Source organism: Streptomyces sp. HP-A2021 (assembly GCF_022807935.1).
Lineage (GTDB): Bacteria > Actinomycetota > Actinomycetes > Streptomycetales > Streptomycetaceae > Streptomyces > Streptomyces afghaniensis.
Map to the genome: position 1 here is coordinate 5067467 of NZ_CP094344.1, position 56690 is coordinate 5124156.

The following is a 56690-nucleotide window of genomic DNA, read 5'->3' on the forward strand; positions in this document are numbered from 1 at the left end:
GTGCTGGCCTTGGACACCCCGGGGCCGCTGATCTCGAGCAGTGCACTCGGGCTGGAGCGGGTCACGTTGGCGCGGTCGCCGATGGCGAGCCGGGCCAGGGTCAGGAAGGCGTCGGGGTCCATCTCGGGGTGGTAGGCCAGGATCTTCAGGACCGGCTCCGCGGCAGCACGGTGGTGCGGCGACAGCAGTTCCTCCGCCGGGGCGAGGCTGTCCGGGGTCTCCATGTGCAGCTTCGGATAGGCCGGTTCCTGGTAGAAGCCGTACGTCTGCTCCACCGCGTACACCGTGCCCGGAGCCGCGTCACGCAACAGCCGTACGGCATCCAGGGCGTTCGCCCGCTCCAGTTCCCGTACCTTCACGAACCGGTGGGAGCCGGGGCCGCCGTGCAGGTCGACCACGGCGGCGCCGTTGCCGCAGATCGCCAGGCCGTGGCCGTGCACGTGGTCGCTGACGACGTCCATCCAGCGGGCCGGGCGGCCGGTGACGAAGAAGACCTCGATGCCCGCCTCCTCGGCGGCGGCCAGGGCGGCCACCGTTCGGGGGGACACCGACTTGTCGTCGCGCAGCAGCGTGCCGTCCAGGTCGGTGGCGATCAGCCGCGGCGGGACGGTCTCGGCCGCGGTCTCGGGCTGTCGGGTCGCTGAGGTCACCCGGCCATTGTCCCGCATATGCCTGCACGTGCGTGCGGGACTCCGCACAGGTGAGTGGATACCGCCCTCACCAGGAACTTCCCGAGGGGCCTCCCGTAAGACCCTCAGCGCAACTGCGCCGGCGCCTCCATGGCGATCTGCTCGAAGGCCTTCTCGTCCGCCGCGAAGGGCGAGTCGGGGATGGGCCAGTGGAGCACGATGTCCGTGAAGCCCAGTTCCCTGTGCCGGCCGGCGAAGTCGACGAAGGCGTCCAGGGACTGGAGCGGGCCGCCGCGGTCCGGGGTGAATCCGGTGAGCAGGACCTTGTCGAGGCCGGTCACGTCCCGGCCGATCTCGGCGCAGATGTCGGAGAGTTTCTCGGCCTGCCCGCGTATGGCCTGAACCGACTGTTCAGGAGTGCCGTTCTCGTACAGCTTGGGGTCGCCGGTGGTCACCCACGCCTGCCCGTACCGTGCGGCGAGCCGCATCCCGCGCGGCCCCGTCGCGGCCACCGCGAACGGAAGCCTGGGGCGCTGCACACAGCCGGGGATGTTCCGTGCCTCGTGTGCCGAGTAGAAGTCGCCCTTGTACGACACCGCGTCCTCGCTGAGCAGCCGGTCGAGCAGCGGGACGAACTCGGCGAAGCGGTCGGCGCGCTCCCGCGGGGTCCACGGCTCCTGGCCGAGCGCGGTGGCGTCGAAGCCCGAGCCGCCCGCGCCGATGCCCAGCGTGACCCGCCCGCCGGAGATGTCGTCGAGGGAGATCAGTTCCTTGGCGAGCGTCACCGGGTGCCGGAAGTTCGGCGAGGTCACCAGAGTGCCCAGCCGCAGCCGGTCGGTCACGGTCGCGGCGGCCGTGAGGGTCGGTACGGCGCCGAACCAGGGGCCGTCCCGGAAGCTGCGCCACGAGAGGTGGTCGTAGGTGTACGCGGTGTGGAAGCCGAGCTGCTCGGCACGCGTCCAGGCCGCACGGCCGCCTTCCTGCCAGCGGCGGTGGGGGAGGATCACGGTGCTCAGACGCAGACTCATGGCATCGAGCCTAAGGGAGTGCTGCGGGTGACCTGTGTTTCACGTGAAACAGTCACCGAGAGCGGTTCGTCCTGCACAGCGCGTCAGTGAGGCCCGGGAGAGACCTGAATCACGCGATTGAGTTCCCCTTGGAGGTTTGATCCACAGCCAAGTGGTGTTATCCACAGGGGAATTGGCCAGTCTGTGGACAACTGGCCCTCCCAGCAAGCCTCTTGGGGTCACATCGGCGGCTTCACCCGCGCGATTCCCCGCAGCGCCCCCGGCGCGAACCGCGACAGCCAGCGCGCGCCCCGTGCCTCCGGCGTGACGGGGACCACCGCCTCGTTGCGCACCACGGCCCGTAGGATCGCGGCGGCGACCTTCTCCGGCGGGTAGTTCCGCAGCCCGTACAGGCGAGCGGCGCGCTGCTGGAGCCGCTTCTCCTCGCCCGCGTCGACCCCGGCGAAGTGCGCCGTGGACGTGATGGCGGTGTTGACGAAGCCGGGGCAGACCGCTGTCACGCCGATCCCCTGCCCGGCGAGCTCAGCGCGCAGGCACTCGCTGAGCATGAGGACGGCCGCCTTGGAGGTGCTGTACGCGGGAAGCGCCCGGGACGGCTGGTACGCCGCCGCCGAGGCCACGTTGACGATGTGGCCGCCCTGGCCGCGCTCGGCCATCCGCCGGCCGAAGAGCCGGCAGCCGTGGATGACACCCCAGAGGTTGACGTCGAGGACCTTCTTCCAGTCCTCCGGCGTGGTGTCGAAGAAGGAACCGGACAGTCCGATCCCGGCGTTGTTCACGAGGACGTCCACCATGCCGTACTCGGCGGTGACCTTCTCGGCGAGCTTCTCCATGGCCTGCTCGTCGGAGACGTCGACCATCTCCGCCCAGGCCGCTGGAGCGCCCGCGAGGCGGGACGACTCGGCAGCGCGGGCCGCCGCCTCCGCGTTCCGGTCGACGGCGACCACGCGCGCGCCGGCCTCGGCGAACGCCAGCGCCGTCGCCCGCCCGATGCCACTGCCCGCCCCGGTGACCAGCACGAGCTGCCCGCCGAACCGCTGGGCGTGCTTGCCGCTCGCCGCCACCGGGGACCGCCCGCTCTCCACGGTCGTCACGAACTCCTCGATCCACGAAGCGAGCTGATCCGGACGGGTGCGTGGGATCCAGTGCCCCGCCTGAACGGTCCTGCGGGTCAACTGCGGAACCCACTGCTCCAGCTCGTCGGTGAGCCGCTCCGACAGGAACCGGTCCTCCAGGGGCGTCACGATCTGCACGGGCGCGTGCGCGTACGCGTCCGGGCGTGGCCTGCGCAGCCGGCGCCGGACGTTGTCCCGGTACAGCCAGGCCCCGTGTGCCGCGTCCGACGGCAGGGACGAGGTCGGGTAGTCACCCCGGGGCACCTTCTCGACGCGCTCCAGAACCCGGGGCCAGCGCTTGCCGAGCGGGCCGCGCCAGGCCAGCTCGGGCAGCACGGGCGTCTGCAGCAGGTACACGTACCAGGACCTGGCGCCCTGCCCGAGGAGCTGGCCGATCCGGCGCGGGGTGGGCCGCTTCACACGGCTGTTGATCCAGTGGCCGAAGTGGTCCAGGGACGGCCCGGACATGGACGTGAAGGAGGCGATACGGCCCTCGGTGCGCCGGACGGTGGTGAACTCCCAGGCCTGCACCGAGCCCCAGTCGTGCCCGACCAGATGCACCGGCCGGTCCGGGCTGACCGCGTCCGCGACGGCCAGGAAGTCGTCCGTCAGCTTCTCCAGAGTGAACCCGCCCCGCAGCGGCCGTGGCGCCGTGGACCGCCCGTGGCCCCGGACGTCGTACGCCACCACGTGGAAGTGCCCGGCGATACGCGCGGCGACCTCGGACCACACCTCTTTGCTGTCGGGGTAGCCGTGCACGAGGACCACGGTCGGCCGCCGCGGATCACCCACCTCGGCCACGCACAGCTCGACCTCGCCGGTCCGCACCCAGCGCTCCCGCGCGCCCGTGAGCAACGTCATCCGGCGAATCTGGCAGTTGTTAGACGGTTCGTCAATAGGAGACTCCCGACCGTGGTAACTCTCAAGAACCAGGTCCCCTAAGGGCCCGTACTACTCCAGGTTGACCCGAAGACAGCTCTGCGGAGTGACGACCGCCACGATCGCGGCCTCTACCTTCGTAGCGTGACTGTGATCGCGACCGAAAGCCTGAGCAAGCGGTTCCCCCGGGTGACCGCGCTTGACCGGCTCTCCGTGGACGTCGGGCCCGGTGTGACCGGACTCGTCGGAGCCAACGGAGCCGGCAAGTCCACACTGATCAAGATCCTGCTGGGTCTGTCCCCCGCCACCGAGGGCCGCGCCGAAGTGCTCGGCCTCGACGTCGCCACCAAGGGCGCCGACATCCGCGAGCGGGTCGGCTACATGCCCGAGCACGACTGCCTGCCCCCGGACGTCTCGGCCACCGAGTTCGTCGTCCACATGGCGCGCATGTCCGGCCTGCCGCCCACCGCCGCACGCGAGCGCACCGCCGACACCCTGCGCCACGTCGGTCTGTACGAGGAGCGCTACCGCCCCATCGGCGGCTACTCGACCGGCATGAAGCAGCGCGTCAAGCTCGCCCAGGCCCTCGTCCACGACCCGCAGCTGGTCTTCCTCGACGAGCCGACCAACGGGCTCGACCCGGTCGGCCGCGACGAGATGCTCGGCCTGATCCGCCGGATCCACACCGACTTCGGCATCTCGGTCCTGGTCACCTCGCACCTGCTGGGCGAACTGGAGCGCACCTGCGACCACGTCGTCGTCGTCGACGGCGGCAAGCTCCTGCGCTCCAGCTCCACCACGGACTTCACCCAGACCACGACGACCCTCGCGATCGAGGTCACCGACACCGACGAGCACCCGGACGGCACCCGCGCGATGCGCGACGCGCTGCACGCACGCGGGGTGAGCGTCGAGGACGGCAGCGGACTGCCGGGCGCCGGCCACATCCTGCTGCTCACCGCCCAGGGCGAGGAGACGTACGACCTGGTCAGGGACGTGATCGCGGACCTCGGGCTCGGCCTGGTGCGCATGGAACAGCGCCGGCACCACATCTCCGAGGTGTTCACGACCAGTGACCAGCACGAGCAGCGGAAGGAGGCGGTCGGCCATGGCGGTTGAGCACTCCACGGGGACATCCGCCCCGGCACCGGGTGACCAGACCCGTATCCACAACATCGGCTACCGCAGCTACGACGGCCCCCGCCTGGGCCGTGCCTACGCCCGCCGCTCCCTGTACTCGCAGTCCCTGCGCGGCTCCTACGGCCTCGGCCGCTCGGTGAAGTCCAAGGTGCTGCCGATGCTGCTGTTCGTGGTGATGTGCGTGCCCGCGGCCATCATGGTCGCCGTCGCGGTCTTCACCAAGGCCAACGCCCTGCCCGTCGACTACACGCGCTACGCGATCATCATGCAGGCGGTCATCAGCCTGTACGTCGCCTCGCAGGCACCCCAGTCCGTCTCGCGCGACCTGCGCTTCAAGACCGTGCCGCTGTACTTCTCGCGGCCCATCGAGACCGCCGACTACGTGCGCGCCAAGTTCGCGGCGCTCGCCTCGGCGCTGTTCATCCTCACGGCCGCTCCCCTGATCGTGCTCTACGTGGGCGCGCTGCTGGCCAAGCTCGACTTCGCCGACCAGACCAAGGGATTCGCACAGGGACTCGTCTCCGTGGCACTGCTCTCACTGCTCTTCGCCGGTATCGGCCTGGTCATCGCGTCCTTCACCCCGCGCCGCGGCTTCGGCATCGCGGCCGTGATCGCCGTGCTGACCATCACCTACGGCGCGGTCTCCACCCTCCAGGCCATCGCCGACGCCCAGGGCAGCGGCGACGCCGTGCCCTGGATCGGGCTGTTCTCGCCGATCACGATCATCGACGGTGTGCAGTCCGCGTTCCTGGGCGCGACGTCCGCCTCCCCCAGCGGGGTGGGCCCGAGCACCGCCGAGGGCGTCGTCTACGTCGTCGTCGCCCTGGGCCTCATCGCGGCGAGCTACGGCCTCCTGATGCGCCGCTACAAGAAGGTGGGACTGTGACCACGCTCTCCATCGACCACGTCTCCCGCTGGTTCGGCAACGTGGTCGCCGTCAACGACATCACCATGACCGTCGGTCCCGGCGTCACCGGCCTGCTCGGCCCCAACGGCGCCGGCAAGTCCACCCTCATCAACATGATGGGCGGCTTCCTGGCCCCCTCCACCGGCACGGTCACCCTCGACGGCCAGCCGGTGTGGCGCAACGAGCAGATCTACAAGCACATCGGCGTCGTCCCCGAGCGGGAGGCGATGTACGACTTCCTCACCGGGAAGGAGTTCGTCCTCGCCAACGCCGAGCTGCACGGCCTGGGCGCCAAGGCGGCCCAGAGGGCGCTCGCCACGGTCGAGATGGAGTACGCGCAGGACCGCAAGATCCAGACGTACTCCAAGGGCATGCGCCAGCGCGTGAAGATGGCCTCCGCCCTGGTCCACGACCCGTCGCTGCTCCTGCTGGACGAGCCCTTCAACGGCATGGACCCCCGCCAGCGCATGCAGCTCATGGACCTGCTGCGGCGCATGGGCGATGAGGGCCGCACGGTGCTGTTCTCGTCCCACATCCTCGAAGAGGTCGAGCAACTCGCCTGGCACATCGAGGTCGTCGTCGCCGGGCGGCACGCCGCCAGCGGTGACTTCCGCAAGATCCGCCGCCTGATGACCGACCGGCCGCACCGCTACCTGGTGCGCTCCAGCGACGACCGCGCCCTCGCGGCCGCGCTGATCGCCGACCCGTCGACGTCCGGCATCGAAGTCGACCTCGCCGAGGGCGCGCTGCGCATCCAGGCCGTCGACTTCGGCCGCTTCACGGCCCTGCTGCCGCGGGTGGCCAAGGACCACGGCATCCGGCTGCTCACGGTCTCGCCGTCCGACGAGTCCCTCGAGTCCGTCTTCTCGTACCTCGTCGCGGCGTAGGAGGCCCTGATGTACGACCCCACAGTCGCCCGGCTCACTTACCGGGCCCTGCTCGGCCGGCGCCGGGCCCTCATCCTCGGAGCCCTGCCGCTGCTGCTCATCGCCATCTCGGTGGTGGTGCGTTTCCTCGCCGGGGCGGACGACCAGACGGCGGCGGACCTGCTGGGCGGCCTCGCCCTCGCCACGATGGTGCCGATCATCGGCGTCATCGCCGGAACCGGCGCGATCGGGCCGGAGATCGACGACGGCTCGGTGGTGTACCTGCTGTCCAAGCCGATCAAACGCCCGGCGATCATCTTCACCAAGCTCATCGTCGCGATCGCGGTGACGATGGTGTTCTCCGCGGTGCCGACGCTCGTCGCGGGCTTCATCCTGAACGGCAACGGCCAGCAGATCGCCGTCGCCTACACGGTGGCCGCACTGGTCGCCTCCATCGCGTACGCGGCCCTGTTCCTGCTGCTCGGCACGGTCTCCCGGCACGCGGTGGTGTTCGGACTCGTCTACGCGCTGGTCTGGGAGGCCCTGTTCGGCTCCCTGGTGCCGGGCGCCCGCACGCTGAGTGTCCAGCAGTGGGCGCTGGCCGTGGCCCAGAAGGTCTCCGGCGGCGACCTGGTGACCTCCGACGTGGGTCTCACCACGGCGACGGTGCTGCTGGTGGCCGTCACGGTGCTGGCCACCTGGTACGCCGGTCAGAAGCTGCGCTCGCTGACCCTCGCCGGCGAGGAGTGACGTGCCCCGGCCCTGACGGGGCCTTCACCCCCGTCAGGGCACACTGAGCGAACGGTAAGTAGGGATATCGCACGGAAGTCGGACGGCTGGGAGGGGACGGGGATGGCGGGCGAGAGGGCACAGTACGACGACCGCGGGCAGTCGGGATCCGGGTCCGGAGACGACGCCTGGGACGACCTCGTCCTGGACGACGACTTCATACGCTCCGCCGAGACCTCCGAGCCGTCCGCCCGCGCCCGGATGCTCGCCGCGCGCTGGCGGCGCGAGGAACCGGAGCCGCAGCCCTGGCGCTCGGACGAGCCGCCTGCGGGCTGGTTCTTCAGCAAGGCCCGGCGGCGCAGGTGGCGCAAGCGCTGACCGACCCCGTCCGACCGCCGATTTAATCGGTGGCGTCCTTTTCGCCCGGCAGGCAGAGTAGTCGTGTCCCTGCCGGGCGATCAGTCCGGCGTCACGTTCTGGGAGAGGAGCCGGACGATGTCCATGCACGGCAGTACGTCCAGCTCCCTTCAGGGCAGCCCGCGGCGGGTTCCGGAGTAATCGCTACCCCTCCGTAGAGCCCGCCCCGCACGGGGAGCTGCCCGGGGCGGCCGCTTCGAGCACGCGAATCGCACGTCGCGTGAGGCCGCCCACCCGGAGGATTGGCCGAGTGGTAAGGCACTGGCTTGCTAAGCCATGGTCGGGCCTGGAAAGCCCGCGCACGTTCGATCCGTGCATCCTCCGCCGCACACGCGACACGAAGGCTCAGCCCAGCAACCGCTCCAGCACCACCGCGATCCCGTCCTCCTCGTTCGAGGACGTCACCTCGTCGGCCACCGCCTTCAGTTCCTCGTGGGCGTCCGCCATCGCGACACCGTAGGAGGCCCAGGCGAACATCGGTATGTCGTTGGGCATGTCGCCGAAGGCGATCGTGTCGGCCGCCTTCACCTTGAGCCGGCGCGCCGCCAGGGACAGGCCGGTCGCCTTGGACAGGCCCAGAGGCAGGAGTTCGACGATGCCCTCGCCCGCCATGACGACGCTGACGAAACCGCCGGCGGTGCGCGTGGCCGCTTCGCACAGCTCGTCGTCCGAGAGCGTCGGGTGCTGGATGTACAGCTTGTTCAGGGGCGCGGTCCACAGGTCCGACGCGTCCGTGAACGGCGTGGCGGGCAGGTTGCCGTGGGCCGCGTAGCCGGGGCCCACCAGCACCTCGCCGTCCAGGCCGTCACGGCTCGCCGCCAGGTACAGTGGGCCGACCTCAGCCTCGATCTTGGCCAGCGCCACCCCGGCCAGCTGCCGGTCCAGCGTCACCGACGTCAGCAGCCGGTGGGCGCCGGCGTCGTACACCTGCGCACCCTGGCCGCAGACGGCCAGCCCCTGGTAGCCGAGGTCGTCGAGGATGTGCCGGGTCCATGGGACCGCGCGGCCGGTGACGACGATGTGCGCCGCACCCGCCGCGGTGCCCGCGGCGAGCGCGTCACGGGTGCGCGCCGACACCGACTCGTCGGAACGCAGCAGCGTCCCGTCGAGGTCGGTGGCGATCAGCTTGTACGGGAAACCGTCGGTGGTCACTTGGCCACCGGCTCCAGGACCTCCCGGCCACCGAGGAACGGACGCAGCACCTCGGGCACGCGCACCGAGCCGTCGGCCTGCTGGTGGTTCTCCAGGACCGCCACGATCGTGCGCGGGACGGCGCACAGCGTGCCGTTGAGCGTGGCCAGCGGGCGGACCTGCTTGCCCTCACGGACACGGATCGACAGGCGGCGGGACTGGAACTCGGTGCAGTCCGAGGTCGAGGTCAGCTCGCGGTACTTGCCCTGGGTCGGGATCCACGCCTCGCAGTCGAACTTGCGGGACGCCGAGGCGCCCAGGTCGGCGCTCGCCACGTCGATCACGCGGTACGGCAGCTCAAGCGAGGTCAGCCACTGCTTCTCCCACTCCAGCAGCCGCTGGTGCTCGGTCTGCGAGTCCTCCGGGGCGACGTAGGAGAACATCTCGACCTTGTCGAACTGGTGCACGCGGAAGATGCCCCGGGTGTCCTTGCCGTGCGAGCCGGCCTCGCGGCGGAAGCAGGGCGAGAAGCCCGCGTAGCGCAGCGGCAGCTTGTCGGCGTCGAGGATCTCGTCCATGTGGTACGCCGCGAGCGGGACCTCGGACGTGCCGACCAGATAGAGGTCGTCGTCGGCGAGGTGGTAGACGTCCTGGGCGGCCTGGCCGAGGAAGCCAGTGCCCGCCATGGACTGGGGGCGCACCAGGGCCGGGGTCAGCATCGGCGTGAAGCCGGCCGCGGTGGCCTGGGCCATCGCGGCGTTCACCAGGGCGAGCTCCAGCAGGGCGCCCACGCCCGTCAGGAAGTAGAAGCGCGAGCCGGAGACCTTGGCGCCCCGCTCGACGTCGATCGCGCCGAGGATCTGGCCGAGCTCCAGGTGGTCCCTGGGCTCGAAGCCCTCGGCGGTGAAGTCGCGGATCGTTCCGTGCGTCTCCAGCGTGACGAAGTCCTCCTCGCCGCCCACGGGCACGTCCGGGTGGACGAGGTTGCCGAGCTTCTGGAGCAGCTCCTGGGTCTCGGAGGCCGCGGCGTCGCGCTCCGCGTCGGCGGCCTTGACGTCGGCGGCGAGCTGACCCGCCTTCTTCAGCAGCTCGGCCTTCTCCTCCCCGGAAGCCTTGGGGATGAGCTTGCCGAGCGCCTTCTGCTCGGCGCGCAGCTCGTCGAAGCGGACGCCGGACGACCTGCGCCGCTCGTCGGCAGACAGGAGGGAGTCGACGAGCGCGACGTCCTCTCCACGGGCGCGCTGCGACGCGCGCACACGGTCGGGGTCCTCACGGAGCAGGCGAAGGTCAATCACGCGCCCAAGGCTACCGGTGTGGGGTGACCACCCACGACTCACTATTCCGGGCGTGGCTTACGTACCGTTATGGAGGAATTGCGCAGTGTGTCAATAAACCGACCACCTCTCCCCGGAACGAGGTATCCGCAAGGCGTGGCATTGACTCGAATCCCTTGTGGGGAAGGGGACTTGGGGCTCGGTTGTCCACAGGGATCCATGCCCGGCGAAAAGTTATCCACAGGCTGTGTGGAAGATCTGTGGACTTCGGAATTGATCACTCCGGAAGGCCCTGCCAAGCCGAAGAATTCCCGAGACAAACCCGCCCTGCCTTCACTTTCGAGTGGAAATGGGTCACCCCGAAGAGTTACGCAAGGGAAAACGGTGGACGAAGGGTGACCTGCCGGTCGATGGACACATCAGGGGCCTGTAGGGCGATTTGTCGACTGACTCATGCTTCGCTGTCGACTTGTCCCCAGGTCGAGAAGCAGGGCTGTGGATAACTTCTGTGGATAACGACAATCAGCAGGTACGCCCGGCCTAGAACCGGCCGTCCTGGCACCGCGCCACCCAGTCCGCCGCCGCCACGAACTCGTCGTCCGACGTCCCCAGCCGCGGCGGCTGGACATCCCCCGGCTGCATGTCCGCGCGCGGATAGGAGCCGAGATAACGCACCTGGAGGCAGATCCGCTTCAGGCCCATCAGGGCCTCGGCCACCCGGCGGTCGGAGATATGGCCCTCGGCGTCGATGCAGAAGCAGTAGTTGCCGATGCCCGCGCCGGTGGGCCGGGACTGGAGCAGCATCAGGTTGATGCCGCGGGTGGCGAACTCGCCCAGCAGATCGCGCAGGCCGCCGGGGTGGTCGTCGCGCTGCCACAGCACGACGGATGTCTTGTCCGCGCCGGTCGGTGCCGCGGGCCGGGCGGGCCGGCCGACCAGCACGAACCGCGTCTGGGCGTTCTCCGCGTCGTGGATCCCGGTCTCCAGGGCCTCCAGGCCATAGCGAGCGGCCGCGAACTCGCCGGCGAAGGCGGCGTCGTACTGGCCCTCCTGGACCAGCCGGGCGGCGTCCGCGTTCGAGGCGGCCGACTCCCAGTGGGCGTCCGGGAGGTGCTTCTTCAGCCAGTTGCGCACCTGCGGCTGGGCGGCCGGGTGGGCGGAGACGGTCTTGATGTCCGACAGCTTGGTGCCGGGGCGGACCAGTAGCGCGAAGGTGATCGACAGCAGCACCTCGCGGTAGATCATCAGCGGCGCGCCGGCGACGAGCTCGTCGAGGGTGGTGGTGATGCCGCCTTCGACGGAGTTCTCGATCGGCACGAACGCGGCCTCGGCCTCGCCGGCGCGTACCGCGTCGAGCGCGGACTGGACGGACACGTACGGGATGAGTTCCCGGGTGGCGGCCTCGGGAAGCGTGCGCAGGGCGACTTCGGTGAAGGTGCCCTCGGGGCCGAGATACGCATAGCTCGCTGGCATGACCTCACCCTAATGGGACCGCGGAAGCGCTATTCCCCAAAGTCCGCCCAGAGATGAACTCTCACCCCTCCAGCAACTTCTGCCCCACGTACTCGCCCTCCGTGGCCCCACCGGGCACCGCGAACAGCCCGCTCGACTCGTGCCGGATGAACTGCGACAGGGCGTCGCCGCGGTCGAGCTTGCGCTGCACCGGCACGAAGCCGCGCAGCGGATCGGCCTGCCAGCAGATGAAGAGCAGGCCCGCGTCCGGGACGCCGTCCGGGTCGATGCCGTCGTGGAAGGAGAACGGGCGGCGGAGCATCGCCGCGCCACCGTTCTGGTCGGGCCGGGTGATCCGGGCGTGGGCGTTGATCGGGACGACCAGGTTGCCCTTGGCGTCCGTCTTCTCCAGGTCCATCGCGGTCGTCTCGGTGCCGCCGGACAGCGCCGCCCCGTCGGCCTTGCGGCGGCCGATCACGTCCTCCTGCGCCTTGACGGAGAGCTTCTCCCAGTCGTCGAGGAGCATGCGGATACGGCGTACGACGGCGTAGGAGCCGTTCGCCATCCAGGCCGGTTCGCCCTTCTCGGGCACGAAGATGCGCTGGTCGAAGTCGGGCTCGGACGGTTTCGGATTGCGGGTGCCGTCGATCTGGCCCATCAGATTGCGGGCCGTCATGGGGTGGGCGGTGGCGCCCGGTGAGCGGTTGAAGCCGTTCATCTGCCAGCGGACCCGGGCCGCCGAGCCGGCGTCCTTCTGGATCGCGCGCAGGGCATGGAAGGCGACGAGGGCGTCGTTGGCACCGATCTGCACCCAGAGGTCGCCGTTGCTGCGGTTCTTGTCGAGGTGGTCGGAGGAGAACTCGGGCAGCGGGTCCAGGGCGCTCGGACGCTGCTTCTCCAGGCCGGTCCTGCCGAAGAAGCTGTGGCCGAAGCCGAAGGTGATCGTCAGCGACGAGGGTCCGGCGTCGCGGGCCACGTCGGTGTCGTCGTGCGCGCTCGGCTCGCCCGCCATCAGCCGCCGGGCCGTCTCCGACCAGCGGCGCAGCAGGGCGGCGGCTTCCTTGCGGCCGGCGCCCGTCGCCAGGTCGAAGGCGACGAGATGGCCACGGGCCTGGAGGCCGTCGGTGATGCCGGGCTGATGTTTCCCGTGAAACATCGCCCGGCCGGTGCCGAGCGAGGTGAGCGGAGCGGCGGCATCGGAGGGCGCGGCGGCGTATCCGACGGCCGCGCCCGCCGTGCCGAGCACGAGCCCGGTGGCACCGGCGGTGCCGAGCAGGCGTCGCCGTGAGATGCCCTCCTGGGCAGCGGCCGCTTCGGTCTCCCCCGGGACGGTGCCGGGGGTACGGGCTTTGGGAATGGACTGGTCAGCCATGGTGGTTCAGCCGATCTGCGCGTTCTTGGAGACGGTCACCTCGTCGATGTCGGAGGTCCGCACGGTCACGTCGACCTTCCAGTCGCCGGCCATGGGGATCTGCACTCCGTTCGCCGACCAGTGTCCGGTTGCGATGTGGTCGGGGACGACGGGCAGCGGCCCGATGTCCTTGGCCTTGAGGGTGAAGTCGACCTTCACCTCGGGGATGTCGAAGGCCCGGCCGTTGGGCCGCTCCACGTAGATGTGCATCTCGTTGTCGCCCACGCGTGCGGGGTCGAGGTCGACCGTGACGATGCCCTTGCCGTCCTTGCCGCCGGTGTCGAAGGGCATGTTCAGGGTCAGTGCCCCGGACGCGCCCGTGTCGGGCGAAGTGGACGCGGAGGACGGGGTGGCGGCCTTGGCCTCCTGCTCCGTGCGTCCCGGCTCGGTCTGCGTGAGAACGGTGGTGACGGCGAGCAGGACGACCGCGATGCCGGCCTCGGCCAGCACGGAGCGGCGCAGGCCGAAGCGGTTCGGGTCGGCGTCTCGGAGCCGCTTCTGCCGGGCGGCGTCCCGGGCGGCCCGCTGCCGGGCGAGCTGCGCGGCCCGCTCGGTGTCGGCGGGCTCGGGATCAGGCTGGTCACCGGTGTCGGCGCCGGCCTCTGTGTCCGTGCCGGTCCGGTCGTCGCCGGTCCCGTCGGGCTCGGCGTCACCGGCAGTGACACCGGAGGCATCGGCCCCTGCTTCGCCGGAGGCAGCGGCCCCTGCCCCGACCCGTGCCTTCTCCCGCTCCGCCGGTGCCGGCACCGTTTCCGCCAGCCGCCCGGTCCACCGGCGTGAGATCCATGCGACGCCGACCAGGACGGCCACGAGAGCGATCTTGGCGAGGAGCAGCTGTCCGTAGCGGGTGTCGGTGAAGGCCGTCCAGGAGCCGAGCTGGCGCCAGGACTGGTACGTCCCGGTCGCGATCAGCGCGAGGACGCTGCCGAAGGCGACTCGGGAGAAACGGCGTACGGCCGACGCGTCGACGGGCGCGTCGGCGGGCGCCCGGTACAGGGCGACCAGCAGTGCGCCAAGCCCGCCGAGCCACGCGGCGACGGCGAGCAGATGGAGGACGTCGACCGGCATGGCGATGCCCGCCTGGAGCCCGACCGAGGCGTGCTCGGACATCGCCCAGCTCGCGGCGAGCCCGGCCGCCACGACGACGCCGCCGATCGCGAGCCCGAAGGTCAGGTCCCGCTTCTCCTGGGCATCCTCGCGCTTGTCGTACGCCCCGAACAGTACGGCGATGAACAGCGCCGCCGCGGCGAGCAGCAGCAGCCGGGACACCAGGGCCGCGCCGGTCTTGGTCTCGAGTACCTGCCCGAGCAGGGACAGGTCGAAGACGTCGGCGACCTTCCCGGAGCCGGTGAAGGAGCCGCGCAGGAGCAGCAGGGCGAGGGTGGCGGCGGTGAGCGCGAGCCACCCGGAGACGACGAACCGCTGCACGGGCCGCACTCCGGAGCCGCGGGGCCAGCAGGCGAGCACGAAAGCGGCGCCGCCGGCCATCACGATGAACCCGGCGTAGGACACGTACCGCCCGAAGCCGTACAGCCAGCCGACCACGCCGTCGTCGGTCGATTGCCCGGAGACCGACACGGACGTCTTGGACGGGGCGCCGATGGAGAAGGTGTAGGCACCGGCGACGGGATGGCTGTCCGCGGACACCACCTGGTAGGCGACCGTGTAGGTGCCGTCGGGCAGGCCGGAATGGAGCCGCACGGCGTAGGTCGTGCCGCTGACGTTGGACGGCTCGCCCGCGTCGACGCGCTTGCCCTCGGGGTCGAGCACGCGCAGCGAGTCGCCGGACATGGCGACCTGCTCGGAGAAGGTGAGCGAGATCCGGGCCGGGGCCTTGTCGACCACCGCCCCCTGCGCGGGATCGCTGCCGGTCACCGCGGCGTGCGCCGAGGCCGGACCGGCTCCGGCGAGGAGTGCGCAGGCCGCGGCCAGGAGCAGCAGCACCATGGTCCGGACGCGGGGGGCGATGGTCTGCGTCACAGTGGTCCCTCCCTCAGTGTCCGGTCTTCGGGTTGTAGGTCGCCGACTTCACCGGCATCTCGACCTCGACCGGGCCGGAGTGGGCGAAGTGGAGCTCGACGGAAACCGTCTGACCTTCCTTCGGCTTGCGCTTGAGCTGCTCGAACATCAGGTGGTTGCCGCCGCTCTTCAGCACGAGTTCGCCGTGGGCGGGGACCTTCAGGCTCTTGACCTCCTGCATGGCCGAGCCGACGGTCTCGTGCACGGTGACCTGCCCGGCGACGTCGCTGGTGACCGAGGTCAGCTCGTCGGCGGCACCGCCCTTGTTGGTGACGGTGAAGAAGCCGGCCGCCATCTCGTCGGAGACGGGCTGCGGCATGTACGCGGAGCCCACGGAGAGTTCCGCCTTGCCGCTCCCGGAACCGGAGTCCCCGGATTCCGAGTCCGAGCCGCCGCAGCCCGCCAGGGTCAGTGCCCCGGCTATGACGAGGGCCGCCGGGCCGAGTCGCCGCCTCACGGGTTCTCCCCCTTGGCGATCTCGGGGAGGTCCTTGGTGTAGTCGTCGACGGTGGCGTCCTCGCCGTAGAGCACATAGCCGCCGTCGGTCTTCGGTGAGAAGGCGATGACCTGGGTGCCGTGCTCGGAGACGATCTTGCCGTTCTTGTCCTTGTGCGGCGGATCGATGGAGATGCCGAGGGTGCGGGCGCCGGCCTGGATGGTCGCGAAGTCGCCGGTGAGGCCGATGAACTGCGGGTCGATGCCCTTGAGCCACTTGCCGAGCTCGGCCGGCTTGTCGCGGTCCGGGTCGGTGGTGACGAACACGACGCGCAGCTCGTCCTGCTCGGCCTTGGGCAACTGCTTCTTGGCCACGGCGATGTTGCTCATCGTCGACGGGCACACGTCGGGGCAGTGGGTGTAACCGAAGTAGATCAGCGTGGGCTTGCCCTCGGTCTCCTTGCGGAGGTCGTACTTCTTGCCCTGCGTGTCGGTGAGGACCAGGTCCGGCTTCTCGAACGGCTTGTCGAGGACGGTGGCGGCCTTGTCGCTGCCGGCCTGCTCCGACACGACGGCGACGGGCTTGTCGCTGTCGTTGCCGCTGCCGCAGGCGGTCAGGGTCAGGGAGGCCGCAGCGAGCAGAGCGGCCGCGGCGAAGGTCTTGGTGCGCATAGAAAAATGTCCCAGATGTCGGTGACCCGGCGCGCACCGGGGTGCCCCGCCCGTGGCGGGAACCCGGCGCGCGCCGTGCAACGGAAACGGCGTCAGGCGTTGGTGCGCCGACGCCCGGCCAGCACGCCGTAGGCGACGCCCGCCGCGCCGACCACGATGCCGACGATGCCCAGGACGCGGGCGGTGGTGTCGGTGCCGCTGGAGGAGGTGGAGTCGGCGGAGGTGTCGGCGGAGGCCTTCTCGGCCGACTTGGCGTCGGAGGCCTCGTCGCCCGAGGACGCGTGGTGCCCGTCCTCGGAGGCGGCGGACAGCTCCAGCACCGGGGCCGGGTTGTCGGGCTCCTCCTGGCCTTCCTGCGGCACCTCGATCCAGCGGACGACCTCCTTGTTGGAGTACGTCTGGAGGGCCTTGAAGACCAGCTGGTCGGTGTCCTCGGGCAGTTGGCCGATCGAGAGCGGGAACTTCTCGAAGTAGCCGGGCTCGATGCCCTTGCCGTCGGCGGTCCAGGTGACCTTGGTGACGGCCTCGGAGATCTTCTCGCCGTGCAGCTCCAGCGGCTTGTCCAGCTTGGACTTGGTGACGTCGATCTTCCAGCCGGGCATCGGCTCCGGCATCACCGAGGCCAGCGGGTGGTCGGTGGGGAAGGTGACCTCGAGCTTGGTGGTCGAGGCGTTGTCCCGCTCGTTGGGGACCTTGAAGTCGACGACCGCGTAGCCGCCCTTGGCTGCGGCGCCCTCGGGCTGCACGCTGACGTGCGCGAAGGCGGGGACGGACAGGGCGAGGACGGTGACACCGGCGGCGGCACCGGCCGCTGCGATACGGGAAGCCTTCATGGAAGGGAGCACTCCGCTGTGAGTCGGGTCGGGGCGTGAAAGGGAGACGCACACGCGCGCGGACCGCACGACGGCGGCCCCCCTCCAAGCCGTCCGAATCATCCGAGTCATCCGAGTCGAGCGAATCAACTGGATGTAACGGATCAAGCGGATCGTACGAAAAGGCGGAGTGGTGGTCGCGTCGCGTCAGGCGGCGAGGGCGAGTGCGGATGCACGAGCCGTGGCGGCCGGCGGGCCGCGCCGGATCACCGTGTGCTGAAGTGCGGTCGTGCGCGGCATCGCCGGCGCGGGCCGCACGGCGTGCACGGGGCGCGGACAGGCCTCCGGAGCTCCCGGCAGCCCGGCGCGCAGGGCGCGCACCAGCGCGAGCGCGGCCCGCAGGGAGCGCACGAGCGCCCCCTCCGTGACCCCCTGCGCCGACAGTTCGGTGAGCCGCAGCAGGGCCAGATCGCCGTGGCGCAGCAGCCAGCCGGCGGCGATCGCCGCCAGGACGTGGCCGAGCAGCATCGGCAGGGACGGCCACAGGGAGGCCGGTGTCCCGGCGTCCGCCGGCAGATGCGTGTGCGCACCCGTGGCCGGCTGGAGCCGGGCGTCGGTGAGGATCTTGTGCGCCTGCGCCGGGCTGATCGCCGCCGCCGTCGTCCCGCACACCAACCGCGCGGCCTGCTGGACCAGTGCGGCGTCACTCGTGCCCGCGGGCACCGACGATGTGGCGGCGGCCGTACCGTGCTGACCGAGTCCGAACAGCGTGTGCAGCACCGTCTGGCCGGCCGCGAGCAGCGCCGCGATCCCCGGCAGCGAGCGCACGCGCCCGGCGAACGGCGCCGCCACGGCGAGCACTCCGAGGAACCCGGCGCCCAGCGTCCACAACGGAATGCCGTCGCAGGAGGCGAGCGCGTGACCTGCCCCGGCCAGCACGACACAGACCGCGGCGAACACCGCGGCCCGCAGGATCCGGAGCGTGAGTCCGGAGCGCGTCGCGCACGCGTGGGGGGCAGTCATGGCGGGCTCATCATCGCACTGGCCACCCAGGCCTCGTGCGGCAGGTCCGCAAGATGCCGAACGACCGGAACGTCACTCTCTGGCCCCAGCCGTCCCCCCACATACACCGATCAGGGCTAGGGCGCATCCGCCGTATGGGCGGTGTCACGTCAACTTCACGCTTACATGCGGGGACTCAGGGCAATACGTAACGGTATGTCGAGCCGCGGCCAGGAGGCTGGAGCATGAGCATCTGGTGGTCACTCCATCTGCGGCGCGAAGCTGCGAGCGTGCCGCTCGCCAGGCGCCTTCTGATCGGCACGATGGAGACCGCAGGCGTCGATCCCGATATCTCCTACGACCTCTCCGTCGCCCTCAGCGAGGCCTGCGCGAACGCCGTGGAGCACGGTGGGGACACGGCACGCGGCGGCCCCGGTTCTGAGGCGTACCGGGTCACGGCGTACCTCGACGGCGAGAAGTGCCGGATCGAGGTCGCCGACGCGGGCCCGGGATTCCCCGCGGCGTCCGCCGGCCGGTCCCGCCCGCCGATCCGGCCCGCACACACCGACGCGGAGAACGGCAGAGGGCTGTGCCTCATCGAGCAGCTCGCCGACCACGTCCACATCGGCAACAAGCCCGGCCGGGGCGGGGCTGTCGTGAGCTTCGACAAGGTCCTCAAGTGGCGCGAGGACGCCGCGCCCCTGATGGCGGTCTGACCTCCGCCGACGCCTAATCGGCTCGGAGGCGGTGTTTCACGTGAAACGTCCGTCCCCCTGCCCGTCCGCCTCCTGCCCGCCTGTCCCCCTACAGCGCACCCCAGTCCAGCGTCGTACGCGCCAGCCCCGCCACCTGTGTGAGCAGCGCCAGCCGGGCCGCGCGGACCGCCGGGTCGGGGTCCATCACCAGCACCTCGTCGAAGAAGGCGCCGATCGCCTCGACCAGCGGGGCGGAGACCTCGATCAGTGCGCCGAGGTCGTCCTCGCGGCCGTGCAGGGCCTGGCGTACGGCGTCGGCGCTGTCGGCGAGACGCAGCTCGGCGGGCGCGGTCAGCAGGGACGGATCCGCCGCCTCGACGCCGTCCTCGGGAAGGATGCGCACGACCCGCTGGAACGCGGCAGCGAGTGCCTCGAACTTCTCTGTGCCGATGTGCCGCTCCAGCGTGGCCAGGGTGCGGTCGCCGTGGGAGGGCAGGTCGGCCCACACCAGGACGGCCTGAACGAGCCGATGCTCGTGCCCGGCGTCCGTGAGCTGCTGCTCGTAGCGCCGGGTGATCAGCTCGCCGGCCTCGGCGACCCGCTCGGCGGGCACTTCGACGCCCTGCGCGGCGTACCGCACGGCCGCCGCGCGCAGCCCTTCGCTCACCCGCACCCCGGCCACGGCAGGCAGACTCCGCAACACGTTCAGCAGCCCGATGGCGGCCCGGCGCACCCCGTACGGATCGGAGCTCCCGGTCGGCGCCGCCCCGATCACGAACATGCCGGTCACCAGGTCGAACCGGTCGGCGAGCGACAGCACGGCACCCGCGTCCCCGGCCGGCAGGGCACCGCCGGCCGAGCGCGGCAGCTCCATCTCGGCCAGGGCCCGGGCGACCTCGGCGGACTCGCCGGCCCGGCGCGCGTACTCCTCGGCCATCACCCCGGCCAGTCCGGAGAACTCGATCACCATCTGTGACGCCAGATCGAACTTCGCCAGCGCACCGGCGCGCCGGACGACGTCCACCGCCTCCTCGGGGAGCCCGGCGCGCCCGGCCAGGTCGAGGGCGAGAGAGGCGAGGCGGTCGGCGCGGTCGGCGACCGTACCGAGCCGGTCCTCGAAGGTCAGCTTGTCCAGCCGGCGCCGGAACTCCGCCGGCGGCACCTTCAGATCCGCCCGCCAGAAGAACGCGGCGTCCTCGTAACGGGCCCGCAGCACCGCCTCGTTGCCCGCCCGCACCACGTCGTCGTCACACAGGGCGTTGGCGAAGGTGACGAAGTGCGGCAGCAGCCGCTCGCCGTCCAGCACCGGCAGATAGCGCTGGTGCTTGCGCATCACGGTGGTCAGGACGCTCGCGGGCAGTTCCAGATAGCGCTCGTCGAACGACCCCCGCACGGCGTACGGGAACTCCAGGATGTCGGTGATCTCGTCGATCAGATCGGCCTGTCCCTCCACGTCGATCCGTCCGCCCACCTCCGCCGCCGCCTCCAGGGCACCGCGGACCACCGCACCGCGCCGGGCGTCCCGGTCGAGCAGGATGCCGTGCATGTGCAGGAAGTGCGGGTAGCCCTCGGCCGAGGTCACGCGGACCTCCGGATAAGGGGCCTGGCGCTGCACCCGCGTCGTGTCGCTCGCGGAGAGCGAGGAGACCACCACGGGCAGGGGAGTACGGCCCAGCAGCGCGAGCAGCCAGCGCACGGGCCGCGAGAAAGACAGCCCCGGGTCGCTCCACCTCATGTTGCGGCCGGCCCGCAGCCCGGACACGACCTCGGCCAGCAGATCGCTGAGCACCTCGACGGCCGGACGGCCCTCCTCGTGCCGGGTGACGGCCACGTACTCGACACCCTTGACGTTGACGATCCGCACGTCGGTCGGCTCGGCCCCCTGACTGCGGGCGAAGCCCAGCAGGGCAGGCGTCGGAGCGCCGTCCTTGAAGGCGGCGGCGACCTTGGGGCCGCGCACGGTCCGCATGGTGTCCCGCTCCCGCGGCTGCACGCCCTCGACGGTGATCACGATCCGGCGCGGCGTGGCCATCACGGTGATCGCGCCGTGCCCCAGCCGGGTCGCGGCCAGCTTGGCGGTGACCGACTCGCGCACCGCCTCCGTGGTGGCGGGGACATCGGCGTACGGCAGTTCCTCCACGCCGATCTCGAACAGCAGCGTCTCGACGCCGGGCACCTTGGGCAGCGCGGGCCGCTGCGCGGGGGCCGGTGCGGCCGCCACCCCGAGCGGATGCTCCAGCGCGGCCCGCCGCCGCTCCCACAGCTTGGCCGACTCGTGCGTCAGGCCGCGCATCAGCGCGAACGCCTTGGCCCGCTCGGTGGTGCTGATCGCACCGCGCGCGTCGAGCACGTTGAAGGTGTGGCTGCACTTGAGCACGTACGTGTACGCCGGGACCGGCAGTTCCAGGTCGAGCAGGCGCCGGGCCTCGGCCGCGTACGCGTCGAACAGCCGCTGGTTGGTGTCGAGGTCCGCGTCGTCGAGGTAGTAGCGGCTCATCTCGTACTCGTTCTGCCCGAACACCTCGCCGTACGTGATGCCCGGCGCGTAGACGATGTCCTTGAAGTGGGACACGCCCTGAAGGTTCATCAGGATGCGTTCGAGCCCGTACGTGATCTCCACCGACACCGGGTCCAGGGCGACACCGCCGACCTGCTGGAAGTAGGTGAACTGGGTGATCTCCATGCCGTCCAGCCAGACCTCCCAGCCCAGCCCCCAGGCGCCGAGTGCGGGCGAGGCCCAGTTGTCCTCGACGAACCGCACGTCGTGCGCGCCCAGGTCGACACCGAGCGCCTTCAGGCTGCCCAGGTACAGCTCCTGCGGGTTGCCGGGGTCGGGCTTGAGGATGACCTGGAACTGGGTGTGGGTCTGGAGCCGGTTGGGGTTCTCGCCGTAGCGCGAGTCGTCCGGCCGCACGCTCGGCTCCACGTAGGCGACGCTCCAGGGCTCGGGTCCGAGCACCCGCAGCGCCGTGGCCGGGTTGGCCGTACCCGCTCCGACCTCGGTGTTCAACGGCTGCGTGATCATGCAGCCGTTGTCGCTCCAGTACTTCTGCAGGGTGAGGATGGCGTCCTGCATGGTCAGCGCCGTCTGGACGTTCTTCATGATGATCGCGCCTGTTCCCCGAGTCGACCCGGCAAGGTCGGCCATGATCTCACACGCCAATCACCGTTGACCTGCGGGTTTTTGGCCGCTGTCCGGAAGCCGCCGGTCGATTCACAGCCGGCTCTCAGCCCGGCCTCACACACCTGACGGGTGGCGTCCCTAGGTTCTCCGTTCCATGACGGGAAATCACCGGAACACCTCCACCACCCCGGTACGGCCATGAACAGCCCTGAGGACGAGGCACTCGCGCACACCGCCGTCGACGCGCTGGTCGGCCAGCTGGCCCTGGCCCCCAAGCCGGGCCTGCCCGACCCGCGCGACCTGACGGTCCGGGCCACCCGCCGGGACCACCGAGCCCTGCGCTGGTCGGCCCGGGCACTGCTCCCCGGCCTCACGGCGATGGCCGCCGCGGCCCGCCGCACGGGCGAACCCAGCGCCCGGCTCCGTGCGGAACTGGGCGCGATCGGCCGCTCCACCGAACACACGGTGGGCCGCGCGGGCGGCGGCCACCGGGGCGCGCTGTGGACGCTCGGCCTGCTGGTCGCGGCGACGGCGCTGAACCCGGGCGCCGACCCGGCCGAGACGACGACCCTGGCCAAACACCTCGCCGCCCACCCCGACCGCCGCGCCCCGCGCCGCCCGTCACGCGGCTCCACGGTGTCCGCCCGCTACGGCGCGGCCGGCGCCCGCGGCGAGGCCAGGGCCGGTTTTCCCCACGTCCGCCGCGCCCTGGACACCCTCACGACATCCCGGGCTCAGGGCGCCGCAGAGCCCCAGGTCCGCCTCGACGCCCTGCTCACGGTGATGTCGACGCTCCAGGACACGGAGCTGCTGTACACGGCGGGCCCGATGGGCCTGCGCGAGGTCCAGGCGAGGGCGCGCGGTGTGCTGGAGGCGGGCGGCACGGCGACGAGGCCGGGGGCCCTGGCTCTGCGAGCGCTGGACACCTACCTCGTCAGCCGTGCCTGGAGCCCCCGAGGCAGCGCCCCTCTGCTTGCGGGGACGCTCTTCCTGGACGCCTCAGGGGCGCGGGACAGCGTCGATATGCGGCTCCGCCGCAGGGCGCGACCAGCCCCCACGCCCCCGGAGACACCACTCAGCCCTTGACGGAGGCCATCCACGCCTCGACCTCGTCGGCACGCCGCGGCAACGCGGCACTCAGATTCCGGTTGCCGTCCTCCGTCACGAGGATGTCGTCCTCGATCCGCACACCGATACCCCGGTATTCCTCCGGCACCGTCAGGTCATCGGCCTGGAAGTACAGGCCCGGCTCGACGGTCAGGCACATCCCCGGCTCCAGCACACCGTCGACATACGTCTCGGTCCGCGCGGCGGCGCAGTCGTGCACGTCCATCCCGAGCATGTGCCCGGTCCCGTGCAGCGTCCACCGCCGCTGAAGCCCCAGCTCCAGCACCCGCTCCACCGGCCCTTCGACCAGCCCCCACTCGACCAGCTTCTCGGCCAGCACCCGCTGCGCGGCGTCGTGGAAGTCCCGGTACTTCGCCCCGGGCCGCACGGCCGCGATCCCGGCCTCCTGCGCCTCGTACACGGCGTCGTAGATCTTCCGCTGGAGCTCGCTGAACCGGCCGTTGACCGGCAGCGTCCGCGTGACGTCGGCGGTGTAGTACGTGTGCGTCTCCACACCCGCGTCGAGCAGCAGCAGATCGCCCGACCGCACGGGCCCGTCGTTGCGCACCCAGTGCAGCGTGCAGGCGTGCGGCCCGGCCGCGGCGATCGTGCCGTAGCCGACGTCGTTGCCCTCCACTCGCGCGCGGAGGAAGAACGTGCCCTCGATGTACCGCTCGGAGGTCGCCTCGGCCTTGTCGAGGATCTTCACGACGTCCTCGAAGCCGCGCACGGTCGAGTCGACGGCCTTCTGCAGCTCGCCGATCTCGAACTCGTCCTTGACCAGCCGCGCCTCGGAGAGGAAGACCCGCAGCTCCTCGTCGCGCTCGGCGGTGACCTTGTCGGTCAGCGCGGCCTCGATGCCGGCGTCGTACCCGCGCACGACCCGCACCGGGCCGGTGGCCTCGCGCAGCGCCCCGGCCAGCTCGCGCACGTCGGAGGCGGGGATGCCGTACAGCTTCTCCGCCTCGGTGAGGGAGTGCCGGCGGCCGACCCACAGCTCGCCCTGGCCGTCCAGCCAGAACTCGCCGTTCTCCCGGTTCGAACGCGGCAGGAGGTAGATCGTCGCCTCGTGGCCCTCGCCCTTGGGCTCCAGGACCAGGACGCCGTCCTCGGTCTGGTTGCCGGTGAGGTAGGCGTACTCGACGGAGGCGCGGAAGGCGTACTCGGTGTCGTTCGAGCGGGTCTTCAGGTTGCCCGCGGGGATCACCAGCCGCTCGCCCGGGAAGCGCGCGGACAGCGCGGCCCGGCGGGCGGCGGTCTCGGCGGCCTGGGCGATGGGCTGGAGATCACGCAGCTCGGTGTCGGCCCAGCCGCTCTTCATGTTCTCGGCAAGCTCGTCGGACACGCCGGGGTACAGTCCGTTCTTCCGCTGCTTGATCGGCTCTTCTTCGGCAGTCTCCGGGGTGTCCGAAGGCTCTTCTGCCACGGCGGTCATCCTCCTCGATACGGCGCTGGACCGCCCTCCACTGTACGGCGGCGCGGACGCGGCCTCAGGGCTATGACGAGGAGCGTTACTCGAACCGCACCGCCAGCAGGACGACGTCCTCCGCCCCGTCCGCCGCGTCCAGCCCGTCCGGCAGCACGCTCCGCAGGACGTGGTCGGCGAGGGCGCCGGGGTCGCGCCGCAGTGCCCGGGGCGCTCCGGCCGCCGCCGCGTGCAGCCGGGCGAAGGCACGGTCGGTGGTCTCGCCGGTGCGGTGCAGCAGCCCGTCGGTGTACAGCAGAACCGTCTCTCCGGGCTCGGCGAGGATCTCCACGCTCGGCGCCTCCCAGCAGGCGAGCATGCCCAGCGGGGCGGAGACCGACGTCTCCACGAACTCGGTGCGGTGCTGTCCGATCAGCAGCGGCGGGCTGTGCCCGGCCCCGGCGAGCGTGATCTTGCGGGCGGCCGGTTCGCAGTAGCCGAACAGGGCGGTGGCCGAGCGGGCCGGCTCGGTCAGCCGCAGCAGCAGCTCCAGGTCGGACAGGACGGCGACCGGGTCCTCCCCCTCCATCACGGCGTACGCGCGCAGGGACGCCCGCAGCCGCCCCATCGCGGCGACCGCGCTGGGCCCCGCCCCGGTGACGGACCCGACGGCGAGGCCGAGGGCGGCGTCGGGCAGCGGCAGCGCGTCGTACCAGTCGCCGCCGCCGCGCGGGCCGGTGCGGTGCCGCGCGGCGAGCTGGACTCCGGCCACCCGCGGCAGCCGCGCGGGCAGCAGCTCGTCCGACATGGTCGCCATGGCCGTGCGCGTGCGCTCCAGTTCGAGCAGCCGGGCGAGGTGTTCGGCGGCGTAGCGGACGTACAGGCCGACGAGGTGGCGCTGCCGTTCGTTCGGCTCGGCGGGTTCGTCGTAGAGCCATACGACGGCGCCGAGGCGGCCGGCGGAATCGGTGGACCCGGTGGACTCGGGGGTCAGGGGGACGGCGTAGCTGGCGGCGTAGCCGAGGCGGGCCGCGACCTCGCGGTGGCGGGGGTCGAGCCCCTCCTCGGCGAACAGGTCGGGCTCGGCGACGCCGTCCTCGCCGCCGGGCAGTCCGTCGAGGATCCGGCCGTAGGACAGGGCACTGCGGGGCACGGTCTCGATGTGGCCGAGGTCGGCGCGGGCCAGGCCCAGGCCGATGGTGGTGTCCGGGCCGAGTCCGTCGCCGGGTTCCAGGACGACGAGGCCGCGGCGGGCGCCCACCAGGGCGGCGCCGGCCCGCAGCAGTTCCTGGAGTGCCTCGTCGAGCGCGGACGTGCGGGTCAGACGCTCGGTCAGCTCGTGCAGGGTGGTGAGGTCGGAGACCCAGCCGGCGAGACGGTCCTGGAGTACCGCGCCCGGTGGGGCCGGAGGGTTTGGCGGGGCGGCCGGGGAGGTACCCGCCGCGACGGGCGCGACAGTGTGTGCGGGTGCCGGAACCGTTGAATCGATTCCAGCCACTTTCGGAGGGTGCGGGGCGTTCATGGCGTCCGGCTTTCCGACCAGCGCGTACTGCTCAAAAGCATCGCAAACCCCCATGTCATTCTGCGCCGCTAGCAGTGTCTCCACATGTACACGCACTCGTAAGGAGATGTCCAGCATTGTCCTGCTGGGATTCCTGGTGTCCCTGAGGCCGGAGGGAAGAACTCTCCTTCCTCTTGCGGAAAAGCAAAGTTGGCTTAAAACTGCCGCATGGGACGGCTTATTGCGGTCGACTGGCCTTGCTCCACAGAGCGTCACAACGGTCGCGATGGGTACGTACTCGGTGAAGGCCAGGGGTGGTTGGGAACTACCCGGAACCTGGTGACGGACCCGGGCGTCCTATCCACCGACGACCGTGCCCCATCCTCCCGTGGCGGAGGCGGAGAGAAATACGCGCGACGGCAAACGCCATACTTCGCCACCCCTACGCCACGCCCGTGCTTTTGCTAGACGCAGTATGGGCGGGACGGCCGCGGAGGCAGCCATTGCTCGACCCATAGGGGTTCCCCTTGCGCACGGCAGGGGTGTGATGCGCCAACAGGTACGCACAGTGAAGTGATCGACACATGATGTGATGTGGACCACGGTGTTGCCGGCGTGCAACGGAAAGGAACGAGCGCTCATGCGCGAGATCCTCGGAAGGCGACGCAGGCTCCTGTCCCAGCGCAGCGACGGGAGGCCTGAGCTGATCGGCGCGGCCCTGACCTACGCGACGGAATGGCAGTGGCCCGTTCTCCCGGGCGTGGCGGCGGACCCCGAGGGGCGCAGCCGCTGCGGTTGCCCTGACCCCGAGTGCACGGTCCCCGGCGCGCACCCCTTCGACCCCGGCCTCCTCGCGGCCACCACCGACGGGCGCATGGTCCGCTGGTGGTGGAGCAACCGGCCGACGGCGCCGATCGTCCTGGCCACCGGCGGCAAGGCCCCCTGCGCGGTCTCCCTGCCGGCCCTGCCGGCCGCCCGCGCCCTCGAGGCGCTCGACCGCTCGGGGCTGCGGCTCGGCCCGGTCGTCGCCTCCCCCAGCCGGTGGGCGATCCTCGTGAAGCCGTACTCCATGGAGCAGCTCGGCGAACTGCTCTACGCCAAGGACTTCGTGCCCGGCTCCCTCCGCTTCCACGGCGAGGGCGGCTACCTGGCACTGCCCCCGTCCGAGACGGGCCAGGGCGAGATCCGCTGGGAGCGGGCACCGCTGCCCGGCTCGGCCTCGCCGTGGGTGCCCGATGTGGAGGCCGTGGTGGACGCCGTGGTCGAGGCCCTCACTCGTACGGGTGTGAGCGCGCCCGAGTTCTAGGGCTGTCGGGCGCGCCGAGCCCGGGTTCCGCCCCGGGGCGTTATGTTCCGGGGCCATGCCGCGTCATTCCCGGACCCGCTCCCGGGACCCCCGAAAGATCCGACTGCTCGCCCTCGCGGGCGTGGTGGCGGCGTGCGCGGTCGCACTGCCGCTGGCGGTGGCGTCCGCGGGGTCTCCGGGGTTCCCGGGTTCCACGGAGTCAGGGAATACGACACATGGAGGCCCGGCGAAGGGTGCCGCCGCACGCGGCGGTTCCGTGTCCGGTTCCGGACAGCACGGCGTACGCACCTCCCGGCCGTCCGCGGACGGCAAGGCGCCTTCCGCCGCGGCCGGCCTCCCCGCTCTCGACCCGGGCCTGTCGACCGCCGTGCGCTGCGGTCCCGAACTCTCCTCTCCCGAGGGCGTCGAGGCGCAGACCTGTGTCGTGACACAGGCCGCGGACACCTGGGCGCGGACCTACTACCGCAATGCGACCGGCGAGGCGCTGGACGCCGTACTGAGTCTGATGGGGCCGGGTGCCCGGACCGTGCGGATCACCTGCGCGGTGGGTGCCGAGGACGAGCCGGGGACGTGTGAGACGCCTCGGGAGCCCGCACGCGGGGATCTGGCGGCGTACACGGCTGTCGCGGAGTTCGCCAGGCGGGCCGGCCAGGGGCCGCTGCTGCTGCGCTCGGGGAGCAACTCGCCTGCCTGGATGGGCAGTTGAGAATCTGCTGCGTTCGGTGAACGGCCGCACACATGGAAAGACCCGGTTGCTGGCGACGGGGGATGCACCAGCAACCGGGCTACAGGAACGGTAACAAGAGATCGGCTGTTCGCAAATTCGATCTCGTCCTTTCCAGTCACCGATCGGCTTGTCCCGGACGGGAGTTGTGAAGGACGTCACCTGTCCGGAGGGCCCGGTCCGGCCGGCCGTCCGAGCGGCCGGGCCGGGTCCGGTGACGACCCGTCAGCTGAGTGTGACCTGCCGGTTGGTGAGACCGCCACGCGCGCGGCGCTCGTCCGGGGTGAGCGGCGCGTCCGTGGCCAGGGCGGCGGCGAGGCGCTCGGCGAACTCCGCCGCCGGCTTCTCCACGTCCTCGGCCGTGACCCCGCTCGGCAGGTCCCAGACCGGCACCGTGAGCCCGTGAGCGCGGAAGGAGCCCACCAGGCGGGTGCCCTCGCCCAGACTCGACCGACCCGCGGCGTGCAGCCGCGCGAGAGCGTCCAGAAGCTGCTCCTCGGCGTGCGGCATGACCCACCGCAAATGGTTCTTCTCCGGCGTTTCGCACCAGTACGCGGCGTCCACGCCCTGGAGCTTGACGGTCGGGATGGCCGCGGCGTTGGCCCGCTCCAGGGAGGCGGACACCTCCGGTGTGGCGTTCTCCGGGTCCGGCACCCAGAACTCGAAGCCGCTGTGCACTTCTGGCTCGAAGGCGCCCTCCGGGTCGAGCAGATCCTGGAGCCGCGGTCCGTCGGCCGGGGCGCGGCGGCCCTGCACCGGGGTGCCGGGCTCGGCTTCCAGGGCGCGCTGGAGGATGTCGGCGAGGTCGCGGCTGATGTCTCCCGACGAGGTGTCGTTCTGAAGGCCGAGCAGGACCGAGCCGTCGTCGCGGCGCAGGGCGGGCCAGGCCATGGGCAGCACCGTGGCCAGCGTGACCGCCGGGACGCCCTCGGGGAGGCCGCCCTTCAGCGTCAGCCCGGCCGTGGCCGCCGGGACCAGCTCGCGCAGGGCGACCCAGTCGCACTCGCCGGGCAGGCCCTCGAAGGGGCGGTGCACCAGCTCGGTCGCGGCGTGGGCCGCGGCCCGGCCGTGACAGGCCTTGTAGCGGCGGCCGCTGCCGCAGGGGCAGGGCTCACGAGCGCCGACGACCGGGATCTCTCCGTCCGTGATCTGCGGGCGCTTGGCCTTCGTCTGGGGTCGCTTCTTGGCCATCGATGGGTCTCCCGGTTACGGCTCGTCTCGTACGGTCGCGAGCCTAGCCGTTCACACCTCGGGGGACGGGATCCTGTGGACAACGCGGGTCGTGTGGACGACGTGAGTCGTGTGGACGACGTGGGTCGTGTGGACGACCGCGGGTCGTGGAGACCGGGGACGGGCCGGACGACGCCGGTCGTGGAGACCGGGGACGGGCCGGCGCCGGGTCAGTCCCGGGTTCAGTCCATGTCGTCGAAGGCGTCCGCGAAGTCCAGCCCGGGTATCTGGGACACCGCCGGAGCCGTGACACGCGTCGCGAAGTCGTCGCGGCGGTGGCCGGCGTCCGGGTCGTACACGTCGGCGTGGACGACGACCCAGACGGTGACCTCGCCGCGGATGTCGTCCCGGACGCCCCAGTCGTCGGCCAGCGCGGTGATGATGTTCAGCCCGCGGCCGCCGTGCGCCGTGACCGACGGGGTCGCGGGGGCGGGGCGGGTCGGGCCGCCGCCGTCCGTGACCTCGACGATGAGCCGGCCGGAGGGGTCCACGCGCCAGGCGGCGCGGACGTCACCGTCGCCGGAGAGTGCGTCGCCCAGGGGTCTGCCGTGTTTGCACGCGTTGCTCAAGAGTTCGGAAAGGATCAGTACGGCGTCGTCGATGACCGATTCCGCTACGCCACCTCTGCGCAACTGCGCACGCATACGGTGTCTCGCTTCCCCCACGCCCGCAGGGCCATGGGGTACGGCCATGCTCGACGACGTGGGCACCTCCTGTGCCACCACCAACGCCACCCCCGAGACCTCCTTCGCCCCACGCCACGGTGTGGATGCCCCATTGGCCTGTACCGGAAACCGGCCAATCCACGTCCGGTGACGCATTCACCACGATCGAATACGGATCGAACGCGCCGGAGCACTCCCTGTAATCGTGTGGCTTGATTTCATCGGTGTGGCCGAGAGGCGAGGATCCCGTCCGTCAAGCGGTGAGGTCAAGGGGTGTGCGTGGGTCTGATGGGACAGATGTGGTCGTCCCGGGACCTCAGCGGCCGAGTTGGTCCAGCACTGCGCGCGGGCGGTTGGTGATGATGGCGTCGACACCCAGGCCGACGCAGAGGTCCACGTCCTCGGGCTCGTTCACGGTCCACACGTGCACCTGGTGGCCGGCCCGCTTCAGGCGCTCCACGTAGACGGGATGGTTGCGCACGAGGCGGAGGGAAGGGCCTGCGATCGGCACGCCCAGGGGCAGCCGTCCGTCGCGCAGCCGGGGCGAGACGAACTGCGTCAGGTAGACCGTCGGCAGGGTCGGCGAGACGGCACGCACGCGGTGCAGCGAGCGGGCCGAGAAGCTCATGACCCGCACCTGGGACTCGTCGGCGGTGGCCGGGGCGTCGAGGCCGAACCGCTTCAGCAGGACCAGCAGCCGCTCCTCGACCTGCCCCGCCCAGCGCGTGGGGTGTTTGGTCTCGATGGCCAGTTCCACCCGGCGTCCGGCGTCGGCGACGAGTCCGAGCAGCCGCTCCAGGGTGAGGACGGACGTCGCCTCACGGTCCTCCGGGCGGTGCTCCCAGTCGGGGTCCTCGTCGCGCCCCTTGTAGGCCTCGCCCGTCTTCCAGGAGCCGAAGTCCAGGGCGGCGAGGTCGGCGAGCTCCAGGGCGGAGACCGCGCCGCGGCCGTTGGACGTACGGTTGATCCGGCGGTCGTGTACGCACACCAGGTGGCCGTCGGCGGTGAGGCGCACATCGCATTCGAGGGCGTCCGCGCCGTCCTCGATCGCCTTGGTGTACGCGGCCAGGGTGTGTTCCGGGGCGTCCTCGGAGGCTCCGCGGTGGGCGACGACTTGAATCACATGCTGCCGTGCGTGGGTCACCGCGTCATGGTGCCACCGCGCGCGGGTACGCGTCTGGTCGGACGGACCCGGCGGATTCACAGGTCCGGACGGAGGCACTGGAATTGCATCCTTTTCGTCAGTAATGACCTATATAAAGAATGGCCCCGGACCCACAGCCACCGCTTATGGTGCTCTGACGGCCAGTGGGAAAAGCTGACGGCATACAAAGGGACAAGCACAGCTGTATCGCGCCGGACCGTCGCCAGCGTGAAAAAGCGTGACCGAGTGCGACCCAGGAAACAGCCGTGGATCGAGGAGAGAAGCTGTGAGCACCGAGAACGAGGGCACCGCGGTACCCCCCGCCCCGTCCGCACCCCCCGTGCCGGTGGACGCTCCCGCTGCTCCGGCGCCCGAGGGGCAGACATCTCAGGGGCCGGGACCGTACGGACAGGACTCCCAGGGACAGTCCGCACACGGTCAGGGCGCTCCTGGTGGCGCCGCACATCACGGCGTCTCCTCCTCCGCCCCCGACCCCTCCTGGCCCCCGCCCCCGCCGCCCACCTCCCCGTACGGCGACGGCGGTTCCGGTTCCGGCGGCGGCTGGGGTTCCTCGTACCAGCAGCCGGCGCCGAAGTCCGGCCGTGGCCGCGGTGGTCTGGCCGCCGCGCTCCTGGTGGCCGCGCTGGTCGCAGGCGGCCTGGGCGGCGGTCTCGGCTACACGCTGGCGAAGAACAACGACGACAACAGCGGCTCGACGACGGTGTCCGCCTCCAGCAGCGGCGGTGACGTCAAGCGCGACCCGGGCACGGTCGCGGGCGTGGCCGCCAAGGCGCTGCCGAGCACGGTCACGATCGAGGCCGAGAGCACCAACGGCGAGGGCGGCACCGGCACGGGCTTCGTCTTCGACAAGCAGGGCCACATCGTCACCAACAACCACGTCGTGGCCGGCGCGGTGGACGGCGGCAAGCTCACCGCGACGTTCCCGAGCGGCAAGAAGTACGACGCCGAGGTGGTCGGGCACGCGCAGGGCTACGACGTGGCGGTCATCAAGCTCAAGGACGCCCCGTCGGACCTGAAGCCGCTCACGCTCGGCGACTCGGACAAGGTGGCGGTCGGTGACGCGACCATCGCGATCGGCGCCCCCTTCGGCCTGTCCGACACGGTGACGACGGGCATCATCAGCGCCAAGAACCGCCCGGTCGCCTCCAGCGACGGCAGCGGCAGCCAGGCGTCGTACATGAGCGCCCTCCAGACCGACGCCTCGATCAACCCGGGCAACTCGGGCGGGCCGCTGCTGGACGCGCAGGGCAACGTCATCGGCATCAACTCCGCGATCCAGTCCACCGGCAACGGCGGCTTCGGCACCGGCCAGTCCGGCTCGATCGGCCTGGGCTTCGCCATCCCGATCAACCAGGCCGAGTACGTCGCCCAGGAGCTGATCAAGACCGGCAAGCCGGTGTACGCGAAGATCGGCGCGTCCGTCTCCCTGGACGACAGCTCGGACGGCGCGCAGATCACCGACCAGGGCGCGGGCGGCGCGGCACCGGTGGAGCCGGGCGGCCCGGCCGCGAAGGCGGGCCTCAAGCCCGGCGACGTCATCACCAAGCTGGACGACCGGGTGATCGACTCCGGCCCCACCCTGATCGGCGAGATCTGGACCCACCAGCCCGGCGACAAGGTCACGATCACCTACGAGCGCGGCGGCAAGCAGCACACGGCCGAGGTGACCCTGGGCTCACGCATCGGCGACAACTGACCCCCACCTGCGCGCACCGACCCGTTACCCTTGTCCCCGCGCCGCCGATCACGGCCGGCGCGGGGAGGCGTGCCCGAGCGGCCGAAGGGAACGGTCTTGAAAACCGTCGTGGCAGCGATGTCACCGTGGGTTCAAATCCCACCGCCTCCGCGCGGTTAGCAGTGAGAACGGCCCCTGACCTGGATGATTGGTCGGGGGCCGTTCTCATGCTGGGACTCTGTGACTGCCCGGGGTTCCCCGTTGCTTACCGCTTTATCGGGCACGGCTGGGGCACGCCCACTGGGCCCCCGCGTCCGACGCTTGTACCGTTCCGAAGTGGCCTGGATATCACTACTTGCAACACTTGCTGGTGGCGTGATTGCTCTGGGATCGGCACTTCTCGTGGAGCATCGAAGAGCGCGGCGAGAGGCGGTGTCTGAGTGGGATAGGACACGGCGGGAGCTTTACTCAAGGTTTCTCGCGGCTCATGCCCAAGCTGGCAGCGATCTGCGGAACATTGCTGCCACGCCCGGCCTCGATGCGGGCGAGCGGTACCGGCTGACACGGTCGGCCTACACCCACTGCTACGCGTCACGCCATGAGTTGGAGCTTCTCGCGCCCCCCTCCGTCGTTCGCCCGGCTGAGGAATGTAGTCGGGCAGTGCGAATGATGCGCGATGCCGTGAGCGCGGGGGCGCGTCTTGATAGTGATGAACTTGAGGAACTGACACGCAGGTACCTGGAACTGCGTCTGGAGACCAGAGGGGCCATGCGCTCGGACATCTCGGCCGACAACGATTGACCTGCTTCGGGCTTTCGCCTGCGCTACGACGTTCGGCTCCGCCGAAGCCCACCACTCACCCCAGCTCCCATCCCGTCTGCCGTCGACCCACACACCGTGGAGCGGGCGTGGTCCCTGGCGTCCAGGTGGAGCGCGCCACTGTACGAACGACCTGGACGCCAGGGGCCGCGTCTGCTCGGCTCTGCCTGGGTCGATGGCAGGCGGGATGGGAGCTCCCCGCGCACGCCACTACTCCGGCCGGCACTCGCGGACGGCGCCCCCGCCATCTGCCGTGTCGGCGGCCGGGCTGACTGACGTGACCCCGCATGACCTCCGGGCCTCACACGGGGCCTGGGTCGCCGACCGGTACGGCGTCATGACCGCCGCTCACCGGCTCGGCCACTCGAACGCGAGCGTCACCACCCGGCACTACGCCCGGCCGGTCGCCGGTCGTGACGACCAGGTGGCGGAGGCGGCTGATGCGTGGCTCGGAGGGCACGAAGGGATCTGAGACGCGCTGCACTTGTGACGCCCTTGGTCGGCAACACGGCCAGGGGCGTTTGGCGTGGCCAATTCGCATCTATGCGCTGTGCATATGCGCAGATACTCTGCGTGCTCATGGGGAAAGTGGTGCATCTGTACTGGGGATACATGGTGGCCGCCGCTCTGATCGTCGCTTGGAGCCAGCAATGGTCCTTGCCGGTGATCGTGGCTTTGTCACTTGGCGTCTCGGCCTATGCGGCCTTCCAAGTGCCTGTTTGGTGCGGAGCCCTCAACCGGGACGGGCAGACCTACTGTCGCAACAATGCCTACGGCGTTTTGATGGGCTGTTCGAAGCGTCAGCACCGGTGGCAGAAGATGAAGATGATCGTTTTGCGCAGCAAGGTCGGGAACGCGAGCCGCTCCGTGTTCCCGACAGCCAAAGAGAAGTTCAATGGCGCCCTCGCTGTGGCAGGGCTGCTGTCGGCCGTCGCGGCGGTGATCGTTCCCGTTGTGACTGGTGGCTGAGGGGCACAATCCTGCCGCCTGGGGCACGTAGCGGGCACGACGACGATGACGACGGCTCAGCCGGGGTCCCCATACCCGTCTGACCTGCGGCGGAGTAGCATCCTGGCCGTGAGGCCGAGAGATCTTGAAAACCGTCGTGGCAGCGATGTCACCGTGGGTTCAAATCCCACCGCCTCCGCACAGGTCATAGATGGTGCAGGTCAGAAGGGGTGTCTCTCGGTGAGGGGCACCCCTTCCGCATGGGCTGTCTCGCCTTGGTCCGGTTGAATGGTGGGAAGGCTGCCGTTGTCATCGGAGGGGGCGGCGACCGGGGCGCTGGGACCAGCGGACGGCGATGAGGGCCAGCGCGGCCACGAGGAGCACGATCCCGATGATCAGCAGGTAGCCCAGCCCCTCCGCCGCAACTCCGATGATTCCCAGCACGACGGCGACCAGAACGAGAAGCAGCAAGAGGTTCATGACGCGTACGCCTCCCTTGGGTGGCTGAACGCGGGCGGTCATCGGCGGGCGAGTTGCCGCTCGCCGCCTGCGCCCGTCTGGTAGGGCATGTCGTAGTGCTGGAAGATCGCCTGCTCCGACTCGGCGGGCAGGATGTCGTCCATGCCGACCGAGGGCGCCTTCTTCACCAGCGTCTTGGCGTAGGAGACCTTGACGTAGCCGGGCCCGACGATCGCCTCGTCGAGGGGTACGAAGGCCAGGTGGTGGCGGGTGGGGAGACCGGTGCGGACGGTGGCCATGGCCGGTTCGTCGGTGGTGGTGTCGACGTAGACCGCTTCGAGTACGCCGATCTTGTGGCCCTTCGGGTCGACGACGTTGCGGTTGCGCCACTCGCGGATGTCGGCTGAATGGATCATGGCCTGCCTCCCGAGCCGTTGATCCGGGCCGGTGCGAGCCCCCTGCGGGCAGTCACAGCCTGCTGAACCTCGGTGGCCCCTTGTTTTCCAGGCTATCCGGGAACCTCTGCGTCGCGCCCTGGCGCGGCAAGGGTTTCGAACGTGGTACTCGACAGGGCATGCCGACGAAGCCTTCCGGTGCCGCGGACCGTTCCTCTCTGTTCGGGCCGCTGCGCCGCGTGATCAGCCGCTCTCCAGTCGGGCGCGGATGGCGGCGGAGCAAGGCCATCGAGCTGTGGTCGCGTTCGCTGGGCTTCGCGGCGCTGGGGTTCCTCACGCTGGTGCCGCTGCTGATCATCGTCTCCTCTGCCGATCCCGAGCACGGGCGGGGGTTCGCGCAGTGGCTGGGGGAAGGGCTCGGTGTGTCGAGAGCCTCCCGGCGGCAGGTCGAGCAGTTGTTCACCCCGCCCGGCCAGGCCCTGCGCACCACGACCGCGTTCGGCATCGCCGCCCTTGCCGTGTTCGGCCTGACCTTCGGGGCGGCGGTGCAGACCGGCTACGAGAAGGTCTGGGGCCTGCCGCCGGCCCGCTGGTGGGCCAGGTGGCGGCATGTGGTGTGGCTCGGCGTCCTCACCGGATACCTCTACCTCTCCGCCACCACCACGCTGCTGCGCCAACCTCTGGCAGGTGGGGCCGTCGCGTCGCTGAGTGCCGTCCTGTTCCTGTGGTGGTCTCAGCGACTGCTGCTCGGCGGGAGGGTCCGCTGGCGTGCCCTGCTGCCCGGCGCCGTGGCCACCGTGATCGGGCTGCTCGGCCTGAGGGTCTTCTCCAGGCTCGCCTTCTCGCCGTTGATCGCATCCAACACCGTCACCTACGGGCCCGTCGGAACCGTCCTGGTCATCCAGTCCTGGCTGGTCGGCGTGGGCGTTGTCGTCTTCGGCGGGGCGCTGGTCGGCCGACTGCTGTACGAGGAACTGCCCCGCGTGGCACAGGCACTGAAACGGCGCGGTGGGCCACAGTCCTAGGAGCGCTCCGTACTCTGGCATTTGCGCAGGTCGCGCGGGGGCAGGTCAGCTCGTCGAGAACGACGCATCTGAGTACCTGTGCTCATGCGCAGTGTCCGCTGCCGCACCATGCTGACCGCATGTACTCAGTGGATCGTCGCCTGCAGACGGGACGGCAGTGGGCATGAGACGGGCGAATGAGCCGTCAACCGGCCAGCAGATCGGGGTCAGCCTGGCGCTACTCGTCATCGACTTCATGCTCATCGCTTGGTCGGTGTACGGCGTTGGGGTGGCGGGATGGGCCGACAGCTACGAAAGCGACGGCGTCAGTCCGACGAGTGCGTCGCGGGCGGCGTCGCAGGCATTGTGGCTTCTGGGAGGCGGCGCAGTACTGACAGGCGGTGGCCTCCTCGCCCTGGGATGGCGTATCCCCGGCGTCGTGCAGTTGGTCGTCCTGGGGGGCGGGGCGGTGCTGGTCTCTTCACTGGCTGCCGGTGGATAGCGCGCGCCTGCCGAGCCGGAGAGTCCCGAGGCCGGCGCCGCCTTTGTCGCTCACCCGGGGCCGGTCGTCGACCGCGGGGTCGAGCCGGACGACTGGTGGTGAGGGGTTTGCAGCAGGAGGTCCCTGAGGAGGCGGCGGCCCTTCTCGTCCAGGCCGGCGCGGAACCTTTCGAAGTCGGCAGGCATCAGGGACCCGGCGAAGGCGACGAGGTTGACGTAGCGGTTCACCAGGTGCGGTTGCGCCTGGGTCAGTTCGGCGTAGCGCGAAAGGGGGCGCCGCGACACCTGGTAGGCCTGTTCGAGAACGCCCGTGGGGGAAATGCCGGGACCCAGTTCCTTCCCGGCGGCGAGGCGGGCTATCACGCCGAGGGACGCATGAAGGTCTTCGGCGCACAGGTAGCCGGACTGGTCGCACGTGTATTCCGAGCAACGCCAGTAAGGAAGCATCCAGGGGGCGACGTACGCCAGCCACTTCAGGTGCTCGAGAATGACCACGGAGAGGGTCAGCCGCCCGTGCCGGTACTTGAGCCAGCAGATGAAGTTGCCCAGCATGAAGCGCAGGGCCGCGGGGCCGTCCTGCTGGAGGTCTGCTGCGAATCCTCCCTCGATGAGGAGTACCCGCGTCCCGAGCAGGCTGGTCACCGTCATCTTCCCGTCGACCTCGTCGACCACGTAGACGTCGACCGGCCGGTGGTAGTCGAATTTCCGCTGCAGTTCGGCGATTTCGGCGTGGATCTCCGGAAAGCTGTCAGGTGTCACCTTGATGGCGCGACCGAGAAGGCTGGCTTTCCGCAGCCTGTGGAAGAGCCACTCGGCTGCCACGACGAAAAGGATCGCCAAGAAGAGGAACAGAAGGCCGGTGCCTCCCGTCGAGATCGAGATGACCAGGATGAGGCCGAAGGCGATCCACACGGAGCCTACGGCCACTACGAGCCTTGAGCGTTCGAGCGGGTGTCTTGCGGTTGAGGTACCGAGATATGACTGGTACTCCGGGGCTGTGGGGGATGTCATGATGCCTCAGCTCCCTCCGTCCCATTCTCCTCCTGACGCGCCCCTCCCGCACGCAGAACAGGCGTCCCAACAGGCCGCGCTATGCTCGGCGGCCCCTTCCGTGTGCGTGGGGTGAGTGAGAGGTGGTGAGTGCGGGCGTGAGCGGGCGCATCGTCGTCGTCACCGCTGTGCACGGCCCGTCGGCACGGTTCCTGCCGGAGGCTCACAAGTCCCTGCGCGAGCAGTGGCTTCCGGACGGCTGGGAGTGGCACTGGGTGATCCAGGAGGACGGGGAGAGCGCGGACGTACGGCCGTACGTGCCCGACGACGAGCGGGTGACGTTCCGGCAGGGCCGCCCCGGGGGCCCCGGTGTCGCCCGGACCATCGCGCTGGCGCATGCCGAGGGTGCGTACGTGAAGGTCCTGGACGCCGACGACCAGTTGACGCCGGGCACGCTCGCGCGGGATCTGGCGGCGCTGGAGGCCGACAGCGGGCTCGGGTGGGCGACGTCGCGCGTGCTGGACCTCATGCCCGACGGGTCGACGGTCGGTTTCCCGGGCGACCCCGACCAGGGGCCGATCGAGCGCGGGGTCGTCTTCGAGCACTGGAAGGCCAACGGCTTCCTCGCACCGGTCCATCCGGCGTCGCTGTTCGTCCGCCGGGAGCTGTTGCTCGCCCTCGGCGGCTGGATGGCGCTGCCCGCGTCCGAGGACACGGGGCTGCTGCTCGCACTGAACGCCGTGAGCCGCGGGTGGTTCTCGGGGGAGGTCGGGCTGCTGTACCGGAAGTGGGAGGGGCAGGTGACCGGGCAGACGGCCCATGTGGACCGAGCCGAGCGCGCGGCCCGGATGGCGGTGGTGGAGGCCAGGGCCCGGGCGCTGGCCGGTTTTCGGTGGCCTTTTCCGGTGGGGCACTGAGCGGGGCAATGAGCGGTGCGCTGAGCGGGGGACTGAGCGGCGCACCGACCTGAGCCGGTCACCGGCCTATGGCTGGAGCTCCGTCCCCGCCGGCGCCCGGACGACAGGGTCGTGGCGGATGTACCACTCCGTACCGAGCAACTGCTCCCGCTCAGGTTCCGGCAGCGCGGCGATCAGGCCCGGGGCGGCTCCCCGTTCCACCTCCGTGCGGTGCGCCAGCACGGCGGCGATCTTCCGGTCCAGCCAGGGGGTGACGTCGACGGTCGCCGTGACCCGGTCGTCCGGGACCGTGCGCATCGTCTTGCCCGTGGCGGCCAGGCGGCCGCCCCACGCCCGGACGGCGGAGTGCGGGTGCGTGGACAGGTACAGGGCGCTCGGCTGCCAGGGCTCACCGGCCTCCGGGTAGAGGCGTTCGAGGCCGGCGGCGTGGACCGCCAGCAGCGTCACACGGTGGGTGTGTACGTGGTCCTCGTGGCCGGTCAGGCCGCCGTAGGCGTCGTGGGTGACGACGACGTCCGGGCGGAAGTCCCGGACTTGTGCGACCAAGGCGCCCACCGCCTCGTCGAGCGGGGCGTCGCACAGGCGCGGGCTGCCCGGGGCCGACCGTGGGACGCGGGAGTCGGCGTAGCCCAGCATGCGTGGCCGGCCGGCGCCGAGGATGTGGAGGGCGTCGGCCAGTTCCGCCGCGCGCGGGGTGTCCGCCGCCCAGGTGGCCGTGACGACCCCCGTGCGCGCGCCCGCCGCCGCGTGCCGGGCGAGGGTGCCGCCCGCCACCAGGGACTCGTCGTCGGGGTGGGCGAAGACCGCGAGCAGGCTCGGTACCGGCATGGGCACTCGCTACGGACCGTCCGGTGAGGAGGGCGCGTCGGTGACGGTGATGCTGATGGCCTGGCTGGGGCACTTCTCCGCCGCCTCCAGGATCTCCGGGGCGTCGCCCGCTTCTTCGTGGCCCGGGCGGACGACACCGAATCCGTCGACGAACTCGAAGACCCGCGGTGCCCTGTGGACGCACTCGGCGGAGCCGTAGCAGAGCTCGCGGTCGACAGAGAGTTTTTGCCCCTTCATCTCTTTCATCCCCCTCGTCCACCCACCGGCCGATACCGGAAGCCGGTGGGACCCGAGGTGTTGCCTGCCCGGCGCAAGGCCCGCTGAACCGGCCCGCCCTACCGCGCGCCGGCCGCCGCGAGCCAGTGGGCGACCCGGCGTACGGCGGCCTCGTCGAGCCGCTCGGCGAGGGCCTGGACGGTCGCGTCGTCCTCGGCGGAAAGGTCGTAGAGGCCCGCCTTGCCCAGCCCGGACATGAGGACCTGGTGGCGGCGGCCGGTCATGCGTTCCGCCAGGCCGCTCGGTTCGGCGGCGGAGGCCTCCGGTTCCGGCCGGGACGGAGCCGCCGGCTCCAAGGGTGTGTCGAACCGGTGCCAGTCGCCGTCCTTCGGACCCCACAGGGCGAAGGTCACCTCGTCCCCACGCGCGCGCAGGGTCTGGGTCATCTCGCCGAGGGCGTGCAGTACGGGTGAGCGGTGGGGCGACTCCGCGGCTGCCCGCCATGTCCGCTCGGCCGGCCGGTAGTGCATCGCCACCCAGCGCGGGGCGCCCTGCGGTCGCGGGCTCTCGGGACGTGTCTCCACTGTGCTCACCCCTGTACGTCGCTTGTACGTCGCTCCGGAAGCGGTACGCAGGCCGGCCTTGGCAACGGCAGGCAGACCATAGCTGACGGGTCGTCAGTTATCCAGGGTTGGAGAGCGCGGTCCGGCGGGGAGGATCACCACGTCGTCCGGTACCGGTCCCTCCCCTCGTGGGGACCGGTACCGAACGGTGGGGGCACTTCGTCTGACTCCGCAGGAAGTTGACCGGATGAGTGCGCTGCTGCGTCCGGATCCTGCCAGTTTCGGCCGCCGACGAGGAGTCTCCGGTTCCGGGTGGGCCGTATTACCGCAGGTCAGGCATATAGAGTGAGTTTTCCGGTCCGGACGTCCAGGCGCGGGGAGTTGAGGAGTGGAGACCTTGGGTTCCGACTCCGGGGCACGCACGGCCTTCGCGGAGCGCCTCGCACTGCTGTACAAGGAAGCCGGGAACCCGCCGCTCAAACGTGTGTCCGAAGCGGTCGCCCGGCTCCAGCGGGTCGACGAACGCGGGCGTCCCGTCCGGGTGTCCGCGCAGCGCATCAGCGACTGGCGCCGGGCACGCAACGTACCCGCCCAGTTCACCGCCCTCGCGGCGGTGCTGCACGTGCTGATCCCCGAGGCGCGGCGCGCGCGGCCCACGCCGGTGTCGCCGGGCCTGTACGACCTCGGCCAGTGGCAGCGGCTGTGGGAGGCGGCGGTGGCCGGCCCGGTCGCCGAGCGCGGCCCGGACTCCGCGGAGCAGGGGCGGCCGGACGCCGAGACGCCGCCCGCGCCGCCCGGCGGGGTGTGCCCGTACCGGGGGCTGGCCTCGTACCGCAGGGAGGACGCCCGGTGGTTCTTCGGCCGGGAGCGGAGCACGGACGCGCTCGTCGCCCAGCTCCGGGCCGTGGCGGGGACGGGCGGCCTGGTCATGCTGGTGGGCGCCTCGGGCGCGGGGAAGTCCTCGCTGCTGAACGCCGGGCTGGTGCCCGCCCTGCGGGACGGGGCGCTGGACGAGGACCTTGACGGCGGCGCCCGTGGTGACGGCGACGACGGCGGTACCGGCGGTGACGGCGCGGGCCGGGGCCGCCGGGCGACGGAGGTCGTACAGCTCGTACCCGGCGGTCATCCCCTGGCGGAGCTGACCCGGTGCATCCCGGAGCTGGGGCCGGTCGTCCCGGCCGGGGCCGCCGCCGACGCACCCGCCGCGGAGGACTCCGTCGCCCCCACCGCCGTAGGCCCACGCGTCCCCAGGGCGGAGGACCCCGTCGTCCCCGCCACCGTGGGCCCACGCGCCCCCAGGGGCCCTGACGTCCGCGCCGCCGTCGCCGCCTGGGCACGGCGCGCGGCGCCGTCCGGCGCACGGCCGGTCGTCATCGTGGACCAGTTCGAGGAGACGTTCACCCTCTGCCCCGACGAGGCGGAGCGGCGTGCCTTCGTCGAGGTCCTGCACGCCGCCTGTTCGCCGGCCGGCGACGGCGACCCGGCCCCGGCGGTCGTGGTGCTGGGCATACGGGCCGACTTCTACGAGCAGTGCCTGAGGTATCCCGAGCTGGCCGACGCGCTCCAGCACCGGCACATGGTGCTCGGACCCCTGACCACGGCGGAGCTGCGCGAGGCGGTGACGGGCCCGGCCAAGGCCGTCGGCCTGGAACTGGAGCCGGGCCTGGCGGAGCTGATCGTCCGGGAGGTGAGCGCCGACGGCCCGCGCGGGGCGCACGACTCGGGAGTGCTGCCGCTCCTCTCGCACGCCCTGCTCGCCACCTGGCAACGAAGGAAGGCGGGTCGGCTGACGCTCGCCGGGTACCGCGCGGCCGGCGGCATCCAGGGCGCGGTCGCGGCGACGGCCGAGCGGGCCTGGTCCGGTCTCGACCCGGCGGCGCGCACGGCGGCCCGGCTGCTCCTGCTCCGGCTGGTCCGGCTGGGCGAGGACACCCAGGCCACGCGCAGGCGGGGCACCCGGCGCCAGCTGGCCGAGGAGTCGACCGACCCCGGCAAGACCGAGGAGTCCCTGGAGGCGCTGGTCCGCGCCCGGCTCGTGACGCTCGACGCGGAGACCGTGGAGATCACCCACGAGGCGCTGCTGCACGCCTGGCCTCGGCTGCGCGACTGGATCGACGACGACCGGCAGGGCAACCTGCTGCGCCAGCGCCTGGAGGAGGACGGCCGGGCCTGGGAGGAGTCGGACCGCGACACCTCGCTCCTCTACCGGGGCTCCCGGCTGGAACAGGCCCACGGGTGGGCCAAATCCGCCGGGGACACGTTTCTGACCCGGAGCGCGGTGGAGTTCCTGGCCGCCTCGGTCCGGCTGCGCCGGCGCATCATCTGGATCAGCCGGGGCGCGGTGGCGACCCTGGTCGTGCTGGCGGTGCTGGCCGTCGGGGCGGCCGTCGTCGCCTGGAAGCAGCGGGACGAGGCCGTATTCGAACAGGTGCTCGCCCAGGCCGACCGCGTCCAGTACACGGATCCCTCGCTGTCCGCGCAGCTCGACCTGGTGGCACACCGGCTGCGGCCGGACGACAAGGGCGCGAGCAGCCGTCTGATCTCCATCGTGAACGCGCCGCTGTCCACGCCGCTGGTCGGCCACAGCGGCGCCGTCTACCTCACCACGTTCAGCCCGGACGGCCACACCCTCGCCACCGCCAGCTACGACCGGACCGTACGGCTGTGGAACGTGACGGACCCGAAGCGTCCGAAGCCTCTGGGCAAGCCGCTCACCGGCCACACCAGCTGGGTCAGCAGCGCGGTCTTCAGCCCGGACGGGCGCACCCTGGCCAGCGCCTCCGACGACGGCACGATCCGGTTGTGGGACGTGACCGAGCCCGGCCGGCCGAAGCAGCTCGGCAAGCCCCTGACCGGCCACGACGGCACGATCTACCTGGTCGCCTTCAGCCCGGACGGGCGCACCCTGGCCTCCGTCGGCGACGATCACACCGTACGGCTGTGGGACGTGGCCGATCCGCGCCGGCCGCGGGCACTGGGGAAGCCGCTGACCGGGCACAAGGCCGCCGTGCGCTCGGTGGCGTTCAGCCCGGACGGCCGGACGCTGGCAGCCGGCGGCGACGACGGCACGATCCGGCTGTGGGACGTGGCGGATCCGCGGCGTCCGGAGCCGGTCGGGGAGCCGCTGACCGGCCACACCGCCACGGTGCACTCCGTGGCCTTCAGTCCCGACGGCCGTACGCTCGCCAGCGGTAGCTCGGACAACACCGTCCGGCTCTGGAACATGGCCGACCGGCGTCACCCGGCAGCGATCGGAGCGCCGCTCACCGGCCACACGGGCCCGGTGTGGTCCGTGGCCTTCAGCCCCGACGGCAGCATGCTCGCCGCCGCCAGCGCGGACAGCACGGCGAGTCTGTGGAAGGTCGGTGATCCGGCGTACCCGTCGCAGGTCGGCGCGCCCCTGGCGGGCAGCAGCGGCGAGATGTACGCGCTCGGCTTCAGCCCCGACGGGCGCACCCTGGCCACCGGGTCGGGCGACAACAAGGTCCGGCTGTGGGCGCTGCCGACGGCGGACATGATCGGCCGGACCGGAGTGTTCCGGCCGGACGGGCGGGTGCTCGCGACGGCCGCGCTCGACGGACGGGTCCGGCTGTGGGACGTACGCAAGCCCGGCAGGCCCGTGCCGATGGGCGAACCGTTCCGGCCGAAGGGCGGCGTACGCTCCCTGGAGTTCTCCGCGGACGGCCGCACCCTCGCGGTGGTGACGGGGAACCGGGCCTTGCAGCTGTGGAACCTCGGCGATCCGGACCGCCCCGTCCCCCACGGCTCCCCCGTCCCCCTGCGCATCCGGTTCGCCGATCCGCTGGCCTTCAGCCCGGACGGGCGCCTGCTGGCGACCGCCGACGACGACCGCACCGTCCAGCTGTGGGACATCGGCGACCCGTCCCGTCCCCGCCCGCTCGGCGCGCCCCTGACCGGTCACAAGGGGTACGTCAACTCCCTCGTCTTCAGCCCGGACGGCCGTACGCTCGCCAGCGGCAGCGCCGACGGCACGATCCGGCTGTGGAAGGTGACGGACCCCGGACGTGCCGTCCTGCGCGGCGCGCCCCTCAAGGGCCATCTCGGAGCGGTCAACGTCCTTGCCTACAGCCCCGACGGGAAGACACTCGCCAGCGGCGGTGACGACAACTCGGTCCGGCTCTGGGACCTGGAGGACCCCTCGAAGGCCTCGCAGCGGACGAGCCTCACGGGCCACACCGAGGCCGTCGTGTCCCTGACGTTCAGCCGGAGCGGCCATACCCTGGCCAGCGGCGGCAACGACAGCACCGTACGGCTCTGGAACGTCTCCGACCCCGACAGGGCCACCGCGATCGGCCAGTCGATGAGCCCCAACGCCAAGAGCGGCGGCACCTTCCTGTCGTTCAGCCCGAACAGCCACATGATCGGGGTGTCGAGCGGCACCGACACCATCCGGCTGTGGAACCTGGACGTCGAGGAGGCCGCACGCCGCGTCTGCACGATGACCCGGGGCGTTCTGACACCGGAGACCTGGGGCGAGTACCTGCCCCGGCTGTCCTACGACCCGCCGTGCGAGCCCTGACGGGACCGGGCCGCCCAACAGGCCCGGCAACCACTGCAGTTGAGTGATACGAGTCACACCACCGGCTTTGCTGACGAACAGTCGCTTCCGATGGGCAAGCGCTTGTTACCCTTGGCCATAGCCCGACCGCTGGTGCATCCCCCGTCGCCAGCGGTCGGGCATTTATGTGTGCGCGTGAGTGCGCAGGTCGAGCCGCATCAGGATCCGGGGATGACCGGCCAGCACCGAGGTGGTGGCTGCCGCGTAGGTGAAGCCGGCGCGTTCGAAGTTCTTCCGGAGACCGGGGTACGCCATCGTCAGGTCGACCTTGGCGTCGCCGTTGTCGAGCGGGTACGCCTCGATCGCCGGTGCGCCGTGGGCGCGGGCGAACTCGACCGCGCCGGCGATGAGGGCGTGCGAGATGCCCTGTTTCCGGTGGCCGGGGCGTACCCGGACGCACCACAGCGACCAGACGGGCAGGTCGTCGACGTGCGGGATCTTGCGGTTGCGGGCGAAGGAGGTGTCCGCGCGCGGGGCGACGGCGGCCCAGCCGACCGGTTCGTCGCCGTCGTAGGCGAGCACGCCGGGCGGGGGCTCCTGATGACACAGCTCTGCGACGTACTCGCCTCGGGCCGGTCCGCGCAGTTCGTTGTTGAGCTTGGAGGGGATCCGGTAGCTCAGGCACCAGCAGACGTTCGCACCGGGCGACTTCGGCCCCAGCACGGCACGGACGTCCTCGAAGACCGTGGCCGGACGGACGTCGATGCTCATGCCCCCACGATGTCACGCACCGCTCGGCCGCGCCGCCCGCTCGGCTGCGCCGCCCGCTCGGCTGCGCCGCCCGCTCGGCTGCGCCGCCCGCCTGGCCGCGTCGGTCGAGTCGCCGCCCGGTCGCACAGCGTGTCCCGCCCGGTCGCGCAGCGTGTCCCGCTCGGTCGCGTCGCCCGCTCGGTCGCGTCGCCCGCCCGGTGACATCGCGTCGGCCGTCTGCGCCCTGTTGTTCGCCGCGCTGCAACTGATCGGGCTGCTGCCCGCTCACCCGCCTGCCCGCTCGCCCGCCTGGCCGCGTCGCCCGCCTGGCCGCGTCGCCCACCCGCGTCGCTCGCCCGCCCCGCCGCGTCGCCCGCCCCCGCCCCGCAGCCCGGTCCCCCTACGCCCTCGGCCCCGAAGCACGACGAGCACGACGCCGCTCAGGCCGACGCCGCACGCAGCAGTCGCAGGTGGCCGATCTCCGTCACGTTCTTCATCAGTTCCGCGTTCACCCAGGCCGCCATGTGCGCGACCGTGTACTGGGGGTCGTTCGGCCAGGGGAACGGTGCCGTGGTGTCCAGGCGGTGGTCGGTGAGGTCGTCCAGGACGGTCAGCCACTCCGTGTGGAGGCCGCGCAGCCAGTCGATGGCCGGGGTGCCCTCGCCGGGCCAGTCGATGTCCGTGCGGTCGCGGGGCGGGCGGCCCTGGGCGTGGTCGAGGGCCACGCTCCACCACCAGCCGATGTGCCAGCTCACCCAGGCGACGGTGGGGACGGGCACGGGGTCGGGCTCGGTCTCCGCCCAGTCCGGTACCCAGGTGCCGTCGGGGCCCCTGCGCATGGTCCAGCAGTGCGGCGCGGGCTCCCAGAGGAAGTCCTCCGGCTCCAGCCGCTCCAGGTGGTACTCGAACAACGACCAGGTCAACTCGTGCTGCCAGCGCAGCAGTTCCGTCCGGGAAACGCTCATCGGACGAGGCTACGCAAGAGCCCGGGCGTCCCGCGCCAGTCCCGCCCAGTCGAGGTCCCGCAGCCCCGGCTCCGCGTCGCAGTCCGACGGCAGGCGGGGCGTGGCCTGGAACCAGAGAACGGTGAGCCGGGACCGGTAGGCGACCGGGTCGCGGGCCGGGTCGAGGGCCGTGGAGTGGAACGTGCCGACGCAGGCCACGGCGGGCAGGACCTCGACGGGTCCGAGGCCGCCCGCGTACTGGTCGGGGTATTCGCGCCGGGGTGGGAGCAGATGGACCGGCGTGCCGGGGCGGGCCCGCTCGGCGGAGCGCAGCAGGCCGCGGATCCGCAGGTCGTTCACCGGCTTGCAGGGATAGCCCTCCAGCAGATCGCCGTACGTCGACGTGAAGCGCAGCTCGGCGAGATCCACCGAGCGGCCGGAGGCGAGGACGAGGCGGGCGAGCGCCAGGGCCGGCGATGTGACGTGCTGTCGCATGGAGGTCTTTCGGTGTTCATGGAGGGGTACCGGGCCTGACGCCCCTAGCTCACGGCCGGTGCCCCGTCAGCCGCGCCGCCGACGCGATCGTCGCCCGGGCCTCGCGCTCGGACAGGCCGGTGCCCCGGGCGGCGTCGACCAGCGCGTCCACGAGCGCGGGGCCGATGCCGTCCTCGTAGGCCCGGCAGGCCGCCCAGAACAGCCGGGTGTTGCGCTGGCCCTCGTGCGCGGCGAGGACGAACTGGACCAGGCCCTGGCCGTGTCCGCCGGTCGCCGGGGGCGTGGGGTGGTGGGCGCGGGGCGGCGGAAGGAGCAGGCGCAGGAGGGAACGCGGGCAGGGGGCGGGGGGCAGGTGCGCAGTCCCCGGGGCCGCGGCGTACACGCCCTGGCCGGTGCGGGAGCCGGGGCCGACGAGGTAGCCGCCGGCGCCCCGGATGTCGATGCCGGGGGCGAGGCGGCCCGCCGAGTTGGGGACGACCACGTCGGGCGGGCCGCTCAGCCAGAGGTGGCGGCCGCCGGACGGGGTCACGACGACCACCGTCGGCGGGATGGTGAACAGGTGCCGCAGCGCCAGCTCGCGCAGGGCGGCCGAGGAGTCCGTGCCGGTCTTCACGTCCAGGTCGACGCCGATCAGATGGTGCGGGGGCAGGCCGCAGGCGATGCCGTAACCGGTCGCCCAGGGCGCCGCGGCGAACAGTTCGCGGATGCGGGCCGGGTCGCTGGACGCGTCGTAGACCCCGTGGCCGAGCCGGCCGCACTCGCCGTGGCAGGGCGAGGGGTCGGGGTCGTCGCGGTGCGGGGAACGCAGCGCCGGGAGCTTGGTGCGGGACAGGGGGAGGACGGCCAGTCCGCGTTCGGCGGCTGACAGGGCGTGTGCGAGGGCCAGCGTCGTGGCCTGCCGGTCGGTGGTGGCCATGCTCCTAGTTTCGTACGTACGTTCGAAAAAGGAAAGAGGGGGCGGGTGTGACGCGCCGGGGTGGAGGGCCGGGCGGCAAAACGCGGGAACGCTTCGGCCCTTGCTGTACCTGGGTTCGCGCGCCCCCTTCTGCTCTCGTCCGGGACGGAAGTGACGCGAAGGGGTTTATCGACTTTTCCTCACGCTTGAGTGCGAAAGGAAGCTTTCGGTGTGGTTCGTCGTGATTCGGTGGGCAAGTCTGGACTCGCGACGTCGCTCACCGCACCGGGGCGGTCGGCCAACTTCCCTGGTAGCAGCCGTACTTCTGAAGTCCTGGAGGGACAACAACATGGCACGTACCCGTACCGGCCGCGTCATCGCCGCCGTCTCCGCTCTGCCGCTCGCGGCCGCTCTCTTCGCCGGTGTCGCGACGGCGGACAACGGCTCCATCGCGGACAACGGATCGAACGCGTCCGCCACGGAGGCCGAGCAGGGCCTCCTCGGCAGCGGCGTCGGCGGCGACAACTTCGGCAACGCGGCCACCACCCAGCAGCAGGCCCTCGGCGAGGGTGCCTCGACCCAGAGCAACACCGCCCAGGTCAACGGCACGGAGCCCACGACCGTCAACCAGGGCAACGCCAACACCGCCGTCACCTTCTCCCCGCTGTGGTGGTGAGCTGAGCGGGCCGGTGCACCGGCATCGGCCCGCGTCCTGTGGGTGTGCTTCGTGGGGTGACGAGCGCCTGTGCGGCGGTACTCCGGTACCGCCGCACAGGCGTTTTCGGCGGCTGCGAGGTCTTGACGGCACCACGGATCTGACGGACAGTCAGAAACCGTGAGTGGTGACCCGGAGATCCACGAGGAGAACGAGGGGTTCGAGGCGCGCCTGAAGGCCTACGAGGGCCGCCCGGCCGCCGCCACCGGAGTCGGCCGGGACCCCGTCAACGAGCCGATGATCAGGCACTGGTGCGAGGCGATGGGCGACACCAACCCGGCGTACACGGGCCCGGACGCCATCGCTCCCCCCACCATGCTCCAGGCGTGGACCATGGCCGGGCTCTCCCGCCGCCCCGAACGCACGGCGGCCTACGACGAACTCCTCACCCTGCTCGACGCGTCGGGCCACGACGCGGTCGTCGCCACCGACTGCGAGCAGGAGTACCTCCGCCCCCTGCGCCCCGGGGACGAGATCACCTTCGACTCGGTGATCGAGTCGGTGTCGGAGCGCAAGACCACAAAACTGGGACCGGGCTACTTCGTCACCACGCGCACGGACATCAGGGCGGACGGCGAACTCGCCGGCACCCACCGCTTCCGCATCCTGAAATACACCCCCGCACACCGCCCGAAGAAACCGCCGAAGAAGCCGGAGGAGCGCCGCCCCCGCCCCGTCGTCAACCGCGACAACGCCGGCTTCTGGGAGGGCGTGGCGCGCCACGAGCTGCTGATCCAGCGCTGCACCGGTTGCGGCACCCTGCGTTTCCCCTGGCTGCCGGGCTGCAACAGCTGTGGCTCCCCGGACTGGGACACCGTCGGGGCGAGCGGCGAGGGCACGGTCTACTCGTACGTCGTCATGCACCACCCGCCCTTCCCGGCCTTCGCCCCTCCCTTCGCGGTCGGGCTGATCGAGCTCGCCGAGGGGGTGCGGATCGTCAGCGACGTGGTGGGAGTGCCGTACGACGAGGTGCGGATCGGGATGCCGGTGCGCCTGGAATTCCGGCGGTACGACGACGAGCTGGTGCTGCCGGTCTTCCAGGGGGTGACGAGGTGAACCCCGGGGACCGCCTCCCGCCGCTGGAGATCCCGATCACCCGCACCCTGATCGTCGCCGGGGCGATCGCCTCCCGGGACTACCAGGACGTGCACCATGACCCGGAGCTGGCCCGGCAGAAGGGCTCCCCCGACATCTTCATGAACATCCTGACGACCAACGGCCTGGTCGGGCGCTACATCACCGACCGGTTCGGGCCCCGGGCCGAGCTGCGCCGGGTGGCGATCCGGCTGGGCGCGCCCAATCACCCCGGGGACACGATGGTGCTGACGGGCACGGTCGAGGAGGTCGACGGGGACATGGTGACGGTGCGGGTCCTCGGCGCGAACGGCATCGGCAAGCACGTCACGGGCACGGTGACGGTGAGGGTTCCGGCATGACCCCGAGAGGGCGGGACGGTCTCGGCGGACGCGCCGCCGTCGCCGGCATCGGGGCCACCGAGTTCTCCAAGGACTCGGGCCGCAGCGAACTGCGCCTGGCCGTCGAGGCGGTGCGGGCGGCCCTGGACGACGCGGGCCTCACCCCGGCCGACGTGGACGGGATGGTCACGTTCACCATGGACACCAGCCCAGAGATCACCGTCGCCCAGGCGGCGGGCATCGGCGAGCTCTCCTTCTTCTCCCGGATCCACTACGGCGGCGGCGCGGCCTGCGCCACCGTCCAGCAGGCGGCCCTGGCGGTCGCCGCGGGCGTGGCGGACGTGGTGGTCTGCTACCGGGCGTTCAACGAGCGCTCGGGCCGCCGTTTCGGCTCCGGGGTGCGGCACCGGGAGCCGTCGGCGGAGGGCGCGGCGCTCGGCTGGGTGCTGCCGTTCGGCCTGCTCACCCCGGCCTCGTGGGTGGCGATGGCGGCCCAGCGCTACCTCCACACGTACGGGCTGACACCGGAGGCCTTCGGGCACGTGGCCGTCGTCGACCGCAAGTACGCGGCGACCAACCCGGCGGCCTACTTCCACGGCCGGCCCATCACCCTGGCCGAGCACGCCGCGTCGCGCTGGATCGTCGAGCCGCTGCGGCTGCTGGACTGCTGCCAGGAGACGGACGGCGGACAGGCACTCGTCGTCACCTCCGTGGAGCGGGCCCGCGACCTAGCGCACCCGCCCGCCGTGATCGCGGCGGCCGCCCAGGGCGCCGGACGCGCGCAGGAGCAGATGACCGGCTTCTACCGCGACGACCTCACCGGCCTGCCCGAGACGGCGGTGGTGGCCCGGCAGCTGTGGCGCACCTCGGGGCTCGCACCGGCCGACATCGACGTGGGGATCCTCTACGACCACTTCACCCCGTTCGTGCTGATGCAGCTGGAGGAGTTCGGCTTCTGCGCCCCCGGTGAGGCGGCCGACTTCGTGGCCGAGGAGCGCCTGCCGCTCAACACGCACGGCGGGCAGTTGGGGGAGGCGTACCTGCACGGGATGAACGGGGTGGCGGAGGCCGTCCGGCAGATCAGAGGGACGGCGGTGAACCCGGTACCCGGTGCGGAGCGGGTCCTGGTGACGGCGGGGACGGGCGTGCCCACCTCGGGACTCGTACTGACAGCCGACTCTCAGGGTTGACCCGCAGTACCCAGGGTCCTCCGCTCCACCTACAGGAGGTGCGGCGAACCCCACCCCTACAACCTGAGGGGGACCCCGCTTCGGGACCTGCGGCCGATCCGCTGACGGCGGCCCCGCTCATAGCGTTGAGCCATGACCACACTCGTCTGCACCAGCGCGTCGAAGGCCGCTGCACCAGCGGCGCAGACCCTTCCGTACCCGTCGTTCTCGTCGTACGTCAGGGCCCGCCAGCCGGTGCTGCTGCGTACCGCCCGCTCGCTCACCGGCAACCCGAGCGACGCGGAGGACCTGTTGCAGACCGCGCTCACCAAGACGTACGTCGCCTGGGAGCGCATCGAGGACCACCGCGCCCTCGACGGCTATGTCCGCCGGGCGCTGCTGAACACGCGGACGTCGCAGTGGCGCAAGCGCAAGGTCGACGAGTTCGCCTGCGAGGAGCTGCCCGAGCCGGAGCCGGTGCCCGGCGGTGACGACCCGGCCGAGCAGCAGGCGCTGCGTGATGCGATGTGGCGGGCGATCATGCGGCTGCCTGCCCGGCAGCGGGCGATGGTGGTCCTCAGGTACTACGAGGACCTCAGCGAGGTCCAGACGGCGGAGGTGCTCGGTGTCTCGGTGGGCACGGTGAAGTCGGCCGTCTCCCGTGCGCTCGGCAAGCTCCGTGAGGACGCTGAGCTGGGGCTTGTGCGTCAGTGAGCGGATCTGTCGGTCCCCGCTGAGCGGTTCCGTCGACAGGCGTGGGGTGATCGATCGCCCGGTCCTAGTGACATACCGCGCGGTATGTGCGCAGAATCAGCGCAACCTTTACCACCGCGTAGGCAATGTCGCCCAGGAGGACGCCGTGCTGAGCACCATGCAGGACGTACCGCTGCTGATCTCGAGGATCCTGACCCATGGGTCGACGATCCACGGGACATCGCAGGTGACCACCTGGACCGGTGAGGACGAGCCGCACCGCCGCTCCTTCGCCGAGATCGGCGCCCGCGCGGCCCAGCTCGCACACGCCCTGCGCGAGGACCTCGGCGTCGCCGACGACGACCGGGTCGCCACCCTGATGTGGAACAACGCGGAGCATGTGGAGGCCTACTTCGCGATCCCCTCCATGGGCGCGGTCCTCCACACCCTGAACCTCCGGCTCCCGCCCGAGCAGCTGGCCTGGATCGTCAACCACGCGGCCGACCGCGTGATCATCGCCAACGGTTCGCTGCTCCCCCTGCTCGCCCCGCTGCTCCCGCACCTGAAGACGGTCGAGCACGTGGTCGTCTCCGGCCCGGGGGACCGCTCCCTGCTCGCGGACGCGACCGCGCGGGTCCACGAGTACGAGGACCTGATCGCCGGGAAGCCGACGTCGTACGACTGGCCGCAGCTGGACGAACGCCAGGCCGCCTCCATGTGCTACACCTCCGGCACCACCGGCGACCCCAAGGGCGTGGTCTACAGCCACCGCTCCATCTATCTGCACTCCATGCAGGTCAACATGGCCCAGTCGATGGGCCTGACCGACGAGGACACCTCGCTGGTCGTGGTGCCGCAGTTCCATGTGAACGCCTGGGGCCTGCCGCACGCGACCTTCATGACCGGCGTGAACATGCTGATGCCGGACCGCTTCCTCCAGCCAGCCCCGCTCGCCGCGATGATCGAGGGCGAGAGGCCGACCCACGCCGCCGCCGTCCCGACCATCTGGCAGGGCCTGCTCGCCGAGCTGACCGCGCACCCCCGCGACGTCTCCTCCCTCACCCAGGTCACCATCGGCGGCTCGGCCTGTCCGCCGGCCCTCATGGAGGCCTTCGACAAGCTGGGCATGCGGGTCTGCCACGCCTGGGGCATGACGGAGACGTCCCCGCTCGGCACGGTCGCCCGTCCCCCGGCCGGTGTGGCCGGCACGGAGGAGGAGTTCGCCTACCGCCTCACCCAGGGCCGTTTCCCGGCTGGCGTCGAGGCCCGGCTGACCGGCCCGGGCGGCGAGCGCCTCCCCTGGGACGGCGAGTCGGCCGGTGAGCTGGAGGTGCGCGGCCCGTGGATCGCCGGCGCCTACTACAACGGCCCGGACGCCGATCCCCTCCGCCCCGCCGACAAGATCAGCGAAGACGGCTGGCTCAAGACGGGCGACGTGGGCACGATCTCCTCCGACGGCTACCTCACCCTCACCGACCGGGCCAAGGACGTCATCAAGTCCGGCGGCGAGTGGATCTCGTCGGTGGAGCTGGAGAACGCCCTCATGTCCCACCCCGAGGTGGCCGAGGCCGCCGTCGTCGCCGTCCCCGACGAGAAGTGGGGCGAGCGCCCCCTGGCCACGGTCGTCCTCAAGGAGGGCGCCACCGCCACCTTCGAGACCCTGCGCGCCTTCCTCGCCGACGAGGGCAGCATCGCCAAGTGGCAGCTCCCGGAGCGCTGGACGGTCATCGAGGCGGTGCCCAAGACGAGCGTCGGCAAGTTCGACAAGAAGGTGCTGCGCAGGCAGTACGCGGAGGGCGAGCTGGACATCACCCGGCTCTGAGCCTGCAGTACGCCCGGGTGGCCTGACCGCCGTCACCGCCGTACGGCGGTCAGCCCCGCTTCTGACCGCCGTCACGTCGTACGGCGGTCAGACCCCACCCCAGCACCAGCCACACGCCCGCCACCGCGCACACCCCGCCCCAGCCGGAGTGGCTGAAGGCGAACCCGGCGAGGGCCGAGGCGCCGGCGCCGCCCGCGAAACCGGCGACGACATAGGCGGTGTTGGCGGTGGCCGGGGTGGACGTGGCGGTCAGGGCGAGGGTCTGGTTGGCGACGTGGGACGCGACCAGCGCCGCGTGGATCAGCACCGCGGCGGCGAAGAGCGCGCCCAGCGTGTGCCCGCCGAGCCAGAACAGCGGCACGGACACGGCCGCGAGCAGATACGCGGACCGCACGACACGCGCCGCCCCGAACCGGTCGACGAGCCCGCCGGCCGGCGGTGCCACCGCACTCGCCGTCAGTCCGAACAGCCCGAAGAGCCCGGCCGTCGCGGTGGACAGCCCGTACTCCGGCCCCGTCAGCAGCAGGGCGAGCGAGGTCCACAGCGCGCTCCACGCCCCGAACATCCCGGCCTGCCGCAGGCACGCGCGCCACAGGTCGGGCGAGTGGCGCAGCACCGAGGGCAGCGCGGCGAGCCCGGCGAACAACGGGCCTTCGCGCCGCCGCTGCGACGGCAGGACGAGGACGGTCGCGAGCCCGAGGACGAGGGTGAGCACGGCCGCGCCCGCGAACACCCACCGCCACCCGAAGGCCTGCCCGGCCAGTCCGCCCAGCACCCGGGCGGCGACGATGCCGGCGAACAGGCCCGCGATGACGGCCGCGACATGGCGGCCACGCCGCTCGGCCGGGGCGCGTTCGGCGACCAGCGGGACGAGCAGCTGAGGGATGACGGTCGCCGCCGAGGCGACGAACATGGCGACCGCGAGGGCGGTGACCCCCGGGGCGGCCGCACTGGCGACCAGCGCGGCGGCGGTGACGAGCGTGAGCCCGCCGACCAGCCGCCGCCGGTTCGCGCTGTCGCCGAGCGGGGCGAAGAAGAGCAGGCCGACCGCGTAGCCGAGCTGAGCGACCGAGGCGATCCAGGCGATGGCCGAGGGCGCCGAGCCGAAGTCGCGGGCCATGAGCGAGAGCAGCGGCGCGGCGAGGTAGATGTTGGCGGCGGTGACCGCGCTGCACACGGCGATCAGGGTGAGGAAGAGGCCGGGTGCGGGCGTGGGCGCCTGCCGCACGGGGGCTGTGCCGGCCCGGGGTGACGTGGTCGTGGTCGCTGACGGCATGGGAGGAGGACTCCTTGGAGTCGGCTCTAACAACTAACTGGTTGGTTGGACGATCGGGCAACAGTGTGAGCCGCCCTGCGATTCCCTGTCAACCAAACGGTTGGTTACTCGGCGCGCTACCCTCTCCCCCATGGGAGCAAGGGACCCCGAGGCCACCAAGGCCCGGATCTTCGAGGCGGCGGTCGCCGAGTTCGCCCGGCACGGCATCGCCGGCGCCCGCATCGACCGCATCGCCGCCGAGGCGAAGGCCAACAAGCAGTTGATCTACGCCTACTTCGGCAACAAGGCGGAGCTCTTCGCGATCGTCCTCGAGAAGAAGATGCTCCACCTCGCCGAGGCCGTCCCCGTCGACCCGGACGACATCGGGGGCTGGGTCGACCGCCTGATGGACTACCACGCCGCCCACCCGGAACTGCTGCGCCTGCTCTTCTGGGAGGGCCTGGAGTACGGCAGCGACGAACTGCCCCACGAGTCCGACCGCCAGGAGCACTACGCCCGCAAGGTCGCCGCCCTCCGGGACGGCCAGGACCGCGGAGTCGTCACCGACGCCATCCCGGCGGCCGACCTGCTGTTCCTGCTGACGGCCCTGGCCAACTGGACCGTGGTCGTGCCGCAGATGCGGCGCATCCTGGTCGGCGGCGAGGAGCCCGACGGGGACCGCCTGCGCAGGTCCGTCAAGGAGGCGGCGCGCCGCCTCACGGCCCGATAGCGCGCTCGGACGGCCCTGGACGGCCTGGACGGTCCTAGTTGGTGCCGATCCGGGAGAGCAACTCGACGATCCGGGTCTGCACCTCGCCGCTGGTGGACCGCTCCGCGAGGAACAGCACCGTTTCGCCGGAGGCCAGCCGCGGCAGGTCGGCCTGGTCGACGGCGGCCGTGTAGACGACGAGCGGGGTGCGGTTGAGCTGCCCGTTCGCACGCAGCCAGTCCACGATCCCGGCCTGCCGCCGGTGCACCTGCATCAGGTCCATCACGACCAGGTTCGGCCGGAACTGCCCCGCCAGCGTCACCGCGTCGGCGTCACTCGCCGCCCGCGCGACCTGCATCCCGCGCCGCTCCAGCGTCGCCGTCAGCGCCAGCGCTATCTCCGCGTGCTCCTCGATCAGCAGCACGCGCGGCGGGTGCTGCTCGCTGTCGCGCGGCGCCAGCGCCTTCAGCAGGACGGCGGGATCGGCACCGTACGCCGCGTCCCGCGAGGCCTGCCCGAGTCCGGCCGTGACCAGGACGGGCACCTCGGCGGCGACGGCGGCCTGCCGCAGCGACTGCAACGCCGTACGCGTGATCGGCCCGGTCAGCGGGTCGACGAACAGCGCCGCGGGGAAGGCTGCGATCTGCGCGTCGACCTCCTCGCGCGAGTTCACGATCACGGGCCGGTAGCCGCGGTCGCTCAGCGCCTGCGAGGTGCTGACGTCCGGCGCCGGCCACACCAGCAGCCGCCGCGGATTGTCCAGCGGCTCCGGCGGCAGCTCGTCGTCCATCGGCTGCGGCAGCGGCGGATCGGCCACCTCGACCGCACCGCCGGGCCCGTCGAGCGGCTCCGGCCCCTCGGCGGCGTTCTCGTCCGGCGCGCCTATGGCATACGACCGTCCACCGCCCTCGGTCATCTGCGCGAGCCGCGACTGCCCGGCGAGGGACGGCTGCGCCGGGGCGGGCGCGGGCGCGGGCGCGGGAACGGGCGCGGGGGCCGGGGCGGTGCCCTGCCCGGTGCCTTGTGCGATTCCCTGCGCAGTGCCTTGCGCGGGAGTCGGCTCGGCCGCCGGATGCGGGCGCGCGGCCTGCTCCGGGCGGGGCGCCGGTTCCTGGCGGGAGGCCTGTTCCGTCCGCGTGGCCGGGTCGGGCGGC

General features: G+C 71.5%; 52 protein-coding genes, 2 tRNA genes and 1 pseudogene (2 of these 55 running past the window's edge). 25 read left to right on the forward strand and 30 right to left on the reverse strand.

The window, feature by feature from the left end; genetic code table 11:
* From MQE23_RS22765 to MQE23_RS22775, 3 genes are all read right to left on the reverse strand, one after another.
* Window positions 1-668: the 5' portion of a Cof-type HAD-IIB family hydrolase gene (locus tag MQE23_RS22765; protein ID WP_243380086.1), read on the reverse strand. 220 nt of this gene lie to the left of the window's left edge; 668 of the gene's 888 nt are visible here — the first part of the coding sequence; the start codon lies at window positions 666-668; the stop codon falls past the left edge of the window.
* 86 nt (window positions 669-754) lie between these two features.
* Entirely contained in the window at window positions 755-1657 is a 903-nt protein-coding gene (locus MQE23_RS22770) for an LLM class flavin-dependent oxidoreductase (protein ID WP_243380088.1), read from the reverse strand.
* A gap of 218 nt (window positions 1658-1875) precedes the next feature.
* The gene (locus MQE23_RS22775; protein WP_243380089.1) at window positions 1876-3633 is read right to left on the reverse strand and encodes an SDR family oxidoreductase; all 1758 of its coding nucleotides are present in this window, start codon (window positions 3631-3633) and stop codon (window positions 1876-1878) included.
* 168 nt (window positions 3634-3801) lie between these two features.
* On the opposite strand from MQE23_RS22775, the gene MQE23_RS22780 reads away from it, so the two are divergent.
* The 6 genes from MQE23_RS22780 to MQE23_RS22805 all read left to right on the forward strand — a co-directional run bounded on the left by MQE23_RS22780 (window position 3802) and on the right by MQE23_RS22805 (window position 8034).
* Window positions 3802-4770 carry an ABC transporter ATP-binding protein gene (locus MQE23_RS22780; RefSeq protein WP_020274323.1) on the forward strand — a complete coding sequence of 323 codons (969 nt, stop codon included), beginning with the start codon at window positions 3802-3804 and terminating at the stop codon, window positions 4768-4770.
* On the forward strand, window positions 4760-5677 hold the full coding sequence (locus MQE23_RS22785) for an ABC transporter permease subunit (RefSeq protein WP_020274322.1): 918 nt from the start codon (window positions 4760-4762) through the stop codon (window positions 5675-5677). The genes MQE23_RS22780 and MQE23_RS22785 overlap by 11 nt, the downstream gene beginning before the upstream one ends.
* Window positions 5674-6585, forward strand: a complete 912-nt coding sequence (locus tag MQE23_RS22790) for an ABC transporter ATP-binding protein (RefSeq protein ID WP_243380090.1) — start codon at window positions 5674-5676, stop codon at window positions 6583-6585. The genes MQE23_RS22785 and MQE23_RS22790 overlap by 4 nt, the downstream gene beginning before the upstream one ends.
* Before the next feature lie 9 nt (window positions 6586-6594).
* Window positions 6595-7314, forward strand: a complete 720-nt coding sequence (locus MQE23_RS22795) for an ABC transporter permease subunit (RefSeq protein ID WP_020274320.1) — start codon at window positions 6595-6597, stop codon at window positions 7312-7314.
* A 102-nt stretch (window positions 7315-7416) separates the two neighbouring features.
* A complete protein-coding gene (locus MQE23_RS22800; protein WP_020274319.1) occupies window positions 7417-7671 on the forward strand; it encodes a hypothetical protein in 255 nt (84 codons plus the stop codon).
* Window positions 7672-7946: 275 nt separating this feature from the next.
* Window positions 7947-8034, forward strand: a tRNA-Ser gene (locus MQE23_RS22805).
* 21 nt (window positions 8035-8055) lie between these two features.
* Here MQE23_RS22805 and MQE23_RS22810 read toward each other — a convergent pair.
* From MQE23_RS22810 to MQE23_RS22850, 9 genes are all read right to left on the reverse strand, one after another.
* On the reverse strand, window positions 8056-8862 hold the full coding sequence (locus tag MQE23_RS22810; protein WP_020274317.1) for an HAD family hydrolase: 807 nt from the start codon (window positions 8860-8862) through the stop codon (window positions 8056-8058).
* A complete protein-coding gene (gene serS / locus MQE23_RS22815) occupies window positions 8859-10136 on the reverse strand; it encodes a serine--tRNA ligase (RefSeq protein WP_243380091.1) in 1278 nt (425 codons plus the stop codon). The genes MQE23_RS22810 and serS overlap by 4 nt, the downstream gene beginning before the upstream one ends.
* Before the next feature lie 519 nt (window positions 10137-10655).
* Entirely contained in the window at window positions 10656-11588 is a 933-nt protein-coding gene (gene pheA / locus MQE23_RS22820) for a prephenate dehydratase (protein ID WP_020274315.1), read from the reverse strand.
* Between the two features lie 61 nt (window positions 11589-11649).
* Window positions 11650-12939, reverse strand: a complete 1290-nt coding sequence (efeB, locus tag MQE23_RS22825) for an iron uptake transporter deferrochelatase/peroxidase subunit (protein ID WP_243380093.1) — start codon at window positions 12937-12939, stop codon at window positions 11650-11652.
* Between the two features lie 6 nt (window positions 12940-12945).
* A complete protein-coding gene (locus MQE23_RS22830) occupies window positions 12946-14958 on the reverse strand; it encodes a copper resistance protein CopC (RefSeq protein WP_243380094.1) in 2013 nt (670 codons plus the stop codon).
* Window positions 14959-14971: 13 nt separating this feature from the next.
* Window positions 14972-15454 (reverse strand): copper chaperone PCu(A)C, encoded by a 483-nt coding sequence (locus tag MQE23_RS22835; protein WP_020274312.1) that lies wholly within the window; start codon window positions 15452-15454, stop codon window positions 14972-14974.
* Window positions 15451-16104, reverse strand: a complete 654-nt coding sequence (locus MQE23_RS22840) for an SCO family protein (RefSeq protein ID WP_020274311.1) — start codon at window positions 16102-16104, stop codon at window positions 15451-15453. Before MQE23_RS22840 ends, MQE23_RS22835 begins: the two co-directional genes overlap by 4 nt.
* A gap of 92 nt (window positions 16105-16196) precedes the next feature.
* Complete coding sequence (locus tag MQE23_RS22845; RefSeq protein WP_243380095.1) at window positions 16197-16937, reverse strand: YcnI family protein; 741 nt, start codon at window positions 16935-16937, stop codon at window positions 16197-16199.
* A 186-nt stretch (window positions 16938-17123) separates the two neighbouring features.
* Window positions 17124-17939, reverse strand: a complete 816-nt coding sequence (locus tag MQE23_RS22850) for a hypothetical protein (RefSeq protein WP_243380097.1) — start codon at window positions 17937-17939, stop codon at window positions 17124-17126.
* A 224-nt stretch (window positions 17940-18163) separates the two neighbouring features.
* Here MQE23_RS22850 and MQE23_RS22855 point away from each other — a divergent pair, with 224 nt between their 5' ends.
* Window positions 18164-18634 carry an ATP-binding protein gene (locus MQE23_RS22855; RefSeq protein ID WP_020274308.1) on the forward strand — a complete coding sequence of 157 codons (471 nt, stop codon included), beginning with the start codon at window positions 18164-18166 and terminating at the stop codon, window positions 18632-18634.
* An 88-nt stretch (window positions 18635-18722) separates the two neighbouring features.
* On the opposite strand, the gene MQE23_RS22860 is transcribed toward MQE23_RS22855, so the two are convergent.
* On the reverse strand, window positions 18723-21716 hold the full coding sequence (locus tag MQE23_RS22860) for a glycine--tRNA ligase (protein WP_243380098.1): 2994 nt from the start codon (window positions 21714-21716) through the stop codon (window positions 18723-18725).
* Between the two features lie 219 nt (window positions 21717-21935).
* On the opposite strand from MQE23_RS22860, the gene MQE23_RS22865 reads away from it, so the two are divergent.
* Complete coding sequence (locus MQE23_RS22865) at window positions 21936-22823, forward strand: triphosphoribosyl-dephospho-CoA synthase (RefSeq protein WP_243380100.1); 888 nt, start codon at window positions 21936-21938, stop codon at window positions 22821-22823.
* On the opposite strand, the gene MQE23_RS22870 is transcribed toward MQE23_RS22865, so the two are convergent.
* Both MQE23_RS22870 and MQE23_RS22875 read right to left on the reverse strand, forming a co-directional pair.
* Window positions 22813-24270, reverse strand: coding sequence for an aminopeptidase P family protein (locus tag MQE23_RS22870; RefSeq protein ID WP_243380101.1), 1458 nt, complete (start codon window positions 24268-24270; stop codon window positions 22813-22815). The two genes, MQE23_RS22865 and MQE23_RS22870, sit on opposite strands and share 11 nt — an antisense overlap.
* 85 nt (window positions 24271-24355) lie before the next feature.
* The gene (locus MQE23_RS22875) at window positions 24356-25888 is read right to left on the reverse strand and encodes a PP2C family protein-serine/threonine phosphatase (RefSeq protein WP_243380103.1); all 1533 of its coding nucleotides are present in this window, start codon (window positions 25886-25888) and stop codon (window positions 24356-24358) included.
* Window positions 25889-26390: 502 nt separating this feature from the next.
* Between MQE23_RS22875 and MQE23_RS22880 the strand changes: the two genes are divergently transcribed.
* Together MQE23_RS22880 and MQE23_RS22885 are read left to right on the forward strand one after the other, a co-directional pair.
* Complete coding sequence (locus MQE23_RS22880; protein ID WP_020275515.1) at window positions 26391-27056, forward strand: bifunctional DNA primase/polymerase; 666 nt, start codon at window positions 26391-26393, stop codon at window positions 27054-27056.
* A gap of 55 nt (window positions 27057-27111) precedes the next feature.
* Window positions 27112-27762, forward strand: a complete 651-nt coding sequence (locus tag MQE23_RS22885; RefSeq protein WP_243380104.1) for a hypothetical protein — start codon at window positions 27112-27114, stop codon at window positions 27760-27762.
* A gap of 243 nt (window positions 27763-28005) precedes the next feature.
* On the opposite strand, the gene MQE23_RS22890 is transcribed toward MQE23_RS22885, so the two are convergent.
* The 3 genes from MQE23_RS22890 to MQE23_RS22900 form a co-directional block, all read right to left on the reverse strand.
* Complete coding sequence (locus tag MQE23_RS22890) at window positions 28006-28971, reverse strand: DUF5926 family protein (protein WP_020275517.1); 966 nt, start codon at window positions 28969-28971, stop codon at window positions 28006-28008.
* Window positions 28972-29192: 221 nt separating this feature from the next.
* Window positions 29193-29831 (reverse strand): ATP-binding protein, encoded by a 639-nt coding sequence (locus MQE23_RS22895; RefSeq protein WP_037671932.1) that lies wholly within the window; start codon window positions 29829-29831, stop codon window positions 29193-29195.
* Window positions 29832-29991: 160 nt separating this feature from the next.
* Window positions 29992-30819: a glycerophosphodiester phosphodiesterase gene (locus tag MQE23_RS22900; protein WP_020275519.1), complete on the reverse strand. Its 828-nt coding sequence runs from the start codon at window positions 30817-30819 to the stop codon at window positions 29992-29994.
* A gap of 286 nt (window positions 30820-31105) precedes the next feature.
* On the opposite strand from MQE23_RS22900, the gene MQE23_RS22905 reads away from it, so the two are divergent.
* The 4 genes and pseudogenes from MQE23_RS22905 (at window position 31106) to MQE23_RS22920 (ending at window position 34303) form a co-directional block, all read left to right on the forward strand.
* A complete protein-coding gene (locus MQE23_RS22905) occupies window positions 31106-32536 on the forward strand; it encodes a trypsin-like peptidase domain-containing protein (RefSeq protein ID WP_020275520.1) in 1431 nt (476 codons plus the stop codon).
* Between the two features lie 63 nt (window positions 32537-32599).
* Window positions 32600-32686, forward strand: a tRNA-Ser gene (locus MQE23_RS22910).
* A gap of 898 nt (window positions 32687-33584) precedes the next feature.
* Window positions 33585-33806 (forward strand): annotated as a pseudogene (locus MQE23_RS22915) (site-specific integrase); the annotation flags it as partial.
* 107 nt (window positions 33807-33913) lie between these two features.
* Window positions 33914-34303, forward strand: a complete 390-nt coding sequence (locus MQE23_RS22920) for a hypothetical protein (protein WP_033309993.1) — start codon at window positions 33914-33916, stop codon at window positions 34301-34303.
* A 288-nt stretch (window positions 34304-34591) separates the two neighbouring features.
* Here MQE23_RS22920 and MQE23_RS22925 read toward each other — a convergent pair whose 3' ends face one another.
* The gene (locus MQE23_RS22925; RefSeq protein ID WP_167338037.1) at window positions 34592-34762 is read right to left on the reverse strand and encodes a hypothetical protein; all 171 of its coding nucleotides are present in this window, start codon (window positions 34760-34762) and stop codon (window positions 34592-34594) included.
* 38 nt (window positions 34763-34800) lie between these two features.
* Window positions 34801-35157: a PRC-barrel domain-containing protein gene (locus MQE23_RS22930; protein WP_020275522.1), complete on the reverse strand. Its 357-nt coding sequence runs from the start codon at window positions 35155-35157 to the stop codon at window positions 34801-34803.
* Between the two features lie 158 nt (window positions 35158-35315).
* Here MQE23_RS22930 and MQE23_RS22935 point away from each other — a divergent pair, with 158 nt between their 5' ends.
* Both MQE23_RS22935 and MQE23_RS22940 read left to right on the forward strand, forming a co-directional pair.
* Window positions 35316-36161, forward strand: a complete 846-nt coding sequence (locus tag MQE23_RS22935) for a YhjD/YihY/BrkB family envelope integrity protein (RefSeq protein WP_020275523.1) — start codon at window positions 35316-35318, stop codon at window positions 36159-36161.
* 163 nt (window positions 36162-36324) lie between these two features.
* Complete coding sequence (locus tag MQE23_RS22940) at window positions 36325-36642, forward strand: hypothetical protein (RefSeq protein ID WP_243380106.1); 318 nt, start codon at window positions 36325-36327, stop codon at window positions 36640-36642.
* A gap of 50 nt (window positions 36643-36692) precedes the next feature.
* Here the strand turns inward: MQE23_RS22940 and MQE23_RS22945 are convergent, their stop codons facing one another.
* Window positions 36693-37568, reverse strand: a complete 876-nt coding sequence (locus tag MQE23_RS22945; RefSeq protein ID WP_243380108.1) for a hypothetical protein — start codon at window positions 37566-37568, stop codon at window positions 36693-36695.
* Window positions 37569-37789: 221 nt separating this feature from the next.
* Between MQE23_RS22945 and MQE23_RS22950 the strand changes: the two genes are divergently transcribed.
* Window positions 37790-38548 (forward strand): glycosyltransferase, encoded by a 759-nt coding sequence (locus tag MQE23_RS22950; protein ID WP_243380109.1) that lies wholly within the window; start codon window positions 37790-37792, stop codon window positions 38546-38548.
* Window positions 38549-38614: 66 nt separating this feature from the next.
* Here the strand turns inward: MQE23_RS22950 and MQE23_RS22955 are convergent, their stop codons facing one another.
* The 3 genes from MQE23_RS22955 to MQE23_RS22965 all read right to left on the reverse strand — a co-directional run bounded on the left by MQE23_RS22955 (window position 38615) and on the right by MQE23_RS22965 (window position 40176).
* Complete coding sequence (locus tag MQE23_RS22955) at window positions 38615-39376, reverse strand: PIG-L deacetylase family protein (RefSeq protein ID WP_243380110.1); 762 nt, start codon at window positions 39374-39376, stop codon at window positions 38615-38617.
* Between the two features lie 9 nt (window positions 39377-39385).
* Window positions 39386-39622, reverse strand: a complete 237-nt coding sequence (locus MQE23_RS22960) for a ferredoxin (protein WP_020275526.1) — start codon at window positions 39620-39622, stop codon at window positions 39386-39388.
* Between the two features lie 89 nt (window positions 39623-39711).
* A complete protein-coding gene (locus MQE23_RS22965; protein WP_037671937.1) occupies window positions 39712-40176 on the reverse strand; it encodes a hypothetical protein in 465 nt (154 codons plus the stop codon).
* Between the two features lie 367 nt (window positions 40177-40543).
* Between MQE23_RS22965 and MQE23_RS22970 the strand changes: the two genes are divergently transcribed.
* A complete protein-coding gene (locus MQE23_RS22970; RefSeq protein ID WP_243380111.1) occupies window positions 40544-44695 on the forward strand; it encodes a hypothetical protein in 4152 nt (1383 codons plus the stop codon).
* Window positions 44696-44857: 162 nt separating this feature from the next.
* On the opposite strand, the gene MQE23_RS22975 is transcribed toward MQE23_RS22970, so the two are convergent.
* The 4 genes from MQE23_RS22975 to MQE23_RS22990 form a co-directional block, all read right to left on the reverse strand.
* Window positions 44858-45445: a GNAT family N-acetyltransferase gene (locus tag MQE23_RS22975; RefSeq protein WP_020275529.1), complete on the reverse strand. Its 588-nt coding sequence runs from the start codon at window positions 45443-45445 to the stop codon at window positions 44858-44860.
* 419 nt (window positions 45446-45864) lie between these two features.
* A complete protein-coding gene (locus MQE23_RS22980) occupies window positions 45865-46389 on the reverse strand; it encodes a DinB family protein (protein WP_020269189.1) in 525 nt (174 codons plus the stop codon).
* A gap of 9 nt (window positions 46390-46398) precedes the next feature.
* On the reverse strand, window positions 46399-46863 hold the full coding sequence (locus MQE23_RS22985; RefSeq protein ID WP_243380112.1) for a hypothetical protein: 465 nt from the start codon (window positions 46861-46863) through the stop codon (window positions 46399-46401).
* 49 nt (window positions 46864-46912) lie between these two features.
* Window positions 46913-47779, reverse strand: coding sequence for a bifunctional DNA primase/polymerase (locus MQE23_RS22990; RefSeq protein WP_243380113.1), 867 nt, complete (start codon window positions 47777-47779; stop codon window positions 46913-46915).
* A gap of 328 nt (window positions 47780-48107) precedes the next feature.
* Between MQE23_RS22990 and MQE23_RS22995 the strand changes: the two genes are divergently transcribed.
* The 6 genes from MQE23_RS22995 to MQE23_RS23020 all read left to right on the forward strand — a co-directional run bounded on the left by MQE23_RS22995 (window position 48108) and on the right by MQE23_RS23020 (window position 53572).
* Window positions 48108-48434, forward strand: coding sequence for a hypothetical protein (locus MQE23_RS22995; protein WP_020276646.1), 327 nt, complete (start codon window positions 48108-48110; stop codon window positions 48432-48434).
* A 159-nt stretch (window positions 48435-48593) separates the two neighbouring features.
* Window positions 48594-49529, forward strand: a complete 936-nt coding sequence (locus tag MQE23_RS23000; RefSeq protein WP_243380114.1) for an OB-fold domain-containing protein — start codon at window positions 48594-48596, stop codon at window positions 49527-49529.
* A complete protein-coding gene (locus tag MQE23_RS23005; RefSeq protein ID WP_243380115.1) occupies window positions 49526-49909 on the forward strand; it encodes a MaoC family dehydratase in 384 nt (127 codons plus the stop codon). The genes MQE23_RS23000 and MQE23_RS23005 overlap by 4 nt, the downstream gene beginning before the upstream one ends.
* On the forward strand, window positions 49906-51078 hold the full coding sequence (locus MQE23_RS23010; protein ID WP_243380117.1) for a lipid-transfer protein: 1173 nt from the start codon (window positions 49906-49908) through the stop codon (window positions 51076-51078). The genes MQE23_RS23005 and MQE23_RS23010 overlap by 4 nt, the downstream gene beginning before the upstream one ends.
* Window positions 51079-51210: 132 nt before the next feature.
* A complete protein-coding gene (locus MQE23_RS23015) occupies window positions 51211-51771 on the forward strand; it encodes a SigE family RNA polymerase sigma factor (protein ID WP_020276650.1) in 561 nt (186 codons plus the stop codon).
* A gap of 157 nt (window positions 51772-51928) precedes the next feature.
* Window positions 51929-53572 carry a long-chain fatty acid--CoA ligase gene (locus tag MQE23_RS23020; RefSeq protein WP_243382717.1) on the forward strand — a complete coding sequence of 548 codons (1644 nt, stop codon included), beginning with the start codon at window positions 51929-51931 and terminating at the stop codon, window positions 53570-53572.
* Between the two features lie 49 nt (window positions 53573-53621).
* Here MQE23_RS23020 and MQE23_RS23025 read toward each other — a convergent pair whose 3' ends face one another.
* Window positions 53622-54848 carry an MFS transporter gene (locus MQE23_RS23025; protein ID WP_037673161.1) on the reverse strand — a complete coding sequence of 409 codons (1227 nt, stop codon included), beginning with the start codon at window positions 54846-54848 and terminating at the stop codon, window positions 53622-53624.
* A gap of 130 nt (window positions 54849-54978) precedes the next feature.
* On the opposite strand from MQE23_RS23025, the gene MQE23_RS23030 reads away from it, so the two are divergent.
* On the forward strand, window positions 54979-55557 hold the full coding sequence (locus tag MQE23_RS23030) for a TetR family transcriptional regulator (protein ID WP_020276653.1): 579 nt from the start codon (window positions 54979-54981) through the stop codon (window positions 55555-55557).
* A 34-nt stretch (window positions 55558-55591) separates the two neighbouring features.
* Here the strand turns inward: MQE23_RS23030 and MQE23_RS23035 are convergent, their stop codons facing one another.
* Window positions 55592-56690 carry the end of a PAS domain-containing protein gene (locus MQE23_RS23035; protein ID WP_243380118.1) on the reverse strand. The gene runs 3728 nt beyond the window's last position, so only the last 1099 of its 4827 coding nucleotides appear in the window; the start codon falls outside the window, past its right edge; its stop codon occupies window positions 55592-55594.

Coding starts and splice junctions, on each gene's coding strand:
- MQE23_RS22975 (WP_020275529.1), bottom strand. CDS start 45,445: ATGAGCATCGACGTCCGTCCGGCCACGGTCTTCGAGGACGTCCGTGCC.
- MQE23_RS22960 (WP_020275526.1), bottom strand. CDS start 39,622: ATGAAAGAGATGAAGGGGCAAAAACTCTCTGTCGACCGCGAGCTCTGC.
- MQE23_RS22890 (WP_020275517.1), bottom strand. CDS start 28,971: ATGGCCAAGAAGCGACCCCAGACGAAGGCCAAGCGCCCGCAGATCACG.
- MQE23_RS23025 (WP_037673161.1), bottom strand. CDS start 54,848: ATGCCGTCAGCGACCACGACCACGTCACCCCGGGCCGGCACAGCCCCC.
- MQE23_RS22775 (WP_243380089.1), bottom strand. CDS start 3,633: ATGACGTTGCTCACGGGCGCGCGGGAGCGCTGGGTGCGGACCGGCGAG.
- MQE23_RS22865 (WP_243380100.1), top strand. CDS start 21,936: ATGAACAGCCCTGAGGACGAGGCACTCGCGCACACCGCCGTCGACGCG.
- MQE23_RS22885 (WP_243380104.1), top strand. CDS start 27,112: ATGCCGCGTCATTCCCGGACCCGCTCCCGGGACCCCCGAAAGATCCGA.
- MQE23_RS22990 (WP_243380113.1), bottom strand. CDS start 47,779: ATGGCCACCACCGACCGGCAGGCCACGACGCTGGCCCTCGCACACGCC.
- MQE23_RS23010 (WP_243380117.1), top strand. CDS start 49,906: ATGACCCCGAGAGGGCGGGACGGTCTCGGCGGACGCGCCGCCGTCGCC.
- MQE23_RS22935 (WP_020275523.1), top strand. CDS start 35,316: ATGCCGACGAAGCCTTCCGGTGCCGCGGACCGTTCCTCTCTGTTCGGG.
- MQE23_RS22980 (WP_020269189.1), bottom strand. CDS start 46,389: ATGAGCGTTTCCCGGACGGAACTGCTGCGCTGGCAGCACGAGTTGACC.
- MQE23_RS22850 (WP_243380097.1), bottom strand. CDS start 17,939: ATGACTGCCCCCCACGCGTGCGCGACGCGCTCCGGACTCACGCTCCGG.
- MQE23_RS22840 (WP_020274311.1), bottom strand. CDS start 16,104: ATGCGCACCAAGACCTTCGCCGCGGCCGCTCTGCTCGCTGCGGCCTCC.
- MQE23_RS23030 (WP_020276653.1), top strand. CDS start 54,979: ATGGGAGCAAGGGACCCCGAGGCCACCAAGGCCCGGATCTTCGAGGCG.
- MQE23_RS22795 (WP_020274320.1), top strand. CDS start 6,595: ATGTACGACCCCACAGTCGCCCGGCTCACTTACCGGGCCCTGCTCGGC.
- MQE23_RS22845 (WP_243380095.1), bottom strand. CDS start 16,937: ATGAAGGCTTCCCGTATCGCAGCGGCCGGTGCCGCCGCCGGTGTCACC.
- MQE23_RS22955 (WP_243380110.1), bottom strand. CDS start 39,376: ATGCCGGTACCGAGCCTGCTCGCGGTCTTCGCCCACCCCGACGACGAG.
- MQE23_RS23015 (WP_020276650.1), top strand. CDS start 51,211: ATGACCACACTCGTCTGCACCAGCGCGTCGAAGGCCGCTGCACCAGCG.
- MQE23_RS22855 (WP_020274308.1), top strand. CDS start 18,164: ATGAGCATCTGGTGGTCACTCCATCTGCGGCGCGAAGCTGCGAGCGTG.
- MQE23_RS22880 (WP_020275515.1), top strand. CDS start 26,391: ATGCGCGAGATCCTCGGAAGGCGACGCAGGCTCCTGTCCCAGCGCAGC.
- MQE23_RS22875 (WP_243380103.1), bottom strand. CDS start 25,888: ATGCTGGACATCTCCTTACGAGTGCGTGTACATGTGGAGACACTGCTA.
- MQE23_RS22995 (WP_020276646.1), top strand. CDS start 48,108: ATGGCACGTACCCGTACCGGCCGCGTCATCGCCGCCGTCTCCGCTCTG.
- MQE23_RS22770 (WP_243380088.1), bottom strand. CDS start 1,657: ATGAGTCTGCGTCTGAGCACCGTGATCCTCCCCCACCGCCGCTGGCAG.
- MQE23_RS22985 (WP_243380112.1), bottom strand. CDS start 46,863: ATGCGACAGCACGTCACATCGCCGGCCCTGGCGCTCGCCCGCCTCGTC.
- MQE23_RS22895 (WP_037671932.1), bottom strand. CDS start 29,831: ATGCGTCACCGGACGTGGATTGGCCGGTTTCCGGTACAGGCCAATGGG.
- MQE23_RS22930 (WP_020275522.1), bottom strand. CDS start 35,157: ATGATCCATTCAGCCGACATCCGCGAGTGGCGCAACCGCAACGTCGTC.
- MQE23_RS22860 (WP_243380098.1), bottom strand. CDS start 21,716: ATGAAGAACGTCCAGACGGCGCTGACCATGCAGGACGCCATCCTCACC.
- MQE23_RS22940 (WP_243380106.1), top strand. CDS start 36,325: ATGAGACGGGCGAATGAGCCGTCAACCGGCCAGCAGATCGGGGTCAGC.
- MQE23_RS22785 (WP_020274322.1), top strand. CDS start 4,760: ATGGCGGTTGAGCACTCCACGGGGACATCCGCCCCGGCACCGGGTGAC.
- MQE23_RS23020 (WP_243382717.1), top strand. CDS start 51,929: ATGCAGGACGTACCGCTGCTGATCTCGAGGATCCTGACCCATGGGTCG.
- pheA (WP_020274315.1), bottom strand. CDS start 11,588: ATGCCAGCGAGCTATGCGTATCTCGGCCCCGAGGGCACCTTCACCGAA.
- MQE23_RS22925 (WP_167338037.1), bottom strand. CDS start 34,762: ATGAACCTCTTGCTGCTTCTCGTTCTGGTCGCCGTCGTGCTGGGAATC.
- MQE23_RS22920 (WP_033309993.1), top strand. CDS start 33,914: ATGGGGAAAGTGGTGCATCTGTACTGGGGATACATGGTGGCCGCCGCT.
- MQE23_RS22800 (WP_020274319.1), top strand. CDS start 7,417: ATGGCGGGCGAGAGGGCACAGTACGACGACCGCGGGCAGTCGGGATCC.
- efeB (WP_243380093.1), bottom strand. CDS start 12,939: ATGGCTGACCAGTCCATTCCCAAAGCCCGTACCCCCGGCACCGTCCCG.